The 57671-nt window shown below is 51.8% G+C and carries 52 protein-coding genes and 1 pseudogene (2 of these 53 running past the window's edge); 18 read left to right on the top strand and 35 right to left on the bottom strand.

Annotation, left to right across the window (positions count from 1 at the left end; translation table 11 throughout):
• On the top strand, positions 1–85 hold the 3' portion of the coding sequence (locus tag AC4G46_RS06905) for a hypothetical protein (protein WP_167360763.1). The gene continues 53 nt to the left of window position 1, outside the view; the window shows 85 of its 138 coding nt (coding positions 54–138); its start codon lies off the left edge, out of view; its stop codon occupies positions 83–85.
• 112 nt (positions 86–197) lie between these two features.
• On the opposite strand, the gene AC4G46_RS06900 is transcribed toward AC4G46_RS06905, so the two are convergent.
• The 5 genes from AC4G46_RS06900 to leuB all read right to left on the bottom strand — a co-directional run bounded on the left by AC4G46_RS06900 (position 198) and on the right by leuB (position 5859).
• Positions 198–1718, bottom strand: coding sequence for a leucyl aminopeptidase (locus AC4G46_RS06900; RefSeq protein WP_491127265.1), 1521 nt, complete (start codon positions 1716–1718; stop codon positions 198–200).
• A gap of 144 nt (positions 1719–1862) precedes the next feature.
• Positions 1863–2963, bottom strand: coding sequence for an ATP-binding protein (locus AC4G46_RS06895; RefSeq protein ID WP_491127264.1), 1101 nt, complete (start codon positions 2961–2963; stop codon positions 1863–1865).
• 397 nt (positions 2964–3360) lie between these two features.
• Positions 3361–3768: a hypothetical protein gene (locus AC4G46_RS06890; protein ID WP_068721132.1), complete on the bottom strand. Its 408-nt coding sequence runs from the start codon at positions 3766–3768 to the stop codon at positions 3361–3363.
• 219 nt (positions 3769–3987) lie between these two features.
• A complete protein-coding gene (locus AC4G46_RS06885; RefSeq protein ID WP_491127263.1) occupies positions 3988–4527 on the bottom strand; it encodes a peroxiredoxin in 540 nt (179 codons plus the stop codon).
• Positions 4528–4776: 249 nt separating this feature from the next.
• Positions 4777–5859 carry a 3-isopropylmalate dehydrogenase gene (gene leuB / locus AC4G46_RS06880; protein WP_039870636.1) on the bottom strand — a complete coding sequence of 361 codons (1083 nt, stop codon included), beginning with the start codon at positions 5857–5859 and terminating at the stop codon, positions 4777–4779.
• Between the two features lie 239 nt (positions 5860–6098).
• Here leuB and AC4G46_RS06875 point away from each other — a divergent pair, with 239 nt between their 5' ends.
• Positions 6099–7079 (top strand): aldo/keto reductase, encoded by a 981-nt coding sequence (locus tag AC4G46_RS06875; RefSeq protein WP_491127262.1) that lies wholly within the window; start codon positions 6099–6101, stop codon positions 7077–7079.
• Between the two features lie 92 nt (positions 7080–7171).
• On the opposite strand, the gene AC4G46_RS06870 is transcribed toward AC4G46_RS06875, so the two are convergent.
• The 10 genes from AC4G46_RS06870 to ilvB all read right to left on the bottom strand — a co-directional run bounded on the left by AC4G46_RS06870 (position 7172) and on the right by ilvB (position 21305).
• Positions 7172–8263: a DUF4097 family beta strand repeat-containing protein gene (locus AC4G46_RS06870; RefSeq protein ID WP_491127261.1), complete on the bottom strand. Its 1092-nt coding sequence runs from the start codon at positions 8261–8263 to the stop codon at positions 7172–7174.
• An 18-nt stretch (positions 8264–8281) separates the two neighbouring features.
• Positions 8282–8779 (bottom strand): hypothetical protein, encoded by a 498-nt coding sequence (locus AC4G46_RS06865; protein ID WP_491127260.1) that lies wholly within the window; start codon positions 8777–8779, stop codon positions 8282–8284.
• A gap of 89 nt (positions 8780–8868) precedes the next feature.
• Positions 8869–9324: a zf-HC2 domain-containing protein gene (locus AC4G46_RS06860; RefSeq protein ID WP_491127259.1), complete on the bottom strand. Its 456-nt coding sequence runs from the start codon at positions 9322–9324 to the stop codon at positions 8869–8871.
• Entirely contained in the window at positions 9321–9863 is a 543-nt protein-coding gene (locus AC4G46_RS06855; RefSeq protein ID WP_090717858.1) for an RNA polymerase sigma factor, read from the bottom strand. Before AC4G46_RS06855 ends, AC4G46_RS06860 begins: the two co-directional genes overlap by 4 nt.
• Positions 9864–10089: 226 nt before the next feature.
• On the bottom strand, positions 10090–15960 hold the full coding sequence (locus tag AC4G46_RS06850; protein ID WP_491127258.1) for a SpaA isopeptide-forming pilin-related protein: 5871 nt from the start codon (positions 15958–15960) through the stop codon (positions 10090–10092).
• Positions 15961–16006: 46 nt separating this feature from the next.
• Entirely contained in the window at positions 16007–16219 is a 213-nt protein-coding gene (locus AC4G46_RS06845; protein WP_491127257.1) for a hypothetical protein, read from the bottom strand.
• 24 nt (positions 16220–16243) lie between these two features.
• Complete coding sequence (locus AC4G46_RS06840; RefSeq protein ID WP_068721113.1) at positions 16244–17785, bottom strand: 2-isopropylmalate synthase; 1542 nt, start codon at positions 17783–17785, stop codon at positions 16244–16246.
• Positions 17786–17892: 107 nt separating this feature from the next.
• Positions 17893–18885 carry a ketol-acid reductoisomerase gene (ilvC, locus tag AC4G46_RS06835; RefSeq protein ID WP_491127256.1) on the bottom strand — a complete coding sequence of 331 codons (993 nt, stop codon included), beginning with the start codon at positions 18883–18885 and terminating at the stop codon, positions 17893–17895.
• A gap of 186 nt (positions 18886–19071) precedes the next feature.
• A complete protein-coding gene (gene ilvN / locus AC4G46_RS06830) occupies positions 19072–19560 on the bottom strand; it encodes an acetolactate synthase small subunit (protein ID WP_068721111.1) in 489 nt (162 codons plus the stop codon).
• Positions 19557–21305, bottom strand: a complete 1749-nt coding sequence (gene ilvB, locus AC4G46_RS06825; RefSeq protein ID WP_068721109.1) for a biosynthetic-type acetolactate synthase large subunit — start codon at positions 21303–21305, stop codon at positions 19557–19559. The genes ilvN and ilvB overlap by 4 nt, the downstream gene beginning before the upstream one ends.
• 589 nt (positions 21306–21894) lie before the next feature.
• On the opposite strand from ilvB, the gene AC4G46_RS06820 reads away from it, so the two are divergent.
• A complete protein-coding gene (locus AC4G46_RS06820; protein ID WP_491127255.1) occupies positions 21895–22341 on the top strand; it encodes a GNAT family N-acetyltransferase in 447 nt (148 codons plus the stop codon).
• A gap of 3 nt (positions 22342–22344) precedes the next feature.
• Here AC4G46_RS06820 and AC4G46_RS06815 read toward each other — a convergent pair whose 3' ends face one another.
• The 5 genes from AC4G46_RS06815 to AC4G46_RS06795 all read right to left on the bottom strand — a co-directional run bounded on the left by AC4G46_RS06815 (position 22345) and on the right by AC4G46_RS06795 (position 27824).
• The gene (locus AC4G46_RS06815) at positions 22345–22680 is read right to left on the bottom strand and encodes a hypothetical protein (protein ID WP_491127254.1); all 336 of its coding nucleotides are present in this window, start codon (positions 22678–22680) and stop codon (positions 22345–22347) included.
• A gap of 329 nt (positions 22681–23009) precedes the next feature.
• On the bottom strand, positions 23010–23966 hold the full coding sequence (locus tag AC4G46_RS06810; RefSeq protein ID WP_491127253.1) for an ABC transporter permease: 957 nt from the start codon (positions 23964–23966) through the stop codon (positions 23010–23012).
• A complete protein-coding gene (locus tag AC4G46_RS06805) occupies positions 23967–25040 on the bottom strand; it encodes an ABC transporter permease (protein ID WP_491127252.1) in 1074 nt (357 codons plus the stop codon).
• Positions 25033–26571: an ABC transporter ATP-binding protein gene (locus AC4G46_RS06800; protein WP_491127251.1), complete on the bottom strand. Its 1539-nt coding sequence runs from the start codon at positions 26569–26571 to the stop codon at positions 25033–25035. The genes AC4G46_RS06805 and AC4G46_RS06800 overlap by 8 nt, the downstream gene beginning before the upstream one ends.
• Before the next feature lie 173 nt (positions 26572–26744).
• On the bottom strand, positions 26745–27824 hold the full coding sequence (locus tag AC4G46_RS06795; RefSeq protein WP_491127250.1) for a BMP family lipoprotein: 1080 nt from the start codon (positions 27822–27824) through the stop codon (positions 26745–26747).
• A gap of 306 nt (positions 27825–28130) precedes the next feature.
• On the opposite strand from AC4G46_RS06795, the gene AC4G46_RS06790 reads away from it, so the two are divergent.
• Positions 28131–28673 carry an acyl-CoA thioesterase gene (locus AC4G46_RS06790; protein WP_491127249.1) on the top strand — a complete coding sequence of 181 codons (543 nt, stop codon included), beginning with the start codon at positions 28131–28133 and terminating at the stop codon, positions 28671–28673.
• An 83-nt stretch (positions 28674–28756) separates the two neighbouring features.
• Here AC4G46_RS06790 and rplT read toward each other — a convergent pair whose 3' ends face one another.
• The 4 genes from rplT to AC4G46_RS06770 all read right to left on the bottom strand — a co-directional run bounded on the left by rplT (position 28757) and on the right by AC4G46_RS06770 (position 31411).
• Positions 28757–29116: a 50S ribosomal protein L20 gene (gene rplT, locus AC4G46_RS06785; RefSeq protein WP_068721095.1), complete on the bottom strand. Its 360-nt coding sequence runs from the start codon at positions 29114–29116 to the stop codon at positions 28757–28759.
• 32 nt (positions 29117–29148) lie between these two features.
• Positions 29149–29349 (bottom strand): 50S ribosomal protein L35, encoded by a 201-nt coding sequence (rpmI, locus tag AC4G46_RS06780; RefSeq protein WP_062320217.1) that lies wholly within the window; start codon positions 29347–29349, stop codon positions 29149–29151.
• A 57-nt stretch (positions 29350–29406) separates the two neighbouring features.
• Complete coding sequence (infC, locus tag AC4G46_RS06775; RefSeq protein WP_068721093.1) at positions 29407–29904, bottom strand: translation initiation factor IF-3; 498 nt, start codon at positions 29902–29904, stop codon at positions 29407–29409.
• 268 nt (positions 29905–30172) lie between these two features.
• Positions 30173–31411, bottom strand: coding sequence for a glycosyltransferase family 2 protein (locus AC4G46_RS06770; RefSeq protein ID WP_491127248.1), 1239 nt, complete (start codon positions 31409–31411; stop codon positions 30173–30175).
• A 414-nt stretch (positions 31412–31825) separates the two neighbouring features.
• On the opposite strand from AC4G46_RS06770, the gene AC4G46_RS06765 reads away from it, so the two are divergent.
• Together AC4G46_RS06765 and AC4G46_RS06760 are read left to right on the top strand one after the other, a co-directional pair.
• Complete coding sequence (locus AC4G46_RS06765) at positions 31826–32353, top strand: phosphatase PAP2 family protein (RefSeq protein ID WP_090717821.1); 528 nt, start codon at positions 31826–31828, stop codon at positions 32351–32353.
• Between the two features lie 43 nt (positions 32354–32396).
• The gene (locus AC4G46_RS06760; protein WP_491127247.1) at positions 32397–33512 is read left to right on the top strand and encodes an MGDG synthase family glycosyltransferase; all 1116 of its coding nucleotides are present in this window, start codon (positions 32397–32399) and stop codon (positions 33510–33512) included.
• Positions 33513–33652: 140 nt separating this feature from the next.
• Here the strand turns inward: AC4G46_RS06760 and trmB are convergent, their stop codons facing one another.
• Complete coding sequence (trmB, locus tag AC4G46_RS06755) at positions 33653–34369, bottom strand: tRNA (guanosine(46)-N7)-methyltransferase TrmB (RefSeq protein ID WP_068721088.1); 717 nt, start codon at positions 34367–34369, stop codon at positions 33653–33655.
• A 188-nt stretch (positions 34370–34557) separates the two neighbouring features.
• A complete protein-coding gene (locus AC4G46_RS06750) occupies positions 34558–34740 on the bottom strand; it encodes a hypothetical protein (protein WP_039870595.1) in 183 nt (60 codons plus the stop codon).
• A gap of 381 nt (positions 34741–35121) precedes the next feature.
• On the opposite strand from AC4G46_RS06750, the gene mnmL reads away from it, so the two are divergent.
• The 5 genes from mnmL to AC4G46_RS06725 all read left to right on the top strand — a co-directional run bounded on the left by mnmL (position 35122) and on the right by AC4G46_RS06725 (position 39250).
• Positions 35122–36045: a tRNA modification radical SAM protein MnmL/YtqA gene (gene mnmL / locus AC4G46_RS06745; protein WP_491128807.1), complete on the top strand. Its 924-nt coding sequence runs from the start codon at positions 35122–35124 to the stop codon at positions 36043–36045.
• Positions 36045–36671, top strand: a complete 627-nt coding sequence (mnmM, locus tag AC4G46_RS06740; RefSeq protein ID WP_491127246.1) for a tRNA 5-(aminomethyl)-2-thiouridylate-methyltransferase MnmM — start codon at positions 36045–36047, stop codon at positions 36669–36671. Before mnmL ends, mnmM begins: the two co-directional genes overlap by 1 nt.
• A complete protein-coding gene (locus AC4G46_RS06735; RefSeq protein WP_491127245.1) occupies positions 36652–37044 on the top strand; it encodes a VOC family protein in 393 nt (130 codons plus the stop codon). Before mnmM ends, AC4G46_RS06735 begins: the two co-directional genes overlap by 20 nt.
• Positions 37045–37081: 37 nt before the next feature.
• The gene (locus tag AC4G46_RS06730; RefSeq protein WP_491127244.1) at positions 37082–38050 is read left to right on the top strand and encodes a type I phosphomannose isomerase catalytic subunit; all 969 of its coding nucleotides are present in this window, start codon (positions 37082–37084) and stop codon (positions 38048–38050) included.
• A gap of 237 nt (positions 38051–38287) precedes the next feature.
• Positions 38288–39250, top strand: a complete 963-nt coding sequence (locus AC4G46_RS06725) for an alpha/beta hydrolase (protein ID WP_491127243.1) — start codon at positions 38288–38290, stop codon at positions 39248–39250.
• Between the two features lie 569 nt (positions 39251–39819).
• Here the strand turns inward: AC4G46_RS06725 and AC4G46_RS06720 are convergent.
• The 4 genes from AC4G46_RS06720 to AC4G46_RS06705 form a co-directional block, all read right to left on the bottom strand.
• Positions 39820–40458 (bottom strand): nucleotidyltransferase family protein, encoded by a 639-nt coding sequence (locus AC4G46_RS06720; protein ID WP_491127242.1) that lies wholly within the window; start codon positions 40456–40458, stop codon positions 39820–39822.
• A gap of 20 nt (positions 40459–40478) precedes the next feature.
• On the bottom strand, positions 40479–42416 hold the full coding sequence (locus tag AC4G46_RS06715) for a B12-binding domain-containing radical SAM protein (protein ID WP_491127241.1): 1938 nt from the start codon (positions 42414–42416) through the stop codon (positions 40479–40481).
• A gap of 15 nt (positions 42417–42431) precedes the next feature.
• Positions 42432–44267 carry a DNA helicase RecQ gene (gene recQ, locus AC4G46_RS06710; RefSeq protein ID WP_491127240.1) on the bottom strand — a complete coding sequence of 612 codons (1836 nt, stop codon included), beginning with the start codon at positions 44265–44267 and terminating at the stop codon, positions 42432–42434.
• Positions 44268–44564: 297 nt separating this feature from the next.
• Positions 44565–45578: a GDP-mannose 4,6-dehydratase gene (locus tag AC4G46_RS06705; RefSeq protein ID WP_491127239.1), complete on the bottom strand. Its 1014-nt coding sequence runs from the start codon at positions 45576–45578 to the stop codon at positions 44565–44567.
• 369 nt (positions 45579–45947) lie between these two features.
• Between AC4G46_RS06705 and AC4G46_RS06700 the strand changes: the two genes are divergently transcribed.
• Positions 45948–46982, top strand: coding sequence for an RluA family pseudouridine synthase (locus tag AC4G46_RS06700; protein WP_491127238.1), 1035 nt, complete (start codon positions 45948–45950; stop codon positions 46980–46982).
• A 318-nt stretch (positions 46983–47300) separates the two neighbouring features.
• On the opposite strand, the gene AC4G46_RS06695 is transcribed toward AC4G46_RS06700, so the two are convergent.
• Together AC4G46_RS06695 and AC4G46_RS06690 are read right to left on the bottom strand one after the other, a co-directional pair.
• Complete coding sequence (locus AC4G46_RS06695) at positions 47301–48506, bottom strand: IS4 family transposase (protein WP_491124640.1); 1206 nt, start codon at positions 48504–48506, stop codon at positions 47301–47303.
• Between the two features lie 432 nt (positions 48507–48938).
• Positions 48939–49128 (bottom strand): annotated as a pseudogene (locus AC4G46_RS06690) (threonine synthase); the annotation flags it as partial.
• A 126-nt stretch (positions 49129–49254) separates the two neighbouring features.
• Between AC4G46_RS06690 and AC4G46_RS06685 the strand changes: the two are divergent.
• The 3 genes from AC4G46_RS06685 to dhaS all read left to right on the top strand — a co-directional run bounded on the left by AC4G46_RS06685 (position 49255) and on the right by dhaS (position 50839).
• A complete protein-coding gene (locus AC4G46_RS06685; protein WP_491127237.1) occupies positions 49255–49770 on the top strand; it encodes a hypothetical protein in 516 nt (171 codons plus the stop codon).
• A 23-nt stretch (positions 49771–49793) separates the two neighbouring features.
• The gene (locus AC4G46_RS06680; RefSeq protein WP_491127236.1) at positions 49794–50189 is read left to right on the top strand and encodes a hypothetical protein; all 396 of its coding nucleotides are present in this window, start codon (positions 49794–49796) and stop codon (positions 50187–50189) included.
• A 74-nt stretch (positions 50190–50263) separates the two neighbouring features.
• Positions 50264–50839: a dihydroxyacetone kinase transcriptional activator DhaS gene (dhaS, locus tag AC4G46_RS06675; protein WP_491127235.1), complete on the top strand. Its 576-nt coding sequence runs from the start codon at positions 50264–50266 to the stop codon at positions 50837–50839.
• Positions 50840–50868: 29 nt separating this feature from the next.
• Here the strand turns inward: dhaS and AC4G46_RS06670 are convergent, their stop codons facing one another.
• Complete coding sequence (locus tag AC4G46_RS06670; protein ID WP_491127234.1) at positions 50869–51216, bottom strand: VOC family protein; 348 nt, start codon at positions 51214–51216, stop codon at positions 50869–50871.
• A 229-nt stretch (positions 51217–51445) separates the two neighbouring features.
• Between AC4G46_RS06670 and AC4G46_RS06665 the strand changes: the two genes are divergently transcribed.
• Together AC4G46_RS06665 and AC4G46_RS06660 are read left to right on the top strand one after the other, a co-directional pair.
• On the top strand, positions 51446–53026 hold the full coding sequence (locus tag AC4G46_RS06665; RefSeq protein ID WP_491127233.1) for an oleate hydratase: 1581 nt from the start codon (positions 51446–51448) through the stop codon (positions 53024–53026).
• Positions 53027–53048: 22 nt separating this feature from the next.
• The gene (locus AC4G46_RS06660) at positions 53049–53294 is read left to right on the top strand and encodes a hypothetical protein (protein ID WP_491127232.1); all 246 of its coding nucleotides are present in this window, start codon (positions 53049–53051) and stop codon (positions 53292–53294) included.
• A gap of 668 nt (positions 53295–53962) precedes the next feature.
• Here the strand turns inward: AC4G46_RS06660 and AC4G46_RS06655 are convergent.
• On the bottom strand, positions 53963–54685 hold the full coding sequence (locus tag AC4G46_RS06655) for a DsbA family oxidoreductase (RefSeq protein ID WP_491127231.1): 723 nt from the start codon (positions 54683–54685) through the stop codon (positions 53963–53965).
• A 621-nt stretch (positions 54686–55306) separates the two neighbouring features.
• Here AC4G46_RS06655 and AC4G46_RS06650 point away from each other — a divergent pair.
• Positions 55307–56239, top strand: a complete 933-nt coding sequence (locus AC4G46_RS06650; RefSeq protein ID WP_491127230.1) for a glycosyltransferase family A protein — start codon at positions 55307–55309, stop codon at positions 56237–56239.
• A gap of 268 nt (positions 56240–56507) precedes the next feature.
• On the opposite strand, the gene AC4G46_RS06645 is transcribed toward AC4G46_RS06650, so the two are convergent.
• Positions 56508–57671: the 3' portion of a YhgE/Pip family protein gene (locus AC4G46_RS06645; RefSeq protein WP_491127229.1), read on the bottom strand. Its footprint extends 933 nt past the window's final position; 1164 of the gene's 2097 nt are visible here — the last part of the coding sequence; the start codon falls outside the window, past its right edge; it ends in the stop codon at positions 56508–56510.

Here is a 57671-nt window from a genome sequence, read left to right as displayed (position 1 = left end):
GCTTAGAAACAAAGACACCCGGAACAAGTTAATGAATGGCATCCAGTCCTTCACTAATCAGGTTAAGGCTAAACGTAACGGCTGAACCGACTCAGCCCGCACGCTGGAAGCCGGCAATCACAGCTAAGCTAATAAGCCGTAAAGTCCGTTCCCCGGACTTTACGGCTTTTTGTTGGCCAATTGTTTCCCTGCCCTCTTTACCTGCGCCCAGGCAGGACCGGACCGGATTCCCCGCCGAGCTCCAGCAGATATTCCAGCAGCGTCCGGACCATGACTCCTGTGGCTCCCTTGGGATTGACGCCCCGCTCCTTGGACAGAAATGCCGTACCGGCTATATCCAGGTGAATCCAAGGGGTTCCTTCGGCAAACTCGCCGATAAACAGACCTGCTGTAGAAGCCCCGCCGAAACGGCCCGCAGCATTGCGGATGTCGGCCACCTCGCTCCGCAGCATCTCGCGGAACTCGGGGTATACCGGAAGCTGCCAGATCTGCTCCCCTGACCTCTTGGAGGCATCCAGCAGCTCCTGCAAAAACTGCTGGTCGTTAGTAACTGCGCCTGTAGCAATATCCCCCAGGATAGACAGAACAGCCCCCGTAAGCGTAGCTACATCAATGAGCCGTTCTGCTCCCCATTCCCTGGCATAGGTCAATGCATCACCGAGCACCACCCTGCCCTCGGCATCAGTGTTCAGTATCTCAACCGTCTTCCCGCTCAGCGTAGAGATGACATCGCCCGGTTTGAACGCTCCTGCAGAAGGCATATTCTCAGCGGCAGGAATGACCATGACTACATTGATCTGCGGCCGCAATCTGCCGAGCGCTTCAATGACACCGAGCACAGTCGCTGCACCGCCCATATCACTGATCATATCCTCCATACCCGGTGCCCGCTTGAGCGAAATACCGCCGGTATCAAAGGTGATCCCTTTGCCTATAATTCCTGTAACATTAGTCCATTCACTGGCTCCCTGATAACGGATGACAATCATCCGCGGGGGATGTACACTGCCTTTGCCTACAGCAAATAATCCCCCCATCCCCTTCTGCTCAATCTCCCGTTCATCCAGCACCTCCGCCGGTAGTCCATGCCGCTCAGCTATTTCAATGGCAGCCGCCGCAAGCCCGGACGGGGTCAGCAGATTACCGGGGAGATTAGTCAGCTCACGGGCCAGATTGGTTGCATCCGCAAAAGCCGATCCCCGCTGTATTCCTTTACGCCAGCTTTGTTCCAGCGCATCTTCTGCAGGGAGCTGCGGCTGCATTTTAACTGATGACGGTCCTTTATAGGAAGCCTGCTCCTGCTTGTAATGCTTCCTGCGGTATTCGCCCAGCACCAGCCCTTCTGTTAGTGCCTGTGCCGCCGTTATCCCCTGAGCCAACAGATATTCAGGTATCTCAAGGGTAAGCACCGCAGCCTTCACCCGGACAGCCGCCCGGGAGATATGTGCTGCAAGCACTCTGAGCTCACCCGCACCAGGAATCTCCTTTCCGCTTCCGGCCAGAATAACTGCAGAGTATCTGGATGGATCCGCTAACGGGAGTATATAAGTCTGATTCAGCTTGCCCGCAAAAAGCCCTGCTTTGGCCACAAGCTCTATACCCTTTTTCCATTCTGCCGCAAAACGGCCGCCATCCAGCTCGGCCTCGGATACAATAATACATAACACTTCGCCCTCTGGCCCGGCAGACAGGCCTCCGTTATTCCATTCAATATTCATACTCTTTCCTCCCGCCATTGATGAAACCTGCGGACCCTGGTCACGCAGATAAGGCTGACTTCCCGCACTAGCCGTGCAACGCAGGAATCAGCCTCTTTAAGATCATTATATTATAATGCATGGCCTGCTCAGATAACAGCCCGACTATTGTATAAGCGGCAGGGAGATGACAAAGCGTGTGCCCACATTGATTCTGCTGCTGACCGAAATGCAGCCTCCGTGGTTCTTAATTATCCGGTCACTGACGGACAGCCCGAGTCCCGTCCCATTCTCCTTGGTGGTAAAAAAAGGATTAAACAGCCGGTCAAGCGTACAAATATCCATCCCCTTCCCGTTATCAGAGATGAAGATGCGGACCTCTGCACCTTCTCTGCGGGCCCCGACCTCAATTTTGCCTATACAATCATCCGCTCGCTCTGTAATCGCTTCCATTGCATTTCTTATCATATTCAGCACTACCTGTTTCATTTGCTTGGCATCTCCGGATATGATCATATTATCATGAAACGGATGGAGATCAATCTGGCAGCCCTTCATCAAGGCCTCGCTCTCCGTAAGCAGTACCACCTCTTTAAGCAATGCCGATACAGGAATCAGGCTTACCTGCGGGGCAGAGGGTTTGGATGATGTCAGAAACTCATGTATAATGTCATTGGCCCGGTCAATTTCTGCGAGAATAATCTTGGCATATTCCTCCTTGCCCAGCTGATGCAGGTGGGGGTGCAGAAGTTGGATAAACCCGCGGATTGCCGTCAGCGGATTCCGGATCTCATGTGCAATAGAGGCAGATAATTTGCCCAGCATAGCAAGACTATCATTCTGGTAGGCGGTCTGCTCGATCAGCTTATAATCGGAAATTTCCTTAAACGTATACAGGTAGCTTCCCTTCATCTGTTCACCGGTATGCAGAGTCACCCGCCAGTAACGGCCATATTCATCTACAAATTCGTAATTCGGCTTACCCTTCTGCACCATTTCCCGGTATCCGCGCAGTACCTGCTTTTTCTTAAAGCGGCTCAGCTGAATATTCGCCAGCAGGTGAGTCATTGTGCAGCCCAGCAGGGAATGGCGCGGCAGCTCAAGTATGCCGTACATTTGTTTATTTAGAAAAGTCAAAACTCCATCTTCATCAAACAGCATAATTCCGCTGTCAATGTGCTCCAGCACATCCTCATATGTAGAGTTCATCATCATGGATTGAAACGTTCTTGGCAACAGCAGGCTTTCCTGAAATTGGCTTATCACGATACGAAGTTCCCCCTTTTACTGCATTTGGCATAGACGCTTAAGCGACATCAAATTACTATGTAAATGAGTATATGACGAAGCCGCCAGAACATTCGGAAATCGTATTATATTATCCAACCGTTTCAACTATATTCCAATCATATCCAAGAGAAGAAGACAACGCAATCAGAGAAACTGTCGAATGGCAAAAAACTTGTTAAAATGATTCTTAAGGCATACTAATTTTATCGCGATTCTCGTATACCAGCGGAAAACCCGGTTTTATTATAAAATCCACGCAAAAAAGCCTCCGCTGATGCGGAGGCCTTTACTGCAATATAGCCGTATCTGGCAAAAAGCAAACGGAGAACGCTGCGGACCCGGCAGACGGAAGTGAACGGGCTTAAAGCCGGAATCAGGCCTTCTGCTGCAGCCGGAGACGCCGCTGGCTCATTACAGCCAGACGTTTTTTAAGCTCCCGCTCCCATTTGCTGTCCCCGATCTGCTTGGCAACAGCCAGGAGATCAAGCGCCATGTCGATCTGGCTCCGGATAATGGCCAGCGGGTCTTCGCTCTCCATATTAATGACATTCTCAAAAATCGCTTCCTCGTCTTCCATCACATAATCCTGAAAATCAACGTCAGTAACGCCATCTCCATGAGCATATTCCGCAAGAATCTCATACTCATTCTCGACTTTGTAATGTACCTCTACCCGGTGGCATACCGGGCAAAACAGCAGGGGAACATTATGGACTTGCGTGCGATAATGTTTAAGGGTTCCCTTCGTTCCAACCATACTCGCTCCACAGCAAAAGCTCATTATTGTTCACCCTCCTTGGGTAAGTTCCATTGATTTCTTATTATTGTATTACAAAATGATACCGGAGATTCCTCTCCTACAGGCATTATATTAACCTCAGCGCCTATTTTCAAACAACAATATTGGAAGTTACAGACAATTTGTTGCAAAAACCCCCCTTGGCGGAAAAAGCTTCCGGCAAGAGGGGTTCTCATTAATCTCTCAAAGAGCAGACAACCCTTACAGGTTCTTGTCGCCCGGTTTCCAGTTCATGGCGCACAGACCGCCGGATTGCAGAGCCTGCAGTACACGGAGTGTCTCTTCCACGCTGCGGCCCACATCGTTATGATTGACTACCTGGTACTTCAGTTCGCCGTCCGGATCGATGATGAACAGCCCGCGGAGAGCCACGCCTTCTTCTTCGATCAGTACGCCGTAATCACTGGCCACCTTCTTTGTGATATCCGAAGCCAGCGGGAAGTTTACCTGCCCAAGACCGTTCATATCGCGAGGTGTAGTGATCCATGCTTTGTGGCTGTGAACAGAGTCAACGCTCACTCCGAGAATCTCGGTATCCAGATCAGCGAAATCTGCTGCTGCATCGCTGAGTGCTGTAATTTCAGTCGGACATACAAATGTGAAATCAAGCGGATAAAAGAAGAATACAAGCCATTTGCCGCGGTAGTCGGACAAGCTAACTTTACCAAAATCTTTACCGTCGCCAGTTACTGTTTCCATTGTGAAGTCCGGTGCCGGTTTACCTACCAAACGTTCTGCCATTGCTTAAATTCCTCCTTTAATTATGTAAGAAAAACAACCACCGGCATGATCCCCTGCAGAGGGAATGAGGCAATATGCTTTACTGATTGAATGAATTGGCCACTTACTTGTTGCTATAGACCAAATGGTATCATCGCACTAAATTAAAGTCAATATTACACTCATTACTTTTTTATAATTATTATAAATAAGCAACATTCTGTGAAGTTTATTGTCTTTCTGCGTCAAAGAAGGAATCCAGCGGCAGGTTTACGCTTTGCGGATTGCCGCAACAATCAGATCGCCCATTTCGGTAGTGCTGATCGCCTTGCTCTTATCTACAGCAATATCGCTGGTACGGTGTCCCGCATCAAGCACCTCTGCCACTGCGGCTTCAATAGCTGCAGCTGCATCCTCATAGCCGAAGGTCATACGGAACATCAGAGCCAGCGACAGGATAGTCGCAATCGGGTTAGCCAGGCCTTGGCCTGCGATGTCAGGAGCAGAGCCGTGTACCGGCTCATACAAGCCGTAGCTGCCCTCGCCCAGTGAGGCCGAAGCCAGCATGCCGATGGATCCGGTCAGCATGGCTGCCTCATCACTCAGAATGTCACCGAACATGTTCTCGGTCACAATAACGTCGAAGCTTGACGGCCGGCGCAGCAGCTGCATTGCACAGTTGTCAACCAGTACATGCTCCAGCTCCACCTGCGGATATTCAGGAGCGATCCGGTTAACGACCTCACGCCACAGGCGGGAAGTTTCCAGTACGTTTGCTTTGTCCACGCTGGCCAGCTTGTTGCGGCGTTTGCCCGCAATTTCAAATGCCTGGCGCACAATGCGCTCCACTTCCGTTACATTATATACGCAAGTATCTACTGCTTCTTCACCGTGTTCCCCCTGCCGGCGCAGCTTGTCCCCGAAGTAAATACCTCCGGTCAGCTCACGCACAACCATCAGGTCTGTGCCTTCCAGCACTTCCGGCTTCAGGGTGGATGCATCCTTCAGGCAGTCAAATACATTGGCCGGACGCAGATTGGAGAACAGTCCCAGCGCTTTGCGGATACCGAGAAGTCCGGTTTCCGGCCGCAGCTCTTTCGGGTTGTTGTCCCACTTCGGTCCGCCGACAGCCCCCAGCAGGACGGCATCTGCACTGCGGCAGATTTCCAGCGTATCTTCCGGAAGCGGTGTTCCGCGCTCGTCAATGGCAATCCCACCAAACAGGGCATGCTCTGTTTCGAAGGCATAGCCGAATACTTCTTCCGCTTTTTTCAATACTTTTTCTGCTTCAGCCACAACCTCGGGTCCGATTCCGTCCCCGGCGATTACGGCGATTTTTTTAACCTCGCTCATTTCCGTCACTCCTTAGATGTTCTGCTGTACGCAGACATAGTTCTTCTGTATATTGTTGTATCATAACGGGCGCCAAAGGACAAAGATATAGATTCTATGAAAGTGATAGGCAGAGCCTATAGGATTTTTCCAGGCAAGTCCGCTGCATAATTTGCTCTTCATACCCGGGTTGGATACAATAAACATGCTGTTGTTTTCCTTGAGGCACTGGTCTATTTCATAAAAGGAGTGAATGTGAAATGCAGTATACTAAGCTTGGAAAATCCGGTTTGAAGGTCAGCCGTCTCTGTCTGGGCACGATGAATTTCGGCCCGATTACGGACGAGAAGGAAGCCTTCCGCATTATGGACGCTGCGCTTGATGCAGGAGTGAATTTCTTCGATACCGCCAACATTTACGGCTGGGGCGAAAACTCCGGGCTTACAGAGACAATTATCGGACGCTGGTTCAAGCAGGGCGGCGGACGCCGCGAGAAGGTAGTGCTTGCTACTAAGGTGTACGGTGCCATGAGCGACAAGCTTGACGGTCCTAACGATGAAAGCGGTCTCTCCTCATATATAATCCGCCGCCACCTGGAAGGCTCCCTGCAGCGCTTGCAGACCGACCACATTGAGCTGTACCAGATGCACCATGTTGACCGCAGCGTGTCCTGGGACGAGCTATGGGGCGCATTTGAGCTTGCAGTGAACCAGGGCAAAGTCGGCTACGTCGGCTCCAGCAATTTCGCAGGGTGGGACATTGCCATTGCCCAGTCCGAGGCGAAGGCACGCGGCTTCCTCGGCCTGGTATCCGAGCAGCATAAATACAGCCTGACCTGCCGCCTGCCCGAGCTTGAGGTGCTTCCGGCAGCGCAGAGCCTCGGTCTTGGCGTTATCCCATGGAGCCCGCTCGACGGGGGATTACTAGGCCGCAACGCCCTTATGAAGATTGAGGGCAGCCGCAGCGGCGGAAATGCTGAACGTATAGAACAGCATAAGAGCCAGCTTGAAGCCTTTGCTGAGTTAAGCCGTGAGCTCGGGGAGCCGCAGGACAATATCGCCCTGGCCTGGCTGCTGGCTAATCCTGCTGTAACAGCGCCTATTATCGGTCCGCGCACACTGGAACAGTTCGAAAGCGCACTGCGCTGCCTTGAGGTTGTGCTGGATGAGAGCGTACTGAACCGGCTGGACGAAATTTTCCCGGGTCCAGGCGGTTCAGCACCGAAGGCGTATGCCTGGTAACAAACCTGACTATTAGCACTCCCTTAACCTAATACAGATCAGCAAAAAAGGAGCAGCACCACCGGACAATGTCCGGGCAGCTGCTCCTTTTGTTATTCGGCTGTATCTACAGTAATTGCACCGTTACTGGTTGACAGGGAAACTTCATGTTTTCCAGTCCCCAGCACTGCTGTTCCCTGGTTATCTTCATCGCGGTCCCAGTTAACATTCCCCTTCAATCCGCCGTTGCTCGTCTCCGCATTAATCTCAGCGTCTGTTGCCGCCGGCAGGCTGACGGTTATTTTGCCGTTACTGGAGTCCAGTTCCCAATCGCCAGTAACTGCAGAGTTAACGGTGATTCTGCCGTTGCTGCTCTCTGCTGACACAGAGCCGTCAATATTGGTAAGCGTGATTGCACCATTGGAGCTGGAAAGCTCGGTTTCCCCCTGCACATTCTGTACAGAAATGGTCCCATTGCTGGTGTGGGCATCAACTCCGCCGGTGATATCATGGATATCCAGTGTACCGTTGCTGGTATCGATCTCAATGCCTGCCGCAAGATTGGCGGCTTCAACTGCGCCGTCGCTGGTCTCTACCAGGACCGCAAGATTCTGCGGAAGGCTGATATTCAAATACGGCTCCTTGATATAGACGCCGAAGTGAATGTTTGACAGCCAGTTCGTCTCCAGATCCAGCTTCAGAACAAGCGTATCCCCATCTTCAGACACCTTCCATTTTTTCTCCATAGCGTCCGCTGCTTCAGTTTCGTTTTTGCCCGGAAGCTCAAGTTTGCCCTCATACTCAAGGGTGTTCCCGTCAGTCCCTTGAATCATAACCTTTCCGCTTGGCAGCTCAACCTTCACGCGCTTGATCTTGGACTGAATGTCCACTGTACCACTGAGCGGAGTCAGCTGCGTCCGGCCGAAAATTCCGCCGAGTGTTCCGCCAGCCAGCACGGTCTGCCCGCCGCTTGCCAGCACCAGCACGATAATGAGCAGAATAGCCCAGCCGCTGACGCGGGTTTTGACATCTGAGCGGATGAACAGCCGGATCAGCATTTCCAGTCCAAACAGAATAAGTAATGCCGGCCACAAATAACCCAGGGTATCGTATGAAACCACATCATATTGAGCCAAAACTATTAATACACCCACTGCGATGCAGCCGATTGCGGCAGAGAAGCTGCCGATTTTCCATCTCCCCATGGATGAAATCCCCATTTCCTATACTTTTGAATTTTTTTTGAGCATTCTGAAGCCGTATCCGATCAGAGCCAGCGACAGCAGAATGGACCCGATATTCATATCGGTAAGTATACGCCAAAGCCACGGAAAAGCGGTAGCCACCAGCAGCAGGAAGCCTGCCGCCACACAGCCGATGCCCAGCCATACAGGATTTACATCATCCTGCGGATACTCCGATACCGGAGGCAAGCCCATGCTCCACGGCGCACCGTAGCTGTCCGGATGGAACATCATCCGCTCATGCTCGGCGATCGTCAGCTTCAACCAGGCCGCTTTTTGCAGGGCATCAAATAATTGATAGAACCAGAGGGCGGCAAGGGCGAACGGGAACACCGTCGGCATGGATGGAATAAAAATGATACACGCCGAGGCTCCGATCATATACTGCAGTCCAAGCTTTTTAAATCCAAGATATAAATGTCCCAAGCCCGGTACAAGCGCCAGGAAAAAGGTAAGCCAGCGTTTTTTCTTAATCATACTATATCCTCCTAAAAGTTTGGTGAGCATTACTTCTTCGCTTCGTTTTCTTTTAAAACTCGTCTCATAATCCAAAGCTGTTTATGCTTCTATTTATGGCCGCCCTGGGCATTAAACCATGCTGTAACGGATGTCGACATCTGCCCGTTGATCTCGGTGATGCCGTAGGCCAGATTCTCAAATACCCCGAACTGCAGCAGCAGGAACGTAAGGCCCACTGCAACTCCGTAGTGCATCCAGGATGTGCCCGGTGCAGTACGGCGTCGGGCTGCGGTCGATCTGACAGCGCGCTCACGGCGGCCTGCTTCCAGCTGTCCAATATGTTCCATTACGTCATTCGTTATATCGGGAAAATCCCATGTGTCCGGCGTTTCTAATCCGGCTTCCATCTCATTCCACAGTGCGGCGAGCGCTCTAGCCTCCTCCAGCCATGATGAGCAGCCGGGACAAGCTTCGATGTGCAGACGGAGATTCAGCTCCATCTCCGGAGACAGTGTGCCTTCGATATAATGCGGCATCCATTCTTTGACTGTTGCACAATTCATCGCCATTCCTCCCCGCTTTTTCGCATCATCTGTCTGGCTCTGTAGAGCTGTGATTCTACTGTTTTGACCGAGACGCCCTTCTGTTCGGCAATTTCCTGATAGGAGTGGTGCTGAAAATAATACAGCTGCACGACCGACCGGTACGGTTCCGTGAGGCTGTTCAGATTCTGATCCAGCTCCTCTGAGGCTTCCTTGCTCAGTGCCGCCTGCTCCGGCGTCTGTGAGGTAATCCAGTCATTCTCTGTGTAATCCGCCGTACTGCGGTGGCGCCATTCCCTGTCATTGGCCCGTTTCCAGTCCAGACAGGTCCTGTATGCAATCCGGTACAGCCAGGTAGAGAATGAGGACTGTCCCCTGAAGGAGGGGAGCGCCTTGTAGGCTTTGATGAAGACTTCCTGGGCCATATCCTTGGCAGATTCGGCTTCTCCCGTTATTTTGATGCACACTCGGTATACCATGCCCTGATAACGCGTCACCAGATGTCCAAAAGCCTGGCTCTGCCCGTTAAGCACGGCTGAAATCCATTCTGCCTCTTCCAAGTCGTTCTCCCCTCCTTCTTCATAACGTTAGACGCCGGGCAATCCGGTTCCCCTGCAGGTCTTAACGTTTTTTTTCAAAAAAGATTGCTCATCCCTAGTTTACCGTAGAATCCCCTGTAAAAGTCCGTAAACATTCTAGAATATAAGCACCAAAAAACAACCCACCCGAAGCGGTTCATCAGGTGGGTTGTTTCATTGCTATGAATGTTATTTATAGTCTTAAAAATTATTCCTGTTTGTTGCGCGTTCTGAATCTTACGGCCAGGCAGATACCGAGAACCATAAGTCCTCCGCCTGTCAGATACAGCGGAAGCGGACTCTCTTCGCCTGTTTTTGGAAGATTGCCGGGCAGACCGTTATTATCATTATCCGAATTAGTGCTATTATCTGTACCAGTGTCATTATCAGGTACCGAACCGAGCGGAACTTCATCTATATCAACTTCAATGATGATCTCCTGCTCATTGCCGTCCTCATCCGTTACAGTGACGGTGAATTTATCCTTTCCGGTAAAGCCGGGATCAGGGGTATAAGTCCATTTTCCATCAGGTGTAACCACAACCGTACCATGTGACGGCTCCTCACTGATGCTCGGAATGCCGCCAAGCGGAATCTCGCCATCAATCGGGATATCCGCAATGGTAGTAGCTGTTGTAGCTTGCGGTGTCGGGGCACTGCTCACGGCAGGCGTTCCCGGACTCGCAGTTGGGCCTGGCGTTGTCAGGCCTGGTGTTGCCGTTACCCCTGGTGTTGGCGTTGCAGAAGGTCCTGGTGTAACGATAGCTCCCGGTACCGTAGAAGCAGTTGGTGTAGAAGCCGGAGTACCCGGATTTGACGTAGCTGGTGCCGGTGTAGGCGTTGCCGTTGGTGCAGCTGTCGGTGCCGGTGTTGCAGGTACTGCTTTGTTGGTAATCTGCTGCTGCACATTTGGTGCAGCAGCAGTCAGGTTCGCACTACGCTCGGTTCCATTCAGCACGTAACCAACCGGGGCCACCGTTTCCTTGAAGGTGTACGCTCCTAGCTTCAAGTCCTTAAACTCCACAACACCGTTCGCGTCGGTTGTAGCTGTTGCCACCACAACATCGCTGGCGTTGTACAGCTTGAATTCTGCTCCTGACAACTTCTTCGCCGTATCATCCTGATCGACCTTCGTCAGCTTCAGTGAGCCCAGTATCTCTTTATTGGTAATCTGCTGCTGCACATTTGGTGTAGCCACAGTCAGGTTCGCACTGCGTTCGGTTCCATTCAGCACGTAACCAACCGGGGCCACCGTTTCCTTGAAGGTGTACGCTCCTAGCTTCAAGTCCTTAAACTCCACAACACCGTTCGCGTCGGTTGTAGCTGTTGCCACCACAACATCGCTGGCGTTGTACAGCTTGAACTCTGCTCCTGACAGCTTCTTCGCCGTATCATCCTGATCGACCTTCGTCAGCTTCAGTGAGCCCAGTATCTCTTTGTTGGTAATCTGCTGCTGCACATTTGGTGCAGCCACAGTCAGGTTCGCACTACGCTCGGTTCCATTCAGCACGTAACCAACCGGGGCCGCCGTTTCCTTGAAGGTGTACGCTCCTAGCTTCAGATCCTTAAACTCCACAACGCCGTTAGCGTCTGTTGTAGCTGTTGCCACCACAACATCACTGGCGTTGTACAGCTTGAACTCTGCTCCTGACAGCTTCTTCGCCGTATCGTCCTGATCGACCTTCGTCAGCTTCAGTGAGCCCAGGATCTCCTTATTGGTAATCTGCTGCTGCACATTTGGTGCAGCCACAGTTAGGTTCGCACTACGCTCGGTTCCATTCAGCATGTAACCAACCGGGGCCGCCGTTTCCTTGAAGGTGTACGCTCCTAGCTTCAGATCTTTAAACTCCACAACGCCGTTAGCGTCTGTTGTAGCTGTTGCCACCACAACATCGCTGGCGTTGTACAGCTTGAATTCTGCTCCTGACAGCTTCTTCGCCGTATCGTCCTGATCGACCTTCGTCAGCTTCAGTGAGCCCAGTATCTCTTTGTTGGTAATCTGCTGCTGCACATTTGGTGCAGCCACAGTCAGGTTCGCACTACGCTCGGTTCCATTCAGCACGTAACCAACCGGGGCCGCCGTTTCCTTGAAGGTGTACGCTCCTAGCTTCAGATCCTTAAACTCCACAACACCGTTTGCGTCTGTAGTAGCTGTTGCTACCACAACATCGCTGGCGTTGTACAGCTTGAATTCTGCTCCTGACAGCTTCTTGGCGGTGTTATCCTCATCTACTTTAGTCAGTTTAATCGAGCCTAAAAGCTCATTATTGGTAATCTGCTGCACAACTTGCACAGCCGAAGTTATATTAACGCTGCGTTCAGTCGAATCTAGCACGTAGCCGGACGGGGCCGCCGTTTCCTTGAAGGTGTACGCTCCTAGCTTCAGATCCTTAAACTCCACAACGCCGTTCGCGTCTGTAGTAGCTGTTGCCACCACAACATCGCTGGCGTTGTACAGCTTGAATTCTGCTCCTGACAGCTTCTTGGCGGTGTTATCCTCATCTACTTTAGTCAGTTTAATCGAGCCTAAAAGCTCATTATTGGTAATCTGCTGCACAACTTGCACAGCCGAAGTTATATTAACGCTGCGTTCAGTCGAATCTAGCACGTAGCCGGACGGAGCCACCGTTTCCTTGAAGGTGTATGCTCCTAGCTTCAAATCCTTAAACTCCACAACCCCGTTCGCGTCTGTAGTAGCCGTTGCTACCAAAGACTTGCTGCTGGCGTCATAAAGCTTGAATTCTGCTCCTGCAAGCTTTTTCGCCAGGTTAGCCGAGTCGACCTTGGTTAGCTTAAGCGAGCCGAGCACTATTTTATCATTAGTAACGGTTAAAGTTTTCTGTTGTGCCGGATCAATGGTTACAGCAGTACTGCCGGCAGTAATTACATATCCGTCCGGAGCCTTCGTCTCCTTAAGAGTGTAGCTTCCACCCATTAACTTAGTGAAAATCAATTCACCGCTGGCATTCGTAGTTCCGGAACCGACCAGTGTATTGGCTGAGTTATATAACTCAAAGACTGCTCCTGCAAGTTTAGTAGCCGTATTTTCTTTCGCCACCTTGGTTACCTTGAGCGAGCCGTTGAAATCATTGGTCACTGTCAGCAGAACTGGTGTGGAGGAATTGATAGTCACCGTACGCTCTGTAGTATCAACCGCATAACCGGCTGGCGCCTTGGTTTCCTTCAATATATATTTGCCAGCACGCAAATCCTTGAACTCCAGGTTACCGCCGGAATCGCTGGTCGCATACTTTGTTTCTTTCAGTTCAGTACCAACGATTCGGCCCAGGGAAAATTCGGCACCAGGCAGAATTAGCGTTTGATCCGCATTGGTCTTTAGTACCTTGAGCGAGCCTTTTACCCCGCTGCCCGTACCGCCGGTATCAACCATAGTAAAGCTGTTGCTGTATGGAAAAGGCTTGCTTACTACTTTCGAGCCCGTTCCCGTGAAAGACACATTGTTGGTCACCGCTACAGTTCCTACAGCCGTAATAACAGTCTGGTACTTAAGAATGTATGGTTCGGATATCGTGTTCTTAAAAGCCAGCTTAAAGATGTCCTTACCGCTGGAATCTGTCAGGAATTCAAGTGTATAGTCTGTTCTCTCGGCCAGTTTAACAGATGTTGCTGTTACGCCTCCGCTTGAGTTCACCGTTGTCTTAAAAAGCTGGAAGCTGGCTGGCAGCAGCACCTGATTGGTACTTGGAGTATCCACAACCTGAGCATCGCCCACTACAGACTGGTTCGCGTTAATGGTCATGGTCCAGTTTATAATTGTCTGATCCGAGGAATCTCTGGTTCCGGTCTTAGTCACATATTGGCCGCCGTTCGGAACACTTACCTCTGGAGAAGTTAAGGTTTCCGACACCGCATTGGACTGTGCATCATTCAAAATTGCATTATTGGTTACCTTATCCAGATTAATATCTCCGGCTATGAACTCTGTCTGGAAAATTACATAGAAAGCATAGCCGACATCGTTCTTGAATTTAACCTTAAGCTTACGTCCATCACTGGTTACGCTCGCTTCATACTCTGCAGCATTCACAAGGCTTCCCTGTACCGGATTCCCGTTAGAAGTATAAGTGAGCTCATATACTTTTACCGAGCCGGCATCTCCGCCCGCCATCTGCTGGCTTGTAGGCAGCGTGTCTACCAGCTCTGCACCAGCGGCCAGCGCCCTTTTGTTATAGTTCGCGCCGACTTTCCAGGTGATGGTCTTGCTTGTCGCATCATAACTGCCTGACTTGAGGCCATTTTTTATGACTTCGATTCGTGGAGTGAATGTTTGAGCTGACGATTGTGTACCTGTTGTTGTTTTTTCATCCCACACAATGGAGGCAGTATTCCTGAAGTAGCTGGAGGCTGTTATTAGCTTGTAATAATCAAATTCTGTGCTGTATGTGATCGTATATGCTTGTGTAATGGGCTTCAAAAATTTGATCTGGAAGCCATCATTTACACTGAAATCTCCAGAACCTAAATTAGTGATTGTATAATCAACATTTTCTACCAGCGCAGGAGAAATAACCGGTTTTCCGATCAGCTTCAAGCCTGCATTATCAAATTTGTCTGTCAGCAACAGATTTGTCATCGTTCTGTTGTCTTCATTAACCTTAATCGTCCAGTTTACTGTTTTGTTTAAATAATTTACACCTGAAGGTGACTGTTTGTTCAAAATCCGTTGGGAAGTAGAAGCAGAAGCTTGAACAGTCTGGCCGTTGTATGTAACTTTATTTACAATACTTTCACCGGAATATACCCGATCCGCTACCTTGGTATCGTAGACAATCCGGTATGCTGACTGGATGTCATTGTTGAACTGAATTTTAAAGCCTGCTGTATTCGCCGTATCCGGCAGTGTAGTCACAGTATAATCTGTGCCTGCGTTCAACTGGCCATCATCTGTACCACTTCCGTTTTGGTCCAGCTTCACTTTGAAAATTTTCAGCGATGCGGGAACATAGTCCTGGCTTATGTTAAAATAGTCAGTTAGCACGGCTTTATCCGCGGTAATTGTTTTTTCATCATAATTAAATTTAATTTGCCAGCTAATCGTTTCCGTTGTTGAATTATAGCTGCCTGCCGTCTTTTCCAGCGGTTTCCCGTAACTGACTCCAACGGCTAAAGACGATCCGCTTTGGGATGCCCCGTTGCCATTTAGGGTAGCTATGTTAGTAAAACTGGATTTACTCGTATCTGTAATGCTGGTAGAGAACTTCACCCGATAGGCTTCATTAATCGTATTATTAAATTTCAGGTTCAAATTTCTCGCGGTACTTGCAGATGTATCATACAGTGCCGGATCGAGCTGGCTCCCTTGAGTTACGTTTCCCTGTACATCCACATTCAGACCATATACAGCTATGGAGACCGTATTCAAATCCAGACCTGTTGGAATCGAATCTGTAACGGATGCATTAGCAAGCCTGCTTAGAGATGTATTCACATCCACCGTCCACTCAATTGTGCTTGCATTATATTTTTGCGGCAGCGGGACTCCGGATTTGCTAACCGCCTTTCCGTTATTGGGCTGAATCTGGAGTGTAATGGAGTTACTCGCATTTCCTGCAATCGGAAAAGGAAGCACCTGCGTCGTACTGCCGGTAACTGTAGTCGAGCTCAGTTTGGACTCCACCCAAAAGCTTCCTTTTATATCAAACAAGTCCTCAATATTCTTATTGAATTTAAATACGACTTTATTATCAGAACCTACCGTATATGTGCCGACACCATCAGCAAATTCACTGTTAACCAGTGTGCCCGAATAGGTTTGATCAATTTTTAACTGGGACGGAAGAGTATATGTATAAGTAGAACCCTCTCCATACTTGGCATCCGGAAGCTCATAGGTCAAATTCAGCTTAACTGTAGAATCCAGCTTATACACGTTGCTCGTAACCTGCGTGCCGTTCTCATAGACGGACAGGGTTACGCTTTTAACAATATTCTCTGAAATTTGAGTTTCTGCTGCATCTGCATTGACATTTGAAAAGAAACCTATTGTGGTTGCAAGTGCTGTTACCAGCATAACTACTCCGAGCCAAATGGCCCATTTGTTTTGTCTTATTACTCTCAAGACTTTTCCCTCTCCCTCATCTTTTATTAAGAACAGTGTTGGAATACTACTGCATTTTCCCTACAAAATCCCTATAAAGCTGGCCTTCACGACAAAAAATGCGCGTAAGCGCAATAACGTCAAGATACATTGTAACTATTTTCGCTGATAAACCACTGATAAAATCACTTTCTTTTGCCCTATTAGCCTCATCAGCACAAAAAAAGCCATACATCCGCAAAAAACGCTTTGCAGAATGCATGGCTTTCATTAACTTCATTTCATTTTCTTCTATAAAATAGTCTTACAGCTGTGCATGATCACGGCGGGTGTACGTCTTACGTTTCTCCAGCAGCTTGTTGAGTGCATCCAGATAAGCGCGGGCACTGGCCTCAAGAATATCCGTGCTCAGTCCGCGTCCTTGTGCAGCTACTTCACCCTGGGACAGCACCACATGTACCTCACCCTGTGCATCCTTACCGCGGCTTACAGCTTTAATGGAATAGTCACCCAGGGTAACTTCCTCGCTTGTAGCCAGATCGATCGCATTATAAATGGCATCAACCGAACCGTTCCCCTCGGCAACTGCTACGATCGGCTCAGCTTCCTGGCCTTTAATGACTACCTTTGCTGTAGGAACGGACTCATTGCCGTAAGTGACATAAATGGTCTGCAGACTGAAAATTTCCGGCGTATCGCCCAGCTTTTCCTCCAGCAGGGCCAGAATATCCTCATCGGAGACCTCTTTTTTCTTATCCGCCAGATCCTTGAATTTCGCAAAGGCGGTATTCACTTCTTCCTCCGGCAGGTCATATCCCAGATCATTAAGTTTATCCCGGAAGGCGTGACGGCCGGAATGCTTGCCCAGCACCAGCTTACTCTCCTTGAGCCCGATCGTTTCCGGCGTCATGATCTCATAAGTGGTCTTCTCCTTGAGCATGCCGTCCTGATGGATACCGGACTCATGTGCAAAAGCATTGGCCCCGACAATTGCCTTATTGCCCGGAACGGCCATCCCGGTCAGTCTGCTGACCAGACGGCTGGTACGGGAGATTTCCGAGAGCACCAGAGAAGTCTTTGCTCCAAAAAATTCACTTCGCGTCTCCAGCGCCAGAGCCACTTCTTCAATCGCCGTATTACCGGCGCGTTCCCCGATACCGTTAATGGTACCTTCGATCTGATCCGCACCGTTCTGAATGGCCGCCAGTGTATTGGCAGTAGCCATTCCCAGGTCATTATGACAGTGGGCACTCAGCTGGACCTTTTCAATGTCAGGCACCGTATCCTTCAGGAACTTGAAGATGGCTCCATATTCCGAGGGGTTCAGATAACCGACAGTATCGGGAATATTGACCACATTCGCTCCCTCACGGATCGCCATGGCCACCATTTCCGCCATAAAATCACGCTCGGTCCGTCCGGCATCCTCCAAGGAAAACTCCAGCTTGGAAAAATACTTTTTGGCGTAACGGATCGCAGATTGTGCGGTTTCGAGCACCTGGGCTTTTTCCATACGCAGCTTGTGCTGCCGGTGAATCGGCGAGGTTGCCAGAAAAATATGAATGCAAGGGTCCTGCGCGCCTTTCAGTGCTTCTCTGACCGCGTCAATATCAGTCTCTCTGGAGCGCGAAAGTCCGATAACAGTAACATCCTTTACTGCTTTCGCCACGGCGTTGACTGCTGCCAGATCGCCCGGTGAAGCTGCGGGGAAGCCTGCCTCCATCCGGTCAATTCCAAGCTTTTCAAGCTGGTAGGCGATTTCCACCTTCTCACGTGTATTCAGGTTCACACCCGGCGACTGCTCCCCGTCACGCAGCGTCGTGTCGAACACATAGATTTTCCGCAAGCTGAGCACCTCCTGAAAATTGTGCTAAAACCCTCAAATGCGGCCCGCAAAGTTACGGCCGCATCTGAGGATTACACTATTGTGTCTTACCAATTAAGTATATGAGCCTATTTCTTAATCCAGTGCATCATTTCACGCAGCTGGCTGCCGACTACTTCTACCGGATGAGCAGCTTCGTTGCGGCGGGTAGCAGTCAGGAAGGCACGGCCGGACTGGTTCTCCAGGATAAAGTCACGGGCAAATTTACCCTGCTGGATATCAGTCAGTACAGCCTTCATTGCTTTTTTGGTTTCGTCAGTAACAATGCGCGGTCCAGTTACATAGTCACCGTACTCGGCAGTGTTGGAGATGGAATCACGCATAGTAGCAAGTCCGCCTTCATACACCAGGTCAACAATCAGCTTCAGCTCATGCAGACACTCGAAGTAAGCCATTTCAGGAGCATATCCTGCTTCAGTCAATGTTTCGAAGCCGGCTTTGATCAGTGCGGATACACCACCGCAAAGTACAGCCTGCTCACCGAACAGATCGGTTTCGGTTTCTTCACGGAAGGAGGTTTCGATAACCCCTGCACGTGTACAGCCGATACCTTTAGCATAAGCAAGTCCGATTGTCTTGGCATTTCCTGTAGCGTCTTGTTCGATAGCGATAAGACCAGGAACGCCGAAGCCTTCTACATAAGTGCGGCGAACCATGTGGCCCGGGGATTTAGGTGCAACCAGCAGTACGTCAGCATCCTTAGGAGCAACGATCTGGCCGAAATGTACGTTGAAGCCGTGGGAGAACATCAGAGCTGCGCCGTTTTTGAGGTTAGGCTCAATATCATTCTTATATACGGATGCCTGTGTTTCGTCAGGCAACAGAATTTGCACTACGTCAGCACGGGATACTGCTTCAGCTACAGGCAATACTTCAAATCCGTCATTCTTGGCGGTTTCAAAGGATTTCCCTTCACGCAGGCCGATGACAACCTGAAGACCACTGTCGCGCAGGTTCTGCGCCTGGGCATGTCCCTGGCTGCCGTACCCGATTACTGCAACTGTCTTTCCTTTTAATACGCTAAGTTCTGCATCCTGTTCATAGTACGTTGTCACTGCCATTGTCAATATCCTCCTTTAATTTGGGACCCATCGTAAAGAGCGGGTACTTCAAGAGCGCCTGAGGCCTGCTGATACCGCAGCTCCTAGCTGCTCCTCAAGTCCCCGCTCTTTCGCGGGCAATTCATTATAATATTATCAAATTAATGCACACAAGCAGCAATCCGTTAAAGCTGTAAATTATACCGATTAGGCGTTCCCGCGAATCATTGCGGTAACTCCGGTACGGGACAGTTCTTTGATGCCGTATGGCTTCAGCAATTCAATCATCGCATCGATCTTTTGTGTATCGCCTACAACCTGGACCAATAGGCTGTTCGTACCGATATCGACAACAGAAGCACGGAATGTCTCAACTACCCCCATAATTTCCGGACGCTCAGCCGGCTCGGCTTTGACTTTGATCAGGGCCAGTTCGCGGGCAACCATTGGTTTGGAGCCAAGATCTACAACCTTGATGACATCAATCAGCTTATAAAGCTGCTTCTCGATCTGTTCCAGCGTGTGCTGGTCGCCGAGTGTAACGATGACCATCCGGGACAATCCGATTTCTTCGGATTGCCCGACCGTAATGCTCTCAATATTGAAGCCGCGGCGTCCGAACAAGCCTGCTACCCGCTGCAGCACACCCGGCTGGTCATTCACAAGCACAGAAATCGTGTGTTTCATCACTGTCATTCATCCCCCATAAGCATTTGATCAATGGTTGAGCCCTGAGTTACCATCGGGTAGACATTTTCGTCCTTTGGAACAACGAATTCTACCAGAACGGGTCCCGGCGTTTCCAGTGCTTCTTTCCACGCTGCGCCTGCTTCTTCCTTATTCGTTGCCCGCAGTCCTTTTACACCGTAGGCTTCAGCCAGCTTAACAAAATCCGGGCTGCCGGCGAGGTCTGTGTAGCTGTAGCGTTTCTCATAAATGAGATTCTGCCACTGGCGCACCATACCAAGAACCTGGTTGTTGATGACTACGATTTTGACCGGGATATTATTGATTGCACAAATCGCCAGCTCCTGGGAACACATCTGCATTCCGCCGTCCCCGTTAATGGAAACAACCAGCCGCTCAGGCTGAGCCATTTGTGCGCCGATTGCTGACGGGAATCCGAAGCCCATTGTTCCAAGTCCCCCGGAAGTAATCCATGAGCGCGGGTGATTAAATTTATAGTACTGTGCAGCCCACATTTGATGCTGGCCAACGTCAGTAGTTACAATGGCTTCGCCTTTGGTAGTCTCATTAATCATTTCAATGACCCATTGCGGCTTAAGCTCTGTGTCCGAATCATTGTAGCGGAGCGGTTTCTCAAGCTTCCACTGGGCGATTTGTGTTCTCCAGGCATCCGCCTTAGCAGCGCGGGTAAGGTCCGGAATAAGCATTTCCAGTACCGTTTTTACATCGCCTACAATCGGAATATCAGGTGTAACATTCTTGCCGATTTCTGCCGGATCAATGTCGATGTGGACAATCTTCGCTTTTGGAGCAAAGCCGTCCAGCTTACCGGTTACACGGTCATCGAACCGGGCACCGATGTTAATGAGCAAATCACATTGCTGTATGGCATTATTGGCTGTATAGGTACCATGCATACCGGGCATTCCCATCCAGAGGTCGTCAGCACTCGGGAAGCAGCCGAGTCCCAGCAGAGTTGTTGTAATCGGGATTTCGGTCCGTTTTACAAACTCAGTCATAGCTTCATGCGCTCCGGAGTAGATAACGCCGCCGCCTGCGATAATAATCGGACGTTCGGCTGCCGAGATGGCCCGGATCAGCTTATCCAGCTGAAGCTTATTGGGAACGGTGCGCGGGTTATAGCCGCGGAGGTTGACTCCCTGGTTCTGCACCGGTGTGAACAGCGTCTTTGCTGCCGATACATCCTTCGGAATGTCGATCAGTACCGGACCCTTGCGTCCTGTATTCGCGATATGGAACGCTTCATGAATGATGCGCGGCAGATCTTCAACATCCCTTACCAGGTAGCTGTGCTTCGTAATCGGCATTGTTATTCCTGTGATATCCGCTTCCTGGAAAGCATCTGTTCCAATCAGGCTGGAGAAGACATTACCAGTGATTACTACGAGCGGAACCGAGTCCATAAAGGCCGTTGCAATACCGGTAACAAGATTGGTTGCTCCCGGACCTGAGGTTGCGATACATACGCCCGGCTTCCCGCTTGCTCTGGCATAGCCGTCAGCCGCATGAATCGCGCCCTGTTCGTGGCGGGTAAGAATATGCTTGAAATCATCGAATCCGTGCAGGGCATCGTAGATATACAATACCGCTCCGCCCGGATAGCCGAATACCGTGTCCACACCTTCCAGTACCAGACTGCGCAGCAGGATTTCAGAACCTGTTATCACCTCGGGATTTTTCCATTTCTCACGTAATTCTTCTGTAGACCGCACTTCCGGTGTTTGCGCGCTCATCAGTATTCCTCCCTTCGATAGTTAACATTCATTATGCAAATGACGGACCGTCCTTTATTCAGCAGCAGGGGCTTAAAACCAAAAAAACCTTCCGCCTCCCACGCGCCAAAGCAAAGCGCGTGAGGGACGAAAGGTTTAGCTTCCGTGGTACCACCCATGTTTGCATTGCATCTCACGATGCAACGCCTTATCAGGTAACAAAAATCCATCGATGTAGGCAGGGCCCAAATCTTTGTAACCTGAAGTCCGTAACGCGGACCAAACGATTCCCCCTAATAATTCCACCGCTCTAACTGATGGACCTTTCAGGAAAACAGCTCCGAGGTGAGCTCGTATATAAGGGATTTCGGTGGAGGTTGCAGCAGATCCTCACACTCTCTGAGCAAAAGAGCCCTTAAAACTTCGTCCTCATCATTGCCGATACAAGTATGTTCGTTAAAATGTTTAGACACATTATATGATTCCTCACATGGATAAGTCAATACCCATATTTCCTAATCTGTCACAAAACGTTGTTCTGTCCTTTCCGTAACGCCCACACCCCTGCAGGCATATGATGTACGACAATGCGTGGAAAGGGGGGCGCGCGATGATTCGTTACCGCAGACCCAGGCAGGATGACAGCGTCATTATGGACTTGATTGAGAAGCAGCTCGTCCCGTTGTCGCATCTGCCGCAGACTATAATCAACCAGGTCAGAAAGGACCTGCCCCGCCGCCTGAGCCAGGGTGTAACCCTGGTTGCTTGTCCGGACTATGAGAGCGACCCGCTTGGGTTCGTCCATTTCATGCTGCACGGTGATCTGCTATACATTGATATGCTGGCCATAGCTCCGGAAGCGCGCCGCAAGCACTGGGGGAATCTGCTGATGGACCGGGCTGAACGATTTGCATTATCCCGCGGCTGTAAGCGGGCCAAGGTGGCTGTGGACACCGGAAACACAGCAGGTATCTCCTTCTATGAAAAAATGGGCTACAGCGTAGCCCGTTATCAGCCGCAGAATTATTGCTACGAGTTCGAGAAGCAGTTCAGCTGAAACTTAAAAGAATCCGATCGGCGGGTACGGCTTACCTCCGTAATAACCCGGTCCCGGTCCATAGCCGCCATAGCCTGGCCCTGGCCCGTAGCCGCCGTAAGGTACGCCGCCGTAGCCGTAGCCGGCATATGGTGCAGTACCGATAGCAAGCAGATCAAACAGCACCAGGGGAATCAGTGCTTTGGTTTGCACTTTTTTACCGCTGACCCGCTGAAGAATAAGACGGTTGCCCGATACACGCACCAGTTTGCCCGTGACGTTGGAGCCGTCTTTTTTTACAGCAACGATATGTTTGCCGACAAGCTTCATAACCTGTTTCTTTGTAACCTGGTGAGCCATAATATCCCTCCTAAAAGTATTGTGAGCTGAACTTCCCTGTAATTTCTTCGTTCAAAACTCGCTTCGGAAGCCTGAGCTTTGTTTTGAGAGCTGGAATTCATTGTGTTACCTTCGTGAAAAACTCACTAAAGAAAAATACTGAGTTCTGCTTCAGGTTCAACCACAGTCTATTCGGAATGGATGCTGTTCGCCTGTACACGTGTCCCGGCTGCCGTGGTAACAGACCCCAAGGACGCATGTTGTACCGCCGGAAAACCAAACAAGCGCATGTCCGGAAAATCCGGACATGCGCTTGTTCTGAATATTTGAAAAACATAGCCCTGTAACGATTAACGCTTACCCGGGTCGTAAGGTTCACCCAATGCTTTAGGCGCGGAAGACCGGCCTACGGCACTCACCAGTACAATAATAGTCAGCACATAAGGAATCATGAAGATGAATTCCTGCGGAATGCTCTTGGACCATTCGAACAACTGTACGTAGTTGCGGATTGCCTGCGAGAAGCCGAAGAATACAGCGGCTCCAAAGGCGCCCAGCGGATTCCATTTACCGAAGATCATTGCGGCAATCGCAATAAAGCCCTGGCCGGAAATGGTATTGTGCGCAAATGTGCCTGTGGTTGTCAGAGTGATGGTCGCTCCGCCGATACCGGCCAGCATACCGCTCAGCATAACACCTATATATCTCATCCGTTTTACGTTAACTCCCAAGGTATCCGCAGCACTCGGATGTTCACCGACTGCGCGCAGACGGAGTCCGAAAGGAGTTTTGAACAGTACGAAGTAAATCACAATGACGAGAATAATCGCCAGGTAAGTCGTCGGGTAGGAATTGAAAATCCCTTCACCGATAACCGGGATTTTGGAAAGTCCAGGAACAGCCACCTTCTTGAAACCGTCAATTAGCGGGGACTCGCCAGCCCCGTCGAAAAACAGCTTAACCATGTACAAAGTACTTCCTGCCGCCAGGAAGTTAATTACCGTACCGCTGATCGTCTGATCCGCTTTGAAGGTGATGGAAGCAACAGCGTGAATCAGGGAGCCGATGACTCCGACTGCTATCGCGCAGAGTACGCCAACCCATGGAGCCCATGCTCCCAGTCCGGCATCCTGGGCATAATGCCCCCCTACCGCTGCTGCAAAGGCACCGAACATCATTAAGCCTTCAAGACCGATATTGACCACACCGGAACGTTCAGAGAAGATGCCGCCAAGAGCAGCGAAAATGAGCGCCGTGGAAAAAACAAGCGTCGTATTGAGCAATTGTCCTAACGTCAGCAGATCCATCTATGACACCTTCTCTTTCTTCCGCTTGAGATAAAAGGGCTTAAGCACCCAGCGGACAATTCCTTGTGCTGCAATAAAGAATATAATCGAACCGATTACGATGCGGATCAGCTCCGGCGGAACATCCGCCCCAAAGCTCATACCTGCAGCACCGTAAGTAAGCATACCATACAGAATCGCCGCCAGAATAACACCCAGCGGGTGTGTCAGTCCCAGCAGGGCTACAGCGATACCGTTAAACCCATAACCTGGAGATGCAGCAAATACAGACTGGTAATGGAATACGCCCAGCACTTCACCTGCACCTGCAAGTCCGGCAAAGGCACCGCTGATGAACATGGCCTTAACAACATTACGGCCCACATTCATCCCGGCATATTCGGCAGCATTCGGATTGAGACCAACTGCACGCATTTCGTATCCCTGCTTGGTTTTCCACAGGTAGACATAAAAGAAAATTGCCGCACAAATTGCAATAGCCGTTCCCCAGTGAACACGGGCATTGTCGAATACCCCGTTCAGGAAAGTCATGGACAACGAGGCCGGAATATCTTCGGAACGGTTCTGGCCTTTGAGCAGCAGGAAGTTCCGCACAATATAATTCGACAGATATAGCGCAATCCAGTTCAGCATAATTGTAGTTATAACTTCGTTAATCCCGCGCTTTGCCTTCAGGTAACCTGCAATACCAGCCCACAATCCCCCGGCTAGTCCAGCTGCGATTACAGCAAGCGGAACGAGCAAAAATGACGGTAAACCCGATAGCTGGATCCCGACAAGGGTGGCTGCCGTCATGCCTATAAGCACCTGTCCGTCAGCACCGATGTTAAACATCCCTGAACGGAATGCGAAGGCAACAGCAAGACCGGTGAACATCAGCGGAGTCATCTCGCGGATGGCCTCACCAAAGTCATACGGACTGCCGAATACCCGTTTGAACAGCGCGGAGTATGCGGCGATAGGGTCATAACCGCCAATCAGCATAACGACGGCTCCGACCAGGAAGCCCATTACAATCGCAACCAGAGGCACAATATAGCTGTCTGTTGCGAAGATTTTTTTAAGTCTATGCACCCGCATTTCCTCCCCGCTTCAAGCTGCCCGCCATCATCAGACCAAGCTCCTGGTCATTCGTATCCTGCGGGAATACTTCGCCGACAATCTGCCCTTCATAAATAACAGCAATTCTGTCGGATACATTCATGATCTCATCCAGCTCAAAGGAAATCAGCAAAACCGCCTTGCCTTGGTCACGCTGGGCAATCAGCTGCTTCTGCACGAATTCAATCGCTCCTACATCAAGACCTCGCGTAGGCTGTGCCGCAATAAGCAGTGTCGGATTTTTATCTATTTCCCGCGCAATAATCGCTTTTTGCTGATTACCGCCGGACAAGGAGCGGGCTTTAGTCTCGATTGAAGGTGTCCGTACATCAAATTGTTTAATTAAGTCCTCAGCATGATTGTTAATGACATCCATTTTGAGGAAGCCGCCCTGGTTGTAAGGGCTCTTATAATAGGTTTCGAGCACCATGTTCTCACTGACGCTGAAATCCAGTACCAGACCGTGTTTGTGACGGTCTTCCGGAATATGCGACACGTTCATCTCAGAGATTTTACGCGGTGACAGGTTGGCAATCTCCTGGCCTGACACAGTAATGGAACCGGAATCGATTTTGCGCAGGCCGGTAATAGCCTGGATCAGCTCGCTTTGCCCGTTTCCGTCAACGCCGGCGATCCCCAGGATCTCCCCTGCCTTCACTTCAAAGCTGAGACCATTCAGGACAGGAACCCCATCCTTGCTCTTGCTGTTGACATTCGTCACTTTAAGCACATTTTCTCCTACATGCGGAACCTGCTTGTCCACTTTGAAGGTTACTCCGCGGCCAACCATTTTTTCAGCCAGCTCATTCGGATTCGTTCCGGAAGTTGTAACAGTATCAATAACCTTCCCTCTGCGGATAATGGTCACCCGGTCAGAGATCTGCATAATTTCCTTCAGCTTGTGCGTAATCAAGATGATGGACTTACCCTCTGCAACGAGCCGCTTCATAATCGCCATTAATTCTGTAATTTCCTGTGGCGTCAGCACAGCGGTAGGCTCGTCGAATATAAGTATATCCGCACCGCGGTACAAAGTTTTCATAATTTCTACTCTTTGCTGCATGCCAACCGAAATGTCATGAATCCGGGCATTCGGATCAACCTGGAGGCCATACTGCTCAGATAGCTTACGAACCTGTTCCGCTGCGGATTTATAGTCGATTTTAAGGCCCTTCTTCGGTTCCATCCCAAGAACGATATTCTCGGTCACCGTAAAAGGCTCAACAAGCTTGAAATGTTGGTGAACCATACCAATGCCAAGCTCAATAGCTTTATTGGGGCTATCGATAATAACCGGTTTCCCGTCGATTTCGATGCTGCCTTCATCGGGCTGGTATAGTCCGAATACGATATTCATCAAGGTTGACTTGCCTGCCCCGTTCTCACCAAGCAGCGCATGAATCTCCCCTTTTTGGAGCGTCAGACTAATCGAGTCGTTCGCGACAATACCGGGAAAGCGTTTTGTGATTTGCTTCAACTCTACGACAGGAGCCGCAGCACTCATGGAATCACCCTCATCACAGAATATATAAAACCATACAGGCACGGTTAACCGCCCTGGACGGGGCGGCTATCTGTACCTGACAAAAACCGGTGCATTAACAGGGAACAAGGCCAGCTTAAAGACCGGCCTTGTTTCTTGCTCTATGCTGTTACGCAAAAGAATTAAGACAAATATTACTCGGCAGGAACAACGATTGTTCCGTCGATGATTTGTTTTTTGTATTCTTCAACCTTAGCCAGGATTTCAGCGGAAACGTTAGCCTTAGATGTTTCAGGAAGGCCTACGCCGTTGTCTTTCAGAGTCAGTACAGTTGTAGTACCGCCTTTGAATGTTCCGTCAACCACTTGCTGGGAAACCTTCTTAACCGCTTCGTCAACGCGTTTGATCATGGAAGTCAGCGTTACATCATCACCAAACTCCAGGGATTGGTCTTTATCTACGCCGATAACCCAGACTTTGTCGCCGCCTGCGCCATTACGGGACTTGGCTTCGTTGAATACACCGTTACCAGTTGCGCCTGCAGCCGGGAAGATGATGTCGTTGCCGTCATTGTACAGTGTAGCAGCCAGGGACTTACCAGTATCCGGCTTGTCATAAGCACCTGCATAAGTGATGCTTACAGTTGCATCAGGATTAACCGCTTCTACGCCAGCTTTGAAGCCAACTTCAAAACGTTTGATAACCGGGCTTTCCATACCGCCGATGAAGCCTACTTTATTGGTTTTTGTAGTCAGACCTGCAACCACACCAACCAGGAAGGAACCTTCGTTCTCAGCGAATGTTACAGATTCAACGTTAGGAGCGTCAACCACGCTGTCGATGATAGCCAGGTTAGCATCCGGATTTTCTTGAGCAACCTTCAGCAGAGCGTCACCCAGATCAAAGCCGATACCCCAAGTCAGGTTGTAGCCGCCTTTTACGAACTGGTTAAGGTTCGGCTCATAGTCAGCACTGGAGTTACTTTGCAGATATTTAATTTCAACGCCGGCTTCTGTCTTAAGGGCTTCAAGAGCTTCCCAAGCAGACTGGTTAAACGATTTATCGTTTACTCCGCCTACGTCAGTAACCAGACCGATCTTCACATCGGACTTAGGAGCATCTGTTGCTGCAGGTGCATTGGTAGCTGTTCCGGCGTTGCCACCTGTTTCTCCGTTAGCGGCATTTCCCGAGTTCGCGTTATTGTTTCCGCATCCTGCCAAGATAGCTGTGCAAGCGGTCAACATAACGAGCGACGTTTTCAAAAACTTTTTCATCGATTGTGATCCCCCTTAAAAAATTGGATGTCTTCTGTCTTCTGCTTGGACATACCATTAGCTCAAATTATACCTGCAAAAAAACCTAAAATCCAGTCCATAAATGACCTCAGGTCAATAATAATTTGCATTTTTTCACAAGAAAACGCTTTCCTTGACACGGTACGTCATGTTAGCAGTCATGTTATGTTAGAATACCTCGGATGTCTTCATTCCGGGTCAGTTGTCTATAATATTATTGCACGACAATCCGATTTCTATTATCATGAATGCTTACATATTGTATGAAAAGGGAGTACTGAAACCATGGAAGAACATAGCGATCCCCAAACCGTCCCGCCCTTCAAGTACAGCCGCGAATCCCGCGTCTTCAAGACTGGCCGCGTCTTTCCAAACGACGTCAATAACCACAAGACGTTGTTCGGAGGCAAGCTGATGAGCACTATAGATGAAGTTGCTTCAATCTCAGCCATGCGCCACTGCCGTAAAAATGTCGTCACGGCCTCTACCGATTCCGTAGACTTCCTGCGGCCGATCCGGCCTTCCGATTCCGTCTGCTTCGAATCTTTCGTCTCTTGGACAGGCCGTACCAGCATCGAGGTATTTGTCAAAATCATCTCCGAGAACCTCTACACCGGCGAACGCGCCGTTGCCGCCACTTCATTCCTGACCTTTGTAGCCATCGAGGAGGACGGCACACCGGCGCCTGTACCAGCCATCATTCCGGAGACCGATGAAGAGAAGCTGATTAGCGAATCCGCAGGCGAGCGGTCCGAACTCCGGAAGATCAGACGCGCCAGCAGCAAAAAACTCGCCTCACAGCTCAGCACCACCAAGTACTGGGAATAACGGTCCGCAAGCCATAGCCGCGCAAAAAAAGCACCGTCACACGGGTTCCCCCGCAGGCGGTGCTTTTCGGTTAATCATAACACTTACGCGTTGATCTTCTCTTTGGCTACAACAGCCAGGGAGTTGAATGCGTTCAGGTCATTTACTGCCAGGTCAGCCAGCATCTTGCGGTTCACTTCTACGCCAGCCAGTTTCAGGCCGTGTACAAGCTTGCTGTAGGACAGGCCGTTTTGACGGGCTGCTGCATTGATACGAACGATCCACAGTTTGCGGAAGTTACGTTTAGTCTGACGACGGTCACGGTATGCGTAAACCATCGATTTCATTACTTGCTCTTTAGCGGTTTTGAAAATGCGGTGCTTGGAACCGAAATAACCCTTAGCCAGCTTCAATACTTTTTTATGTCTACGACGAACTACAAATCCGCCTTTAACTCTTGCCATATTAATAAACCTCCCAAAAATGTGTAATCAAACTATTTCAAGTTAGCAAGTCCTTGTTTCAAACGTCTAACGTCACCGGCAGCCATAACCGGATTGCCGTTCAGTACGCGCTTAGCGCGTTTGGACTTGTGGGACAGCAAGTGGTTCTTGTGGGCTTTGTAGCGCAGAACTTTACCGGATCCGGTGATCTTGAAGCGGCCTTTCAGGCTGCTGTGTGTTTTCATTTTAGGCATGGTGTTTCCTCCTTGATTATTATGCGGCGCCAAATTGCTAAGCAAGTGACTCCAGAATTATTGAGGCTTAGGAGCCAGAATCATAATCATGCTGCGTCCTTCCAGCTTAGGCTGGCGCTCAACAACAGATATGTCAGCCACTTCATTCTTAACGCGCTCCAGGATCTTCTGGCCGATATTCGCGTGAGTAATCTCACGTCCGCGGAAACGCACGGAGCACTTCACTTTATCGCCTTCGCCCAGGAACTTGACCACATTGCGGAACTTGGTCTGATAATCATGTTCCTCAATGTTGGCACGGAACCAGACTTCCTTGATGTCCACGATCTTCTGGTTCTTGCGCGCTTCCTTCTCTTTCTTCTGCATTTCATAACGGAACTTGCCGTAATCCATGATGCGGCATACCGGCGGTTTCGCCTGCGGTGCTACGTTGACTAAATCGAGGTTAAGATCAATCGCCATCTGCAGCGCCTCGCGGATCGGCTTGATCCCGATTTGCTCACCTTCCGCTCCAACCAGCCGGACCTCTTTGGCCCGAATTTCATCATTGATCATATGTTCCTTACTGATAACTCTCCACCTCCGGATCTTCTTGGACAATGTATTTGCGGTTCTCCATAAAAAAGGGGCGCCGGTAACTCCCGACACCCCGTGTTTGATCAACGTTCATGAACTATAACATTCATAAAGCATTGAGATCAAAACCAGCTGACGTATTGCCAGTCAGGTGAGAAGCCGGTGCTTCTGCTTGCAATCCCTATGTTTTGCATACTTGAATACTATACATCATCATTCATAGCACTGTCAATACTTTTAACAAATATTAAACCTGCTTGCTCTGTACTTCCTCAAGCCGGACCACCCGAGTGTGCTTGGTATGGCTCCACTGCTTGTTGTTTTGCGTGAAGAACGCATAGAACGTAATCGGATACCATGACAGCAGATAGATCGGGAAGACCAGCAGGTACAGATAAACCTTCTTGAACTTCACCTTCTCCAGTACCATTGACAGAAGGAAGGTCAGAATGTTGGCTCCGATCGCGAGATAGCTCAGCCAGATTGGCAGATGCCCGTAGATGTTGGCGATGTGCGGACCATCGAACAATGCGGTGTCGATCCACATCACTGCCGTCATCAGAAAGGTCAGCAGGACAATGTAGACGTTGGCTCCGTACAGGGCCAGGTCAAACTTCGTCAGGCTGCGTTCCTTGATGCTCTGCCACAGCAGCGGGAAGAAATACCTCCGGGCCACGGTGAAGTGCCCCTGCATCCAGCGCAGGCGCTGTCTCGAGGAAGCCTTAAAGGTAAGAGGCTTCTCATCGAACACCTTGGCGTCATAGTTGAACTTCGGATAGACGCCCTTGGAGGCACTGCGCATAGTGAACTCCAAATCCTCTACCAGACTGGTAGCACCCCAGCCCATTTCCTTAAGCAGGGCTGTTTCGAAACACATCCCGGTACCGCCCAGGAAGTTCGCCATCTGCAGATTGTGGCGCGAGAGCTGCCACAGGCGGTTGATGTACCAGTAGGAGACACCATAAGCTGCAGTAATCCATGAATCCTCCGGATTCTTCGTATCAATGTAGCCCTGGATGACCCGGGCGCCGGAGCAGAGGTCATTGTTCATCTCCATCAGAAATTCCGTGTGAGCCAGGTTGTCGGCGTCGAACATGACTACAGCGTCATACTGCCGCGGCATGGCCCAAAGTTCCTTAAGCATCCATTCAATGGCATAACCCTTGCCCCGCAGGTTGTTGTTGGTGCGGACACAGGCGTTCATGCCGTGCTCCCTTACGATCTTTGCCGTCCCGTCGGTGCAGTTGTCGCAAATGACAAATACATCGTACAGATCCTGGGGATAATTAAGCTGTTTCAAATTCTCCATCAGTGCGCCGACGACCTCTTCCTCATTGTGCGCGGCCACCAGTACTGCAAAAGACTTTTCCGGTGCAAAATGTTCCTTTTTCTTTTTCCTGTGCAGTCCGAACAGCGAGAACGTGAACTGATAAACTGCGATTGCCGCCAAGATCACTTGGAGCGTAACAAACAATGCGTCTGCCATGACCTTTTGATGCCCCCTTTTCCACTCTTGATATGCCACTTTTTATGTCTATGGCATGTTAAACGATGGTGCTGACCCTTTTGTTGCATCCCTTACAATAGACAAGCGCTTACCCTTTTTTTTGCGGCCAGGCGTTCATTTATTTAATATCCCGTTTAAAAGATGTTGTAGGGTTTTCCGGTGTGACGGATTCCTCATTTTCTCTGTTACCTTTTAAACGCGTCCGGTCCGCTTGAATCATTGTACGGTGTCAGGGGTTCCCAAGTCAAAACTGACAAATTCCGCGCTTCACCAGAGCTTTTCCTTGAAATGGACTACCTTTAAAACGTATGATAAAGACAGCTTCGGGGTATTAATTTGGATTGGCGGCAGAAGCGCCAGCTATCCTCAGCCGGACTATCGGAGGGACAAGATATGAGACATTTATTCATGAAATTACTACTCTGGGAGCGCCGTCTTTTCAAATGGATCAACGGCCGCCTGCATAACCCTTTTCTGAACTTCTGGCTCTTCTATCTTACCCATCTGGGCGGCGCGACAAGCGCTATCGGCATCAATGTGCTGATCTGGGCCTTTGCGCCCCAGCCGCTTAGAACGACAGGCCTTCAGGCCCTCACAGCACTGGCTGTCAGCCATCTGCCCGTGGCCATCGCCAAAAAGCTGTACCCGCGCATGCGGCCCTACCTGGCTCTGCCGGGGACAAATACGTTTCACAATCCGCTAAAGGATCATTCTTTTCCTTCAGGCCATACTACAGCTATCTTCGCCTCTACGGTTCCTTATATGGCGGCTTACCCCGCCCTTACCGTTGTTCTGCTGCCGCTGGCATGCATTGTCGGATTCTCACGCATTTATCTCGGGCTGCACTACCCGTCTGATGTAATGGCAGGCGCAGTAATCGGCAGCGGCGTTGCGGCTGGCACGGTTGTTCTGTGGTTCTGAAGCCCGCCTTGGCAAACCATTTTGGGAACAGGTGAATCAAACATTGCGCAAAAAAAGAGTATTGTTGCTGTCGGAAGGCTTCGGCGCAGGGCATACGCAGGCAGCCTACGCGCTGTCGAGCAGCCTGCGTAAGCTATCGCCGAATATCCAAACCAGGGTGCTGGAGCTGGGGAACTTTCTCAATCCCAAAATGGCTCCGCTTATTGTGTCGGCCTACCGCAAAACGGTAACCTCGCAGCCCAGGCTGATGGGGTATGTGTACCGTCACCAGAAATCATTTAACCGTCTTACCACGCTTGCCCTGCACCGCATATTTTATACACATACGCAAAATATTGTGAGACAGCTGAAGCCCGATATTATCGTCTGCACGCATTTCATCCCGAGCGCCGTAGTCTCCAGATTGAAACGGCTGGACCCGGGCTTCAAGGCGCCGCTGGTCACGGTCATCACCGACTATGATGCCCATGCCAGCTGGATCAGCCCGGAGGTGGACCGTTATTTCGTTTCCACTCCCGAGGTCAAATCCAAGCTGCGCCGGCGCGGCGTATCCTCCGCCAAAATCCGGGTGACCGGCATGCCGGTTCATCCAAGCTTCTGGGAGCATCCCGGGCGGCAGGAAATCCTGGAGCAGTTCAGCCTTCAGGATCTGCCAACTGTACTGGTCATGGGCGGCGGCTGGGGGATGATGAACGACCGGGTGGTCAACGAGGGGCTGGCCGGCTGGCGGGAAAAGGTGCAGATTGTCTTTTGTCTCGGAAGAAACGAGAAGCTGCTGGACGAAATGAAGGCAGATCCCGCGTACCGGCATCCGAATATCTCACTGATCGGCTTCACCCGCGACATTGACAAGCTGATGGAAGTCTCCGACCTGCTGGTTACGAAGCCAGGCGGGATGACCTGCAGCGAAGGCCTGGCCAAAGGCATTCCGATGCTGTTTCATAATCCGCTGCCGGGACAGGAGGAGGAGAACGTCCGTTACTTCACCTCAGCCGGTCTTGGAGAGCCGATATCCTCCCTGGCGGTAGTCGACAAGTGGATGGAGCGGCTGCTGTACCACTACGATGATGTGCAGGCCAGGCGGAAAAGCCATCTGGAGGCCATTGCCAAATTCCATCCGCTGCAAAGCGCCCAGAGCATTATTGATATGCTGGACTAGGACAGACCAGAACAAGGGCATACAAAGCCGTACGCAATAATCAGCTCTCTTTAAGATCAAAAAAACGGCAGTTACAGGAAATTTCCCGTAACTGCCGTTTTTGTATGGCCTACCAATAGCTGCCGGAACCGGCCCGGCTGTTACAGCCGGTATTTGTCCAGACGGGTTGCCTGATAGTTCGCCAGTGCCTCTGCTCCGACAATGGCCTCGCAGCGGTGAATGTTTACGCCGCGGTTATAAAACTTGGTCTCATATTCTGTCATTACATGCTCTTCATTGATGATGCCGTCCGCATGCAAATCCAGGGAGATATTCTTCATCTGCAGACCGAAATCGGCAAACGCATTCAGCGAGAACTCAAACAGGCTGCGCGAATCCGTCTTCAGATGAATTTCACCGAGCGGGCTAAGCAGGCCGCGGTATTTGTCGAGGAAGCGCGGATGGGTCAGGCGCCGGCGGGCATGCTTGCTTTTCGGCCAGGGATCACTGAAGTTCAGATAAATCCGCTCCAGCTCGCCCGGTGCAAATACTTCCTCCGCATAATCGATGTTCGCCAGTGCCACCTTCAGGTTAGGCGGGGTCTCGTGTCCCGCAGGCTCCCAAACCAGTCTTGCCTTTTCCGCCGCACGGCGGATCAGCTCATCATACATATCAACGCCGATAAAATTAATACCGGGATATTTGAAGCTCATCTGGCTGATAAACTGTCCCTTGCCCATCCCGAACTCCACATGAATCGGGTTATCGTTGCCGAACACTTCCGACCAGCGCCCTTTAAGGCTGCGTGGATCGAGGACCACCAGGTCGGTTTGCTCCTCCAGGCTTTCACGTATTCCTTTTCTTCCGCGTAAACGCATAGTATTCCTCCGCTTGTTCTCTTATACATTACTTGAAACATTGTGCCGAACTTGTCCGCAAAAGTAAAGGGATTTGCCCTAAAACAGCAAAAAGGAATTCTCCGGGGGGCAGGAAGCGGCCGCTGGAGAATCCCTTTTCTGTTGCTTGTTGTATTTGGAATTGGGGTCCATTTTCAACAGTTCATAGTCTACCTTGCCGGCGAGTCAAAATCAAATTTCTTCTCAAATGCGTTTCTGATCTTGCGCTGTGCTTCGGTCTTGATCTTATGATTTCCGTTAAATTCAACGCCGGTAAGCGCCAGGGCCTCATCGGGAGTCAGCTGTACATCAATCGAACCTTTACCTTCAGCATAAGCTGTTTGAGAATTCATCGTGATCACCTCTTAGATTTAGTATGGGCGGGACGACACGAAAGTATGAATTCAGGGATAGAGTTTTTAAGTTGCTGCAATCGTTTTTTTACAATTTAAATATAACATAAGGTGTAAGCATTAACAAGTAAAACAGCGGGTTTTCCCTGCCTATTTTTAACGTTTTTTCCCGGTGCCAATGTTACGCTTGACGCTGAATTTTGTTACAATAGACGGGTTAGAAAAGAATGGGCTGCACTTCCTTTACCGGACCCTGTGCCTGTTCGATACAAATATAAGGATATGCCGGCCCGGCAGATGATGCCCGGCTCTCCAAATAAACGTTCTTATATTTTGGAAAGGAGCTTTACCGTGAGTCTTTTACAGACCTCCACTCCGCTGATGTGGGGAGATAAACGGTTCCATACGTGGAACTACGAAATGCGCGGGGTTATGGATACCAAGGTGTTCAAGGTCATGCTGGACGCGGGCTTTACCTGTCCGAACCGTGACGGTTCAATCGCCAAGGGGGGCTGCACCTTCTGCAGCGCCAGAGGCTCCGGCGATTTCGCCGGCAGCCGCCGCGACGATCTGGTCACCCAGTTTAACAAGGTGCGCGACCGCCAGCACCTGAAATGGCCGAACGCCAAGTATATCGGTTACTTTCAGGCTTATACCAATACGTACGCACCGGTAGAGGAGCTGCGGGAATACTACGAGGTTATTCTGCAGCAGCCTGGAGTAGTCGGCTTGTCCATTGCTACGCGGCCGGACTGTCTGCCGGATGATGTTGTGGAATATCTTGCGGAGCTGAACAAGCGCACCTACCTCTGGATTGAAATGGGACTGCAGACCATTCATAACTCCACTTCAGATCTGATTAACCGTGCGCATGATTCCCAGTGCTATATTGACGCTGTCGCCAAGCTGCGTGCCCACGGCATCCGCGTCTGCACCCATATCATCCACGGGCTTCCCCAGGAAACCCATGAAATGATGCTGGAAACCGTATCTGCTGTAGCCGCCATGGATGTGCAGGGAATCAAGATTCACCTGCTCCATCTCATGCGCAAGACCCCGATGGTCAAGCAGTACGAGGCCGGCCTGCTGCGCTTCCTGGAGCAGGACGAATACGTGAAGCTGATCGTGGACTCGCTGGAGCTGCTTCCGCCGGAGATAATTGTCCACCGCCTGACCGGCGATGCACCGCGCGAGGCCCTGATCGGGCCGCTGTGGAGCCTGAAGAAATGGGAAGTGCTGAACGCAATCGATGCCGAGCTGGTTGCACGTGACAGCTGGCAGGGTAAGTACTGGAGGAAGGGCTGATGGGCTTCCTGTCCGTTCTCAGCTTTGCGCATAAAGTCACGGCGGAGCGCCTGGCCTCCGGCGGCCTCGCCATTGACGCCACCGTGGGCACCGGTGCGGATACGCTGTTTCTCGCGAGGTGCGCAGGGCCGCGCGGCGCAGTGTACGGGTTTGACATCCAGCCTGCGGCGCTTGCGCTTGCGGAGGAGCGCCTGCGGCTGGCCCGGGAGGAAGCGCCGGCTGCGCTTGCTCCCGTCACGCTGCTTGCGCGCAGCCACGCAGCGATGGAAGAGGCCGTGCCGCCGCAGTGGCACGGGGCAGTCTCGGCGGTGATGTTCAACCTCGGCTATCTGCCGTCAGGCGATGCCGATAAGACCATCATCACCGAGACCGGGAGCACGCTGGCTGCGCTGGATGCCGCCCTGACGCTGCTGCGTCCGGGCGGCATCATTACAGCCGTGCTCTACCCCGGCCACGACGGCGGCGAACGTGAAGCCGCCGCCGTGGAAGCGTGGGCGGCGGGCCTGCCGCAGCGCCTGGCGCAGAGCATCATTTACCGCCAGCTGCAGCGGGCCGGCGCGCCATATGTGGTTGCAGTTGAAAAGAAAAAAGGAGCTGAATCGAACGATGGCAGTAAACAAGCTTGAGCACATCGGCATTAAGGTAGCACAGCTTGAGCAGTCCCTTGCGTTCTACCAGGAAGTCATCGGCCTTACCCTGCAGGACACTATCGGGGAACCGGGCGACAGCCTGCGGCTCGCCTTTCTGAGCTTCCCCGGCCAGACCAGCGTGGAAATTGAGCTGATCGAGCGCGTATGGACCGGCCTGCCGGATGAAGGCAAGGTCAGCCATGTCGCCTTCACCGTCACCGGAATTGAGGCTGAGCACAGCCGGATAGCCGCGCTGCAGCTCCCCGGACTGACTGAGATCAGCACGCTGGCTAACGGCAGCCGCTATTTCTTTTTTGACGGGCCGGACGGTGAAAAGCTGGAGTTTTTTGAGTCTACACGCAGCAAATAGAGACAGGTTCAAACCAAACGGAGAGGAAGATACTATAATGACAAAAGCATATCCACTCAAGTTTCAGCCGGAGTTCAAAGAACGCGTGTGGGGCGGCCGCGCCCTGGAGAAATTCGGTCTCGACCTGCCTGAAGGCCATATCGGTGAAGGCTGGATGATCGCTGACCATCCGAATGGCGTATCCACGGTAGTTAACGGCGAGCTGGCCGGCCAGGGCCTGGATCAGATCCGCGAACAATTCGGCAAGGAATGGTTCGGCAGCAAGGGCATCACCGGAGAGGACACCCGGTTCCCGCTGCTGATCAAACTGCTGGACTGCAACGATAACCTGTCCGTCCAGGTACACCCGACAGATGATTACGAGGGATTGCCGAAGGGCGAGCTGGGCAAAACAGAAATGTGGTATGTGCTCGACGCCAAGCCCGGAGCCAAAATCATCTACGGCCTGAAGGAAAATGTCACCCGCGAAAGCCTGCAGGCTGCGCTGGAGAATGGCACCGTAATGGATACCATGCAGGAAATCACCGTTGCCGCGGGAGATGCCTTCTATATTCCGGCAGGTACTGTACACGCCCTCTGTGCCGGAGTCGTTGTGGCTGAAATCCAGCAGAACTCGGACACTACATACCGTATTTACGATTACGACCGCCCGGGTCTTGACGGTAAGCCGCGTGAGCTTCATATTGAGGACTCTCTGAATGTCACCGCTTATGAAGGCGCAGGCGCTACTTCCATGAAGACAGACAGCGCTGTTGCCGGAGAATGGCTGCAAATCGCCTCCTCCCCTTATTTCATCGTGGAAAAAGGGATCGTGAACGGCGAATGGAATCTCGCCACCACCCCGGACAGCTTCACCATTCTGGTCATCTGCGAAGGCAGCGGCCATCTGACCTGGGAAGGCGGCTCCCAGCCTTATGCCGCTGGCGAATGCTACCTGCTGCCGTCTACGCTTGGCGCATACGGGATTGAAGGACACTCCACCGTGCTCCGTTCTTATCTGCCATAAAGCAGGCATCAGCGCGAACAGGTTATGAATGGAACGAATGTGAAAACACACCACCGAGTCTATTTCGGATCTGCCCTCTACTAAGGATGGTTACGTTTAGCTTTTGAAGCAGCCTGGTATGGCATAATCTCGCAGCAGGGTTGATCACTACACTAAGCCTGTGCTTGCGGAATAGGCTCTGTCAGATGCTATCTCCGCGAAGGATTTTCTTCTACAAAACTTTCAGGAGGACATGCAATGAGGGAGAACAGCTTTACCATGACCGACCCTTTAGGTGTCAATATTCATGTCTATGTATGGCTGCCTGAGCCGGAGGCCCCGGTCAGGGGGATCGTGCAGATTGCCCACGGCATGTGCGAGACGGCTGCCCGTTATGCACGCTTCGCCTCGGCACTGACCGCCGCCGGATACGCCGTTTATGCCAATGATCACCGCGGCCACGGCAAAACGGCAGGCAAGGTCAACCTGCTCGGTGACACCGGCGAGAACGGCTTCTACTGGATGCGGCGCGATCTGGTGCAGCTTGCGAATATCGCCCGCTCCCGGCATGAAGGCCGCCCGGTGTTCCTGCTCGCCCACAGCATGGGCTCCTTTCTGGCCCAGAAGCTGATGTGCGAGGAAGGCAGCAATGTGTATGCCGGTTATATCCTCAGCGGCACCAACGGCCCCCGCACCATGCTGAAGGCCGGAGAATCGCTTGCTGCGCTGCAGCTGAGGCTTCAGGGTGAACGCCACCGCAGTGTGCTGCTGAACAGTATCGTATTCGGAGCCTACAACCGCTCCTTTTCGCCGATCCGGACCGCTTTTGACTGGCTGAGCAGTGATTCGCAGGAAGTGGACCGCTTCATCGCCGACCCGTTCTGCGGGGCCATCTGCACCACCCGCTTCTTCCGCGATTTTTTTCGGCTGCTGCGTGATATTCACTCTCAGGAAACGCTGCTCAAGCTCTGCAAGGATAAGCCCGTCTATCTGTTCTCCGGCGCCAAAGACCCGGTAGGCATGAACGGCCAGGGTGTGCTGCGCCTGGCTGAACTCTACAAGGAGCAAGGCCTCAGTGATGTGGAATACCGCCTGTACCCGGAAGGACGGCATGAAATGCTGAACGAGGTCAACCACGAGGAAGTCACCGCAGATGTGCTGGATTGGCTGGTGCGTCACCTTCCCGCTGAGTCACTTCTGCTTCAGCCGGCGGCAACCTGAACGCCTTGAAGTGAATAGACAAAGAAGCCGTCCCCGCAGCCAGGGACGGCTTTTGTTGTGCGCTGCTGTTCGCTGGCCACACTGAATCTACCCGACATATTCTTTTCACCTGAACACTATTGTGGTCAGTCCCACTGTTTTCCGTCGCCTTACTACAGGAAAAGTAAAGATTCCCCGTTCCGTTAGAGGTGTGGAGAATAGCGAGTGGTCAGTGGTGAGTGGCGCATGGCAACCTGCTACATAGCGGTGTAGGGAGGGGTGCCAGGTAAGTCGCTTATTAGTCACACCGTCTCCTTAGCTAACTGCATATGCCAACCCCGTCAGTCTAATCTCTAACGGACCCAGATGACCTTATTTGCTGATTTTTGACACACTTCCGGCTCTAACGGACTCAGACGCACTAATTTAGGCTGATTAGCACCAATCCGTGGAGTTTTGCCTGTGATAAGGTCATCTCAGTCCGTTACAGCTTCAAATCCCCCCTATTGCGGGAAAATAAAGGCTGCTCGGTCCGTTAGCCGCCCTGCCTGCTATAAGAACAAATGCGACTAGGGACTTGAGGCAGCTGTTCAGCCCGAAGGATCTTTCCAAGGGATAATCTGCAGCTCCGGCCACTTGGAGTGCCATTTCTCTGCCTTACTGTGATATACCGCCTCACTAATCAGCGCCTTATTGGGTCTTATAGTCAGGCTGTATAAATCCTCCAGACCGAAGGGTGCGTAGATCCGCCATTCTCCGGACGGCTCAAGCCTGGCTCCAAGTGAGGTTACTGATGTCGGCCAGCTGTCTATGGCTGCTTCCAGGCTGGAGTATGGCTGAAGCCTGATTCCGAATTTGTTCTCGTACCACAGATGGACGCGGGCCTGATTCTTAATATCCAGCGGAACGGGAACCCCGTTAAACTGCCTCCGCCCCTCAGCTATCTGTGCACTCTCCGTCTCAAAGCTTAGATCCGCCGGATCGAAATAAACCAGATCAATATCGCTGATCCCATACTCTGCCGGGCGTCCGGTCAGCTGGTTCCACACAGTCTGTACAAGACAGCCTGCACCGACGTAATACGGCAGAGGCTCCAGAAACCGTGCCCTGCGGAAAACTTCCATCAGCAGCGGGCTCTCCGAGAACAGTCCGGTCAGACGTTCACGATACAGCTGCTCTTGTAAATCCGCCCCGTACACTTGCAGTGAAGCCCGCAACCTGTCAGTCACCTCTGCACCTCTCCCTGTACCTAACTCAACGGCAAAGCATAATACTGTGCACGCTGGCTCTCATCCTGCTGATACAGCACAACCAGCAGAGTGCTGCCGCCCGTCTGCGCCGGGGCTTCAGCAACGGCAGCAGAAGGCTGGCTGCCCAAGCTTCCGGCAATCCCCGCCGCTGCATTAAAGGCCGCTGCAATTCCGGAGTTCTCCGGCTGTGATATAGCAGCAGCCACACCGCTATTATCAGCAGCCTCGCCTGCTGATGCAGGTGAAACTAACTGTACTGCATCCGCCCGCAACCCGCTGATAGATTCAAGCACGCTCCCCAGCCGGAACGGAAGCACCTCAAGCACCATGAACTTCTGCAGCTCACGCTCACTGTATCCTGCTTCCGCCAGTGCTGCCGAGACCCGCTCCGGATGAGCGGCAATCTCTTTCATATGGCGCGCCCACTCCGGCTTGTCCAGCGCGTTGTCCCACCAGATTTTGCGCGGCTTGTACTTGTGGCCCAGGAAGTAATCCAGCTTCATCAGCCCTGTTATAATCTCCATCCCAAGCGTACCGCTGTCAGTCAGGAAGGCATGCAGCCGGGTAAACAGATCCTCAAGCTGATGCCCGATCTTCTGCCAGCCCCGCTCCTCCCAGTAATCGCCAAATTCCTGGAAGAAATCAAACGGCGACTCAAAAACATGGCGGATCAGATACTTAACGGTATGATCCAGCCGGTGGCTGTTCCAGTATTTCTCCAGCACATCCTCCAGCCGCTTCAGCCGGATAATATCGGCAAAGGACATCACATGCGAGCTGAGAATCTCATAAGGTGCATGCTCCATGTACGTATAGTCGTATTTGGCAGCCTGGGCGCGCAGGCCGGTGCCGCGGAGCATTTTGAGAAAGCCCAGCTGCAGCTCCTCCGGCTCCATCACGAACACATCGTTAAAGGTCTTGCGGAAGGTCGCGTAATCCTCCTGCGGCAGGCCGGCGATCAGATCCAGATGCTGGTCGATGTTGCCGCTGGCTTTGATTTTCATCACGGTACGGGACAGCTTGGTGAAATTCTGGCGGCGCTTGACCAGCTCGTTCGTCTCGTCATTGGTCGACTGCACGCCGATTTCGAAGCGGAAGATTCCCGGCGGCGCATTCTCGGACAGAAAATCCAGCACCTCCGGCCGCATAATATCCGCCGTAATCTCGAACTGGAACACACAGCCCTGATGGTTGTCGATCAGGAACTGGAACATCTCCATCGCATAGCTGCGGTTGATGTTGAAGGTGCGGTCAAGGAACTTGATAACCTTGGCTCCGTTGTTGATCAGATAGAGCAGATCCGACTTCACCCGCTCAATATCGTAATAGCGTACGCCGACCTCAATACTAGATAAGCAGAACTGGCAGTTGAACGGGCAGCCCCGGCTGGTCTCAAAATAAACGATCCGCTTGCTGAGATCCGGCAGATCATCGGCGAACCGGTGCGGTGTCGGCAGGGTATTGAGATCGCTTTTGGGACGCGGAGGGTTGACAATCAGCTCCTCGCCTTTGCGGTAAGCAGCCCCGTAGACAAAATGGAACTTGCGCTCATCGCGCAGCTCCTGCAGCAGGTGGTGGAAGGTCTCCTCCCCGTCCCCGTTAACCACAAAATCCACTCCCGGCTCGCGCTTCATCCAGTAGAGCGGCTCGTAGGATACCTCCGGCCCACCCAGGACAATCTTAACTTCCGGCAGCACCTGTTTGAGGATACCGACCAGCTTAATGGTCTCTTCAATGTTCCATATATAACAGGAAAATCCGATCACGTCGGGCTTCTTCTGGAATAAGTCGGACACGATATTCATCGCAGGATCCTTGATGGTATATTCAGCCAGCATAATATCCGGGAATTCATGCTCACTGTATGCCTTTAGCAGGCGGATGGCCAGCGAGGTGTGGATATATTTGGCGTTTAATGTAGCCAGGACGATTCTCATGCCTTATAACCTTCTTTACATTTCATTTTGAAAAAACTCCAGAAACGGCTTGCCGTATTTCCGGTACTTCACTTCCCCGACACCCTTCACCCTCAGCATCTCCGCTTCCGTCTGCGGACAAACCACACTCATCTCGCGCAGGGTCGCATCATTAAAAATAATGTAGGACGGCACATGCTCGCGTCCCGCCAGGTCGCGGCGGATCAGGCGCAGCTGCTCGAACACCGTCTCGTTGACTGCAGACGGTGAATGATCGTAGCCCCGGCTGCGGCTCCGCCCGGAGCCGGCCCCGCCGGTAACCAGCGGCCGGGCAACCCGCTGCTGCACCTGACGCTGGCCGCGCAGCACCTCGGCTGCCTGCGGCTGCAGCCGTACGACCGGATACTGGCCTTCCGAGAGGGCCAGATACCCCTCCGAGATCAGCACATTGATGCTCTCGGTAATTTCCTTCTCTGTGCGGCTTGACATCGCCCCGTGGGTCGGCAGCTGCTCGAAGCCGTACTGCAGCACCTTCTGATTGCGGGAGCCCTTCAGCACCGAGGCGACCAGCGCCACCCCGAAGCGCTCCCGCATCCGGTGGATGCAGGAGAAAATCTTCTGTGCATCCACGGTCATATCAACCAGCTCGCGCTCATCCGTGCAGTTGCTGCAGATCCCGCACAGCTTGTCTTCATCATCTTCACCGAAATAAGCAAGCTGGGCGCTGCGCAGGCAGCGGGTCGTATAACAGTAATCGATCATCTGCTGCAGCTTGCGGTATTCATTGGCTTTACGCTCAGGGTCCTGCGGGTTCTGCTCAATCAGGAACTTCTGGGTCATAATGTCCTGCGCGCTGAACAGCAGGATACACTCGCTCGGCTCCCCGTCCCGGCCGGCGCGTCCGGCCTCCTGGACATAAGCCTCCATATTCTTCGGCATATTGTAGTGGATTACGTAGCGCACGTTGGATTTGTCGATTCCCATACCGAACGCATTGGTCGCCACCATGACACGGATGTCGTCATACAGGAACCCTTCCTGGCTGTCCGCCCGCTCCTGGTCGCTCATCCCGGCATGGTAACGTCCGGCGGCGATCCCTGAAGCCTGCAGCCGCTGGTACAGGTCATCGACCTCCTTGCGGGTCGCGGCATACACAATCCCCGGCTGGTGTGAATGGCTGGCGGTATAGTCAAGCACGTATTCGCGCTTGTTCTCCCCGCGCAGTACCGACATCGCCAGGTTATCCCGGCCGAGGCCGGTCATGAACACGCCCGGCTGGCGCAGGCGGAGCAGCCGGACCATGTCCTCCATAACCTCCGGCGTTGCCGTCGCCGTAAAGGCGGCGAGAATCGGCCGCTGCGGCAGCTCCTCTACGAACGGCGCCACCGCCAGATAGCTGGTACGGAAATCATGCCCCCACTGGGAAACGCAGTGGGCTTCATCCACAGCCACGCAGGAAATAGAAAGGCCCGCCATTTCCAGGCGGAACCAGTCCAGCTCCAGCCGTTCAGGGGCAACATAGAGCAGCTTCAGCTCACCCCGGCGTGCAGCACGGATCCGCTCGTTCACTTCCTTGCCGCTCAGGGTGCTGTTAATATATGCGGCCGGGATACCGGCCGTAGTCAGGGCGTCCACCTGATCCTTCATCAATGAGATCAGCGGTGAAATGACCAGGGTCAGCCCCGGCATCAGCAGCGCCGGAACCTGGTAACAGATCGATTTCCCCCCGCCGGTCGGCATGATGCCCAGGGTGTCGCCGCCTTCCAGCAGGTGCTGCACGATTTTTTTCTGGCCTTCCCGGAAGTCCGGATAGCCGTAATATTTCTGCAGTTCAGCCTGCGCCTGTTCCATAGTAGGTGCTTGCATTTTCATCGCTATCATAACTCCTAAAAGTTTTGTGAGAATTGACTTTCTTGTATCGCTTCATACGAGTAATATCCTCTTACGAAAGCATCGGTTTGAGTCATTCTCTCTTTAGTTTACCGGGCAAACGGCCAATGAGCAACCGCAGGTTACCATCCAATTTACTCATGATGCAACTCCCCAATGTACGCAAATATTCGCAGCTAAACTATTTATATAAAGAAAAAGGGGAGGGCTGGAATAATCCATCCTTCCCCTACCGGGTCACACAACTCATGCCTGAACTCACAACTGTATTAACATGCGCTAAACAATTCCCAATACAGCATGATTGGAATCATTGGAATTCCAATAATCGCAATACCACTCCACCGTGTTTCTGATTCCTTCTTCAAGAGAAGTTTCTGCAGACCAATTGAGCATCAATTTTGCTTTTTCCGGTGACAGGTGCTGGTGCAGGATTTCACTGTTTTTTTGATGCTCGTACAGTGGTTCAATGTGTTCAAGATTCATCGCACGCTGAATGATTTCAATTACTTGTTTTATGTCCCACAGCTTGCCTGTGCCAAAATTGAAATCGTCACCCTTACCTTCTTTATCTATAAAATGATACATAGCCATATAAGCGGCGATCAAATCTTTAATATACAAAAAATCTCTCATATAAATCCCGTTTGAAGGGATTCTAATAACGGGAGGCCGTTTTGCATACAGCCGTTGTACGGTACCGGGAATCAAGCGGCGATAATTCAAGTCGCCACCCCCATAAATATTACCGAAACGGCCTATCGCTATAGGCAAATTAAAACTATGTCTATAACTTTGAGAAATAAGATCGGAACAAGCCTTAGATACATCGTAGGGGTTTTTGCCTTGAATAGGCATATCTTCATAATAGGGGAGGATGGGACTGTCACCGTATACCTTGTCACTGGACGCAACGATTATTTTCGATACCTGGTCTTGATGAACACGGCAAGCCTCCAATATATTATAGGTGCCCTTTACATTGGTTTCAAAAGTTTGCCAGGGGATTTGGTAGGCCAAATCTTGAAGGGAAACAGCAGCGAGGTGAAAGACAGTGTTTATTTTTCCGTCCGTAATTGCACGTTCAATCAGATTGTAATCGGTAATATACCCGTAATAGCATCGGATCTCTTTGTCCAATCCCAGCTTTGCAAACGGGCTTCGCGGGTTGAACTCGCTAATGATAGTGGTTACTTCAGCACCTTGATCAACGAGGTGACGAGCTAGCCAGGCGCCTATAAATCCGGAAGCCCCTGTTACTAAAGCACGGCAATCAGATAAAGAGCGTTGCATTATCAAAACCTCCTAAGTGTTTTAGATAAGGCTGCGACTAAGGTTGGATTATCCATTTTGGACGATGATATACCTTTTACTAAATAATTACAATATTTTTTTCGTGAAACAACCAGTAATCGCTGTATCATATGGTGTTCTCATCGAAATACGAAACAAAGTGTGGAAAATCCCACATTTCAGGATTGACCACAACATTCTATATCTACGTCCCCGTTTATTCCCGGAAAATGGCGGTAACGGAAGGATACGCTGATGCGGGTCCTTATCTGTCGCGGTTATTCTACAGCACGGCGGCGGTTCCGTAGTATTTCTGCAGCGGCCGTGGTATATTGAGGAGTATTCTATTACAGGACGGAGAATGTGCGTATGAACACAAGAAGAAATCCCAAGGAAGCGTCCAGACGGGGCGCCAAGCCCGGTGCCTCCTCCCAGGCAAAACCAGAGTCAAAACCGGGTGCAAGAACCCGTTCCAATAAACCCGGCGGCAAGCCTGGTCCGACCAGAGCAAAGGCTGCGCCTCCGGTCAAAAGCTATACCGTAAAAGAACCTGCCGAGCTCCTGCCGTTTCTGCTGGACACGCTCAGCGGGCGCGGGCGCAATTCTGTTAAGTCTCTGCTGTCCCACGGGCAGGTATCCGTGGACGGCAAGGCCGTTACGAAGCATAACTATCCGCTGCAGCCGGGCCAGACCGTAGCCATCGACCTGGAAAAGCAGGTACAGGCCAAGGAGATGGCCGGACTGACCATCGTCCATGAGGATGATGATCTGATTGTCATCCAGAAGGATGCCGGACTGCTGTCGATCGCCACCGGTGATGAAAATGAACAGACGGCATACCGCCAGCTGATGGAGCATGTACGCCTCGCCAATCCGCGTAACCGTATATTTGTGGTGCACCGGCTGGACCGCGACACCTCCGGTGTCATGATGTTCGCCAAAAGCGAAGCGGTGCAGCAGAAGCTGCAGAACAATTGGAAGGACATGGTCAAGGAACGTTCATACGTGGCGCTTGTGGAAGGAGCCGTCAAAAAAGCCGAAGGCACCATCAGCTCCTGGCTGAAGGAAACCTCCACGCTCAAAATGTACTCGAGTCCGCATGAAGGCGACGGCCAGCATGCTGTGACCCATTATAAGCTGATCCAGGCGAACCGCCACTTCTCCCTGCTGGAGGTACACCTTGAGACCGGACGCAAAAATCAGATCCGTGTCCACATGGCCGACATCGGCCACCCGATCGCCGGAGACAAGAAATACGGCGCTGAAACCAAGGCCGTCGGCCGGCTCGGCCTGCATGCCCGGGTACTCTCCTTCGTGCACCCGACAACAGGCGACCTGCTGACCTTCGAGAGTCCGATCCCGAAGACATTCCTGAAGTACACCGCGCCTGCTCCGGCGAACTAAGGGTGCCGGCGGAAGACTCTGAACCGGCTGGAGGCTGAGCATGAATAAGCCGGGGAATGAGCATGATTTGTCCGGAGGCTGAGCCGCCTCCCGGGTAACAAAGCAGATAGTTATACTTCGTGCAGCTATATCGCCTGTTTCATGGTTGTTGTACAGAATAACTGCACTTTGTGCACTAGACATGCATACAAACTTACATGAGAGCTAAATTAAACCAAAAGTAATAATTTTACAGTTAGTTTTATAGACTCAATGAAAAAAGAACAGTGGCGTCTTAAAACGTAGGGTTGGTTACCAATAAATGGTATATTATGTTTGTTATCTGAGAATTATCTTTACCGTCGCTCGTTTCTCTTTCGTTTGTTCTGGAGTTTCTGCGGGCTTAGGGATCTTTTGCCGACCTTTAGAACGACGAGTCGGTTCACGATTCAGCGCTTCAATAAATACATCCCAGTCTTTCATGGCGTAATACCTCATCTTTCGCAGCATGCTCCATACACTTAGGGTGGACTGCACTTCTAAATGGATGAGCTGACAAAGTAGCGCCGTAATGATTCCGATGTAACATTGGACCCATACTGCGTGGGGGTGGTGATTATGGAACGTTACGGTGGCCAGATGCTGCTTGATCCATTTAAAAAACAGCTCAATTTGCCAGCGACAGCGATAAATTTCACCAACGTCTTCGGCTGAAAGATCCTGACGATTTGTGATGACCTCGTAGATTTTTCCATGCTTATCTTGGAATTGTACAAGGCGAACGCAAAACGTTTGGCCCGATTTTTTATCCAGAATCTCAACGTCAGCGTCCCGAGTAATATTGCTGCTACCCGAAAGGGGATGTTCGGTCAGCACGGTGTACTTTGTTTTTGCACGGATCCGGGCTACAAAAAGCACCGTCCCTTCCGACCATTCTCTGAAGTTTCCATAATGCACATAGCCACGGTCGAAAATGTAGGTGAATTCTCCAGGCACAACCAGATATTTGACCGCTTGTTGATCCGATACACCGATAGTGGAAAGGACAATCTCATCCGGAAAATGACACCCTGCTTCCAGCGAAAGCAGCCGCGTATGGATTTTGATACCCTTGGTCTTATTTTGATAAAACGCCCAATCGCCGAGTATTTTGGGTAGCGAAAGGCTCGTTGAATCGACGGGTGCTAACTTTCCAAGATGCTTGATGCCCTTGGCTTCCGCTTTTCGCAATTTTAATTCCTGAACAAGATCGGTAAACAACCACTCGAGATAAGCAAGAGGGATGGTGCCGAGCTTGCGGTTCAAGGTCGATTCGTGAATGGTCGTGAGTCCGGTAATGTCCTGAAGCTCTGCATTCGTTTCCAAATGGAGCACAATGTCGGAAAGAGTCCGCCTCTGCTGCAACTGAGCTTCTACAAAAAGGGTAATCGCGGCCCCAACGGTAAGTTTTTTCGAATAATGATCTGCGAATGGACAACGAAAAGAATGTAACATTAAATGCTGTAAGTACTTGCGTAAAACTGAATTTTGCGATATGTTACCCATGGATTAGCTCCTTTTGTGGAGAGATGTGGGTAACCTGCCTACTCTCTCTACATTAGGGCTTTTTTCATTTTTCACCAGAGTAAACTCATCTTTTTTATCCATAATTAGCTAACTATTTCAAAAAAATTTATGTTAGGTTTGCCGCATGTCTAGTGCACTTTGTGCAGTTATTTTTGCATTTTTCCGGTAAATATCGCGAAATCAGCAAATATAGTTGCACAAACTGCAGTTATTCTCTCATTTCCCCGATAATCCGTCGAAATAAGTGTACAAAGTGCAGCTATCCGGTTAAGTCAGCTTAGGTTATACTTTATACTGCGCTTAATTCACAAAAAAAGGGGGTGTCCCGGCAGCATTAACTGCCGGGGCTCCCCTTTACTTATAACCCGCCGTTCCCCGTCCCCGGCTTAGATGAACCCGCCGGGCTCCAGCAGCGGCGCCGTCCGTCTCATAGACAGCCTTCAGCATCAGGAAGTCGCCGAGTCCGGCCAGAGCTCCGAGCGTTCAGCCTTCTCCTCTCCCATGCTTTGACGATTGGCGCGCAGCCGTCCGCCTGCACCGCCACCAGCCGCGGCAGCCGGCCCTGCATCCAGCCGATTTCCTTCAGTTCCTGCAGCGCTTTAGCGGTTTGCCAAATTTCATATAGCATTGCCGCAGCCTCTCCTTATATTCATGCCGCCAGCTGGAACATTTCCGCTCTCTTTTGCGTCATGATACAATAAACAGAAAAACGTAAGAAGGTGCGTCCTTGTTCCACCCCACTGTTTTTGACAACATCAAGATTGCCTTTGAAAACCAGCTGTACGACTATGATAATCTCGACGGCATCCTGATGATTACCGATCGCACCGACATGCTCAACCTGGCCGTAATGTCCCGAGAATTCACACTTGCTTTCAAGCTTACGGACGGATTCAAGGTGACCTCCGAGGTCGTCCTCCTCTCCTCCGTGAAGGAGCTCAGCGATGAAATCCTGGAAACACCGGGCAGCAATCCCGGCTGCAGCCTGCTGCTCAGATTTTATATGGAAGTTACCGACCCTCCCCTCCAGTGCCCCGCGGTTGAACGCATTCTGACCGGCATTTGGGGGCCTGAGCTGAAGCCCGAGCAATCACTCAGCTTCCGCTATGGCGGAGAAGAACAGATTTACAACAACTGCATCCAGCTCACCTTCAAACGGCAGATCACTGAGGAGCAGATGGAGGATATTCCAAACCTGCTGGCCCATCTGCTGCAGAGTGCGGAAGAGCTGGAGAACGTATAAATGGACAACGGGGTGAACCGGCTATGAGATTTTTGCCAACCGCCAAAAGCAACACCTGGTTTCGCTGGATGGCCGTCTACGGCCTTCTGTTCTGGGCAGTACTGCTTATTTACCGCTTTGCGGCGCTCGCCGAGCCTTTTGATCTGATGATTGCCCTGCGCTTCGGCCTGCTTGCACTGGTGGTGTCCGTTCTAATCAATCTGCTTGGCTGGCTTGGAGGCAGGCTGGTCTGGTACCTGTCCACGGCCGGACTGATCACCGGACTGGTTCTGATGTTGAGCTATACGTACAGGGATATGTCCGGCTGGGAGGATCTCGCGGGCTTTCTCACCTTCGTAATGTTCACACTGGGCGGTTTTGCGCTGGGGCTGGCCGCAGAAGGGGTCTATTTCCTGATTAAGCGCAGGCGTCAAAGTTAGAGCAGCAGGCTTTTTAACGTAACCGTAATGGCAGGGGCTTCTATTTAAGAGGAATCCAAGATGAGGTGACCCGAATGTCCACATCCCTTTTGACCAAAAAAGCGCTGGCCTGCTCCCTGAAGCAGCTGATGGAGCATACGCCGCTGAACAAAATTACAGTCAAGCTTCTGGTGGAAGACTGCGGATTGAACCGCCAGACCTTTTATTATCATTTTCAGGATATTTTTGAGCTGCTCGGCTGGATTTATCAGACAGAGGCGGTGGAGAGCATTGCCCGGTACCGCAGCTACAGCACATGGACGGACGGCTTTTACAGAATCTTTTGCTATATCGAGAACAACAAAACCTTCTGCTGCAACACGCTGGATTCTCTCGGCAGAAGTCATCTGGATACGTACCTGTATGAGGTGACGAGCGATCTCGTTATGGGTGTCCTTCAGGAGCTGTCAGCCGGGATGGAGGTCAGCGGTGAGGACAAGGCGTTTATCGCCAATTTTTACACTCTCGCCTTCACCGGACTCATTATCCAATGGATGCGCAGCGGAATGAAGGAGCAGCCGAAGCACATGATTGAACAGCTCAGCGTAATGATCGAAGGAAATTTTACACAAGCGCTGCATAAATACGAGAAAAAACCGGTACAGCCTTAGGCCGTCCGGTTTTTTTCAGATACCCGCCGTTATTTCTCCCACAGCTCGACCAGCCGGCCGTCAGGGTCCTCTATCCAGATAAATTGGCCGTATTCACTGTTCTGCTTCTCCCTTGCAAGGGGTACGCCCAGATGCTCAAGATGTCTGATCGTCTCATCCAGATTATCCACCTCGAAATTCAGCATCACCTGCTGCTCCGCCGGAAAATAACCATCATCTCCGGAAAATAGCGAAAAAGCCGTCTCATTTCCCGCCTGCGGTCTGATTACAGTCCCGTTCCATTCTCCGATATCCAGCAGCAGCACATCACTGTACCATTTTTTTGCAGCCTCAAGATTGCCGGTTCTCCAGAATATTCCGCCAAAACCTTTGATCATACCCTCAGCTCCTGTCTTCGGATGTATAGCATGTCCCCTCATAATATTCGCATTGCAAATAAAATCTCCTTTACCGGCTGTATATTGTTGTCAAAAAACTAGACACTTTATGCCAAATGACCAAAATCCGGACACTCCGGCAGTTTTGATTATACCTTCTGTTCCGCGCTTGGATTACATTAGGGGCAGAAAGTGAACAGCATTTCAGAACCTTATGGAGGCGACCTTTGTGGCAGAAGAATACGGTAACCGGCAGGTTTATTTTGTAGGCGGCGGCATTGCATCCCTTGCGGGTGCGGTTTATCTGGTCAGGGACTGTGATTTTCCGGGAGCAAACATTCATGTTATTGAAGAAATGCATATTCTTGGCGGCAGTAATGACGGCGCAGGGGATGTAGAGCAAGGTTATGTCATCCGCGGCGGGCGGATGCTTAACGATGAGGCGTATGAGAATCTGTGGGAGCTGCTGAGCACCATTCCCTCTATCGACCATCCGGGACAATCGGTGCGCGAGGAAATCATCGCCTTCGACACCGCCAACCCGACCCATTCCAATGCCCGGCTGATCGGCCGCAGCGGTGAGGTTCAGGATGTGCTGTCGATGGGCTTCGATATGGCCGACCGGCTCGCAATGGGCAAGCTGATCATTACGCCGGAGGAAGCGATGGGCAAGGCGCGGATTAATGACTGGTTCGGGCCGCACTTTTTCACGACGAATTTCTGGTACATGTGGGCGACCACCTTCGCCTTTCAGCCTTGGCACAGTGCCGTTGAGTTCAAACGGTACATGCTCCGCTTCATGCATGAATTTCCGCGGATTCAGACACTTGAGGGGGTAACCCGCACACCGTACAACCAGTATGATTCCATTATTCTGCCGCTGCAAAAGTATCTGGAGCCCCGCGGCGTGGACTTTTCGCTGAAATGCACCGTTACCGATCTGCAGTTTAAGGACGGTGACGGTATTACGGTTACAGGCATGAATGTGACGCGCATGGGCGTAGAGGAGCTGATTGAGGTAAAAGATGGCGACCTCGTTATCGTCACAAACGGCTCTATGACTGAAAGTGCAAGCCTTGGCTCCATGACCTCGGCTCCTGAACTGAACGGCAAGGGCAGCTCCTGGAAGCTGTGGGAGAACATCGCCGGCAAAAAGCCAGGGCTTGGTAATCCCTCTCCGTTCGCGGATTATGTGGATGAATCGAAGTGGGAGTCGTTCACCGTCACCTTCCAGGATTCCGTCTTCTTCGACCTGATGGAGAAATTCACCCGCAACCGGGCCGGCACAGGTGCACTTGTCACCTTCAAGGATTCGAGCTGGTTCATGTCGGTTGTGCTGGCCTTCCAGCCGCATTTCCGCAATCAGCCGGAGCATGTTAAGGTGTTCTGGGGCTACGGCTTGTATCCGGACAAAGTCGGCGATTTCGTTAACAAAAGAATGTGCGACTGTACCGGGGAAGAGATCATGCAGGAGCTGATCGGCCATCTGCATTTTGAGGCGCACCGGGACGAGATCATGGCGACAGCCAACTGCATCCCGTGTATGATGCCGTACATCACCTCGCAGTTCATGCCTCGGCTTGGCACCGACCGCCCGAAGGTTGTTCCGGACGGCTCGACCAACCTGGCGTTCATCAGCCAGTTCTGCGAAATTCCGGACGATGTCGTGTTCACCGAGGAGTATTCCGTACGCGCTGCGCGGATCGCCGTTTACACCCTGCTCGGCATTAACCGTCCGGTGGAGCCGATTCACCAGTACCATTACGATGTACGGACGCTGTTCGCGAGCTTTGTAACTTCGTTCAGGTAGAGGACCGGGGGCCGCGGCGGGGTTGCCGCTGGCCGCGGCGGGGTTGCCGCTGGTCGCTGCGGGGTTGCCGCAGATCGCTGCGGGGTTGCCGCAGATCGCTGCGGGGTTGCCGCAGATCGCTGCGGGGTTGCCGCAGATCACTGCGGGGTTGCCGCAGATCGCTGCGGGGTTGCCGCAGATCGCTGCGGGGTTGCCGCAGATCGCTGCGGGGTTGCAACAAAAAACGCCAGATCTCCATTGCCGGAGATCTGGCGTTTTTATTGTGTAAGCTATGCGGTGGCTGTGCGTACCTTAACTATTGTACCGGCTATGCCTCATTTTACCCGTGTGCTCCAGTTGCCCCTGAGCCCAGTTTATAGGGCTGCTCTCCGGGTTGACTGCCTGCGCTCCAGTCGTCTGGTTATGCTCAGCCCCGCTGTTCAGTACTCCTGTTTCCTCCACGTTCGGCGGTATAACAATACTGCACAGGAACAAGGCTAACTAAGCCAATAGGTAATTCTAACGGACCGTATTGCTCTTATTAAGCCGATATCCGCCTGTTTACCACGCTAACGGACTCAGATGCTCTTATATGCCGAAAATCACGCGTAATCTCAGATCACGGGGGCCAATAACGTCATCTGAGTCCGTTAGAATCCATAGTTACTGGATAGAGACATGATAACGTCCCTGGTGTCCGTTAGCCGGATCCGACTGGCTCAGAACAACCATACTCAGCATTCCCCGACCGATTTCAGTAATCCGAGGAGCTTCAGTCCCCCCGCGGGTTCAGCAACCTCTGCAGGTTCAGTAACCCCCGCAGGTTCAGCAACCTCTGCGGGTTCGGTAACCCCTGCAGGTTCAGTAACCTCCGTAGGTTCAGTGCCCCTGCAGGTTCAGTAACCTCCGCAGGTTCAGTAACCTCCGCAGGTTCTGTAACTCCCGCGGATTAAGCAATCAGATGCTGCAGGAGCCGTCATCGCAGCCTTCGCCGTCCGGAGCCTGGGATTTGGGCTGGCCGACAACCTGCAGTGCAGGCTTGCTCTGCTCTTCTGCCCAGACAGTGTCGAGCACCTCTGTAAATACCGGGCCGGGCTGTGCACCGGATACGGCATATTTATTATTGAAGACAAAGAACGGCACGCCGGTCACATTCAGCTGCCGGGCCGCATCAATATCCTGATTCACTTCGGCAGTATAAGCATCGCTGTTCAGGACTGCCGATACCTCTTCAGTGTCGAGGCCCACTTCCGCAGCCAGTGAAGCCAGCACATCATGCTTGCCGATATTCACTGAATCGGTGAAGTACGCTTTTAGCAGACGTTCGGTCAGCTCTTTGTCTTTGCCTTTGGTAGCAGCATAATGACTAAGGCGGTGTCCGTCAAAAGTATTCGTAGGCACCAGCGTGTCAAAGTTAAACTGCAGTCCCACGCCCTGCGCCTGCTCGGCCAGCTGTGCATTCATCGCTTTAGCCTTATCGCGGGTCATTCCATACTTGGATGCTAGTATCTCATGAATGTCTCTGCTTTCATCCGTCCGTGCTGTAGGATCGAGCTGGAAGCTGCGGAATACAACCTCCACCTTGTCACGGTCCGGGAATTGGCTCAGCGCTTGCTCCAGCCGACTTTTGCCGATGTAGCAGAAAGGGCAGGCATAATCAGACCATACATCTATTCTCATTGTAAGTACCTCCTAATAATGTGCATGCTTAGTTAATGTACCCATAGGCATCCGGCCTGTTGCGTACACCATGATTTTAATAACAAATATTATGTCACTTACTATTATATAGTTATAAACCGAAAAACACAAACCTATTCTGCGGCTTTCGCGATGCACCGGGTTAATCAGTATCAAAGGAGCGTGAGCTTATAGAGGAATGGACTTTGCTTGACTGGGTAACCCGTTTGCTGGGAGTCCTCTTTGTCATTCGCGGCATCCGCTATACCCGAGGGACAACGGTAAAATACCACAATGGCTACGGAGGAAAAAGCACAACTTCAGCTCATACGAACCCCAGGCTAAGGAATATCGTGCGCGTGGCGGGAGCGGCCGGCATCATCTTGGGTCTGCTAATGCTCATTTATGGTGGGAGCGTGCTGGATCTCCTTTTTCCTTTTTTCTGAGCCCTCAATGTTAGTCCACACCTGCAAATTTCAGAAAATCTGCAAAAAAAGTACACGAAAGTGGTATATACGGCCTTCCCGGAGGGAATGTACACTTGGATTAACAAGAAAAACCGGAAGCATTTCTAAATCCAAGTCAAAAGGACGGTTCCAGCGTCCCGGAAGGAGCAGCAGCATGCATGATGTATCCATAGTCATTCCCACGCGCAACCGGATCAGCGATCTTACGCTGTGCATTGAATCCATCGGCAGGCAGACCGAGCTGGAGGATGTCTCCATTGAGCTGCTGATTGTCGATGACGGTGAGATCGCGGACAGTGCGCTTACGTATTTCCGCAAGGTGCTGGCCCAGATGCCGGATGCCGAGCTTCATTATTACCGCAAAACCAGACCGGGCGTCTGGCTCTCCCGCTATGAAGCGCTCGGGCTGATCGACGGCGAGATTGTGCTGAGCTTCGACGATGATGCCGAGCTGGACGACCCGCTCTATATCCGCCGGATGCTCGATACCTATGCATCCGATCCGTCCATTGTCGGCGTCGGCGGTATCGCCAAGGGCTTATCCAGCAGTGCATCCGGGAAGCTGCTTGGCAGGCTGACCTGTCAGATGTCCGGCTCGCCGGGCAGGCTGTCGGCAAGTACCCTTGCAGGCTCGCTGCTGCTCTGGGGGGAGACGGAAAATATTTTTGAAACCGACTTTTTCCACGGCTGCAATATGTCGTTCAAGCGGGAGTCACTGAAGGACATGAAGCCCTATCCATGGATGACCAGCTATGCCGTGGCCGATGACATTTACATGTGCCATTTGGCCAGCAAATACGGCAAGCTTGTGATCAATCCCGAGATGAAGATCACCCACCATGAGTCGCCAAGCTCGCGCGACAAAGCAGGGCGTGTAGCCCGGGCCACTGCGGTGAATCATTACTATCTGCTTAATCTGCGCAAAGCGCCGGCCAAAAATTACGCCGCCCTCCTCTGGACACTCACTTATCTGGCCGGCAAGTTTACACTGAAGCGCAATTTCAACGCCGTATCCGGCTATGCCAGCGGCATTTGGTTTGTCCTCAATCCACGAAAGAACAAATACAGGGAATACATGCTGGATTAGCAGGTGTTCAGCATGTACACCGGCTCCTCACCGGTGTACACCGCAAAGCTTAGCGGCAGCCCCGCCGCAATGCATCACCGTAAAGGAGCAAGGCAGCTTTTACATACCTCTGCGCTGAAGAGTCTTCCATGCTACCCCGCTTGCCTTCAAGAGGTAAGCCTGCTGAACGCCGCCTCCCCCACAGCTGCGCTGCCCGCAGCCATCCGCCGCTCCGCACACAAAAACTCCCGCACCGCCTTACCAGGCGTGCGGGAGTTTTTCATTTCATTCAGGCTGTCAGCTCTTGAGCCGGAGTCTTCGTCCGTTTGCCGTTCTGGCGCAGGAAATAGAAGAACGTCAGGCACAGGAATACTACGGCATAGCTCAGCAGATATACGATCTGCTCGCGCATCAGGGCGTAATCGCCGCTGGCAATGATTGCTTTGTAGCCGACGATGCTGTGGGTCATCGGCAGCCATGGATTCACCTTCTGCATCCACTGCGGAAGCAGCTCCAGCGGGAAGGTGCCGGCACTGGAGGTCAGCTGGAAGATCATCAGCACGATCGCCAGGAAGCGGCCCGGATTATCCAGCCAGGTAACGAGCGCCTGGACGATCATGGTAAAGGTGAAGCTGACAATCAGGGTGAACAGATAGAACAGCGGTACGCTTTGCACCTGCAGCTTCAAGCCATACAGAAGGACTGCATCAGCCAGCAGTGACTGCAGCACACTGACCATGATGAACATCAGCGTACGGCTGGCGAACCGGCCCATAGGCGAAGCATCCGGCACACTGGATTCCCGCAGGGAGAATACCGTTGTGAACACGAGAGCTCCCATAAAGAGCGCAAGCGATAAGAAATACGGGGCGATGCCCAGCCCGTAATGATCCAGCTTACGGTCGGTGTTCTCAACCAGCTTGACCGGTTCAGCGAACATGCTGACCGTGTCATCGCTGGAGTTGACGCTGGCGGTTTCCGTTGCCGCGTCGTTCAGCTTCTGGGCCAGCTCACCGCTGCCGCTGGCCAGCTTGCCGGAGCCGTCCTGCAGCTCGCCGGCACCGTCCGTCAGCTTGCCGGCGCCTTCGGACAGGCCGTCCACGCCTCCGGCCAGCTTAGTCAGCCCTTCAGCCAGCTGCGAAGCGCCCTGCTTCAGGGCCACCGCACCGTCAGCCAGCTTGCTGCTGCCGGAGGCCGCATCATTCAGCTTGTCGCCGAATGTGCCGAGGCCGGTGACCAGCTGCGTTCCGCCGCTGCTCAGGGCCGCAGCGCCGTCGTACAGCTGCTGCTGCGCTTCCGTCAGCTGCGTGCTGCCCGCCAGCAGCTGCTCCTGGCCGCTGTGCAGCTGCACGCTGCCGGCGGCCACCTGCTTGCTCGCAGCCAGCAGCTGCTGGAACTGCTCGCTGTCCTGCAGCTCCGGCGTCGCTGCGAGCATCTGCTCCAGCCCCGCCGC

The organism is Paenibacillus sp. fava2 (assembly GCF_058313675.1).
This window is presented reverse-complemented; position numbering and strand designations above follow the sequence as displayed.

What these genes read in the sequence shown, in the direction of transcription:
- mnmM (WP_491127246.1), top strand. Translation starts at nt 36,045, where the DNA reads ATGGGCTTCCTGTCCGTTCTCAGCTTTGCGCATAAAGTCACGGCGGAG.
- AC4G46_RS06725 (WP_491127243.1), top strand. Translation starts at nt 38,288, where the DNA reads ATGAGGGAGAACAGCTTTACCATGACCGACCCTTTAGGTGTCAATATT.
- rplT (WP_068721095.1), bottom strand. Translation starts at nt 29,116, where the DNA reads ATGGCAAGAGTTAAAGGCGGATTTGTAGTTCGTCGTAGACATAAAAAA.
- AC4G46_RS06750 (WP_039870595.1), bottom strand. Translation starts at nt 34,740, where the DNA reads ATGAATTCTCAAACAGCTTATGCTGAAGGTAAAGGTTCGATTGATGTA.
- AC4G46_RS06705 (WP_491127239.1), bottom strand. Translation starts at nt 45,578, where the DNA reads ATGCAACGCTCTTTATCTGATTGCCGTGCTTTAGTAACAGGGGCTTCC.
- rpmI (WP_062320217.1), bottom strand. Translation starts at nt 29,349, where the DNA reads ATGCCTAAAATGAAAACACACAGCAGCCTGAAAGGCCGCTTCAAGATC.
- dhaS (WP_491127235.1), top strand. Translation starts at nt 50,264, where the DNA reads ATGTCCACATCCCTTTTGACCAAAAAAGCGCTGGCCTGCTCCCTGAAG.
- AC4G46_RS06735 (WP_491127245.1), top strand. Translation starts at nt 36,652, where the DNA reads ATGGCAGTAAACAAGCTTGAGCACATCGGCATTAAGGTAGCACAGCTT.
- AC4G46_RS06700 (WP_491127238.1), top strand. Translation starts at nt 45,948, where the DNA reads ATGAACACAAGAAGAAATCCCAAGGAAGCGTCCAGACGGGGCGCCAAG.
- ilvN (WP_068721111.1), bottom strand. Translation starts at nt 19,560, where the DNA reads ATGACAGTGATGAAACACACGATTTCTGTGCTTGTGAATGACCAGCCG.
- AC4G46_RS06765 (WP_090717821.1), top strand. Translation starts at nt 31,826, where the DNA reads ATGAGACATTTATTCATGAAATTACTACTCTGGGAGCGCCGTCTTTTC.
- AC4G46_RS06800 (WP_491127251.1), bottom strand. Translation starts at nt 26,571, where the DNA reads ATGAGTGCTGCGGCTCCTGTCGTAGAGTTGAAGCAAATCACAAAACGC.
- mnmL (WP_491128807.1), top strand. Translation starts at nt 35,122, where the DNA reads ATGTGGGGAGATAAACGGTTCCATACGTGGAACTACGAAATGCGCGGG.
- AC4G46_RS06810 (WP_491127253.1), bottom strand. Translation starts at nt 23,966, where the DNA reads ATGGATCTGCTGACGTTAGGACAATTGCTCAATACGACGCTTGTTTTT.
- AC4G46_RS06650 (WP_491127230.1), top strand. Translation starts at nt 55,307, where the DNA reads ATGCATGATGTATCCATAGTCATTCCCACGCGCAACCGGATCAGCGAT.
- AC4G46_RS06795 (WP_491127250.1), bottom strand. Translation starts at nt 27,824, where the DNA reads ATGAAAAAGTTTTTGAAAACGTCGCTCGTTATGTTGACCGCTTGCACA.
- AC4G46_RS06870 (WP_491127261.1), bottom strand. Translation starts at nt 8,263, where the DNA reads ATGGGGAGATGGAAAATCGGCAGCTTCTCTGCCGCAATCGGCTGCATC.
- recQ (WP_491127240.1), bottom strand. Translation starts at nt 44,267, where the DNA reads ATGAAAATGCAAGCACCTACTATGGAACAGGCGCAGGCTGAACTGCAG.
- AC4G46_RS06875 (WP_491127262.1), top strand. Translation starts at nt 6,099, where the DNA reads ATGCAGTATACTAAGCTTGGAAAATCCGGTTTGAAGGTCAGCCGTCTC.
- AC4G46_RS06655 (WP_491127231.1), bottom strand. Translation starts at nt 54,685, where the DNA reads ATGAGAATAGATGTATGGTCTGATTATGCCTGCCCTTTCTGCTACATC.
- AC4G46_RS06820 (WP_491127255.1), top strand. Translation starts at nt 21,895, where the DNA reads ATGATTCGTTACCGCAGACCCAGGCAGGATGACAGCGTCATTATGGAC.
- AC4G46_RS06715 (WP_491127241.1), bottom strand. Translation starts at nt 42,416, where the DNA reads ATGAGAATCGTCCTGGCTACATTAAACGCCAAATATATCCACACCTCG.
- AC4G46_RS06845 (WP_491127257.1), bottom strand. Translation starts at nt 16,219, where the DNA reads ATGAAGTTAATGAAAGCCATGCATTCTGCAAAGCGTTTTTTGCGGATG.
- AC4G46_RS06680 (WP_491127236.1), top strand. Translation starts at nt 49,794, where the DNA reads ATGAGATTTTTGCCAACCGCCAAAAGCAACACCTGGTTTCGCTGGATG.
- ilvB (WP_068721109.1), bottom strand. Translation starts at nt 21,305, where the DNA reads ATGAGCGCGCAAACACCGGAAGTGCGGTCTACAGAAGAATTACGTGAG.
- AC4G46_RS06815 (WP_491127254.1), bottom strand. Translation starts at nt 22,680, where the DNA reads ATGGCTCACCAGGTTACAAAGAAACAGGTTATGAAGCTTGTCGGCAAA.
- ilvC (WP_491127256.1), bottom strand. Translation starts at nt 18,885, where the DNA reads ATGGCAGTGACAACGTACTATGAACAGGATGCAGAACTTAGCGTATTA.
- AC4G46_RS06695 (WP_491124640.1), bottom strand. Translation starts at nt 48,506, where the DNA reads ATGGGTAACATATCGCAAAATTCAGTTTTACGCAAGTACTTACAGCAT.
- AC4G46_RS06865 (WP_491127260.1), bottom strand. Translation starts at nt 8,779, where the DNA reads ATGATTAAGAAAAAACGCTGGCTTACCTTTTTCCTGGCGCTTGTACCG.
- leuB (WP_039870636.1), bottom strand. Translation starts at nt 5,859, where the DNA reads ATGAGCGAGGTTAAAAAAATCGCCGTAATCGCCGGGGACGGAATCGGA.
- AC4G46_RS06770 (WP_491127248.1), bottom strand. Translation starts at nt 31,411, where the DNA reads ATGGCAGACGCATTGTTTGTTACGCTCCAAGTGATCTTGGCGGCAATC.
- trmB (WP_068721088.1), bottom strand. Translation starts at nt 34,369, where the DNA reads ATGCGTTTACGCGGAAGAAAAGGAATACGTGAAAGCCTGGAGGAGCAA.
- AC4G46_RS06885 (WP_491127263.1), bottom strand. Translation starts at nt 4,527, where the DNA reads ATGGCAGAACGTTTGGTAGGTAAACCGGCACCGGACTTCACAATGGAA.
- infC (WP_068721093.1), bottom strand. Translation starts at nt 29,904, where the DNA reads ATGATCAATGATGAAATTCGGGCCAAAGAGGTCCGGCTGGTTGGAGCG.
- AC4G46_RS06860 (WP_491127259.1), bottom strand. Translation starts at nt 9,324, where the DNA reads ATGAATTGTGCAACAGTCAAAGAATGGATGCCGCATTATATCGAAGGC.
- AC4G46_RS06900 (WP_491127265.1), bottom strand. Translation starts at nt 1,718, where the DNA reads ATGAATATTGAATGGAATAACGGAGGCCTGTCTGCCGGGCCAGAGGGC.
- AC4G46_RS06790 (WP_491127249.1), top strand. Translation starts at nt 28,131, where the DNA reads ATGGAAGAACATAGCGATCCCCAAACCGTCCCGCCCTTCAAGTACAGC.
- AC4G46_RS06730 (WP_491127244.1), top strand. Translation starts at nt 37,082, where the DNA reads ATGACAAAAGCATATCCACTCAAGTTTCAGCCGGAGTTCAAAGAACGC.
- AC4G46_RS06670 (WP_491127234.1), bottom strand. Translation starts at nt 51,216, where the DNA reads ATGATCAAAGGTTTTGGCGGAATATTCTGGAGAACCGGCAATCTTGAG.
- AC4G46_RS06890 (WP_068721132.1), bottom strand. Translation starts at nt 3,768, where the DNA reads ATGAGCTTTTGCTGTGGAGCGAGTATGGTTGGAACGAAGGGAACCCTT.